We start from the raw sequence: 57,671 nt of genomic DNA, 5'->3' as shown, positions 1-57,671 counted from the left end.
GCTGCAATGGGTTCGAGTCCCGGCGGGGATGTACGAGTACGACCTAACTGAGGAGGAGCGAGCCCCGGAACTTGGGGCGGCAAGCCAATTTGTCCCCCCGTGCCTCCGGGTAAGGAACCATTTGTGCCACCGCCACCTAACCGAGGAGGAGCGAACCCCGGAACTTGGGGCGGCAAGCCAATTTGTCCCCCCGTGCCTCCGGGTAAGGAACCATTTCTGCCACCGCCACCTAACTGAGGAGCAGTTAGCCCTGGAACTTGGGGCGGCGAGCCAATTTGCCCCCCCTCACCTCCGGGAAGTAAAGGGCCTTCCGATCGACCTCGTAGTTGCTGAGTGCCCCCTCGACCGGCTGTGGGTGGCCTGGGGATAGTAACCGTCTGATTAGGCCTGTTAAGTGGGGGGGGAGCCAATAACTCGGGAAGCTCGGGTAGCACGGCTACTTCTCGCTGTGGCAGTTTGGGGAGTTCTGAGCTAATCCCACCCGCTCCGTTAGCTCCTGCAGGGATTTGTAATGCGATCGGCGGCAGCGGCCCAAAGGGGTCTAACTGAGAGGGATTCGCTGTCACAGGGCCTTGGGCCACCGGCTGAAGCGGAAGCGTGGGATTCCTGTCCTTTTTGTCGCCGATATTTGTTTGAGCCTGTCTCGCTCGTTCCTCTGGGTTGGTCGATCGAATTAACCCTGGAGGCTGGGCGGCTACTATTGGAGACTGGAAAGTCTGAGTTCCTGGGGTGGGGCTGGCAGAGGCGGCCGGAGATGGAGAGGCTGCACTGGGGCTGGGGCTGGGGCTGGCTGTGTTGCTGCCCTCGCCACCGCAGCCTGCGATCGAGAAAGCTAGTAGTCCTATAGTCGCCAAATATAAAAGTTTGTACATTGCCGATCGCCCCTAACTGCTTAATTTCAAGATCTCCAACAAGGCTCTGCAATTACAGCCTGTTGCCGTTTATAAGTTTATCTGTGTTCGATGTTATGCGATCGCTTGAAAATTGCCAAGTTTTCCTCATGATCTCATCGGGCTCTTCGGGCGCTAGGTTTTGGGCGAGCAAGTTAGGATATCAATGGCGGTCGTTGTGGGAAATATTGAATCAATCAAGGTATTTAGATCATGGCAAAAGTGATTCTCAAGCGAATTTGGCGATCGGGCTTTGTTTTTGCGACCGTTTTGGTTGGTCTGGGCTCGGTGGGGTGCGAGGTGCATTCTGATTCACATCAGCCAGAAACCCAGGTGATGACATTGGTGTCGGATGTGAATTCCCAGCCGCTCGTGAAGCGGAGCTATCCCGAAGGGAATCGCACTATAACGGGATCGGGATTCGCAACTGGCAAATTGTACTCTCAGTTTTGGAACCCATCCAATCCTGGTGCCAAACCCCCAGCAAATCAACCGCCTAAGCCACGGGGGAATCCACAGGTATTTCAAGCTAAAATCAAGCGTCGCGCAGGCGGGACGCCGGTAATTGATGTGGTATTTAACGGCAACAAGACTTTTGAGATGATTCTCGATACCGGGGCGAGCGGCACTTTGATTTCTCAGCGGATGGCTACTGCACTGGGAGTGAGGCCGGTGCGTACCGTGAGAGCGGGGATCGCTGACGGTAGCGTTGTCGAGTTCCCGATCGGTCTGGTGCGATCGATCCGGGTTGGGGGTGCTGTGATCCAAAATGTCGAAGTGGCGATCGCCAAACAAATGCCAATAGGTCTGCTCGGTCACGATTTCTTTGGCAATTACGATGTCAAAATTAAAAAAGATGTTGTAGAATTTTATGTTCGCTGACAGTGAGCCGATTCGGAAACGGATTTTTGCTCAACTCGTTTAAAGTTATTCCCAGCCCAGTCAAAGCTATTTAATCTATTTCTTGAGGCAGTAGTAAAAGTCCGCCATCTGTGGTACTCTTCTTAGTGTTTCAATAGCAACCTACCGTTGAACAATTCGTGAAAATGCGGCGGCAAAAGCAGGGTCGCTGTTGGTGAGATCGGTAACAGTCTCCGACTGTGCATTCACAGTACAGGGCAAGGCCATCAATTAAACCATTCCCAAAGCAGGTCGAAATGCGTTCCCAAAATGCTGTGGTTAAGGGAATTTTGGTGGGCTGTGTTCAGCCGGAGCCGAGAAAATATGTAAACTGATGAGCGGAAGATGTTCCGCAAAATCGGAAATCATGAAAATCGAGAAATTAATTATTGTAAATAAGGTATTCACATGGCACAAGCGTCTGTATCTCCTGTAGTGCTGATTATTCTAGACGGCTGGGGTTATCGTGAAGAACAAGACGGAAATGCGATCGCCGCAGCAAAAACACCCGTGATGGACAGTCTCTGGGCCGCTTATCCCAGAACTCTGATTCACACATCGGGTCGGGCGGTAGGGCTGCCAGACGGGCAAATGGGTAACTCAGAGGTCGGTCACTTGAATCTGGGCGCGGGCCGCGTGGTTCCTCAAGAGTTGGTGCGGATCTCGGATGCAGTGGAAGATGGTTCTTTGCTCAACAACCGGGCGCTGGTGGAGCTTTGCCAGAAAGTCCGCGCCACGGGCGGCAAGTTGCACCTGACTGGTCTTTGTTCGGAAGGTGGGGTTCATTCCCATCTCAGTCATATTAAGGGTTTGCTGCTATTAGCAAAAGCACAGGGAATTTCTGAGGTGTGCATTCACGCGATTACAGACGGTCGTGATACTACTCCGAAAGAGGGTGTCGAAGCTCTAGGCAAGATTGAAAGTTATATCGCAGAGGTAGGGGTCGGTCGGATTGCGACCATCAGCGGCCGCTACTACGCGATGGATAGGGATAAGCGCTGGGATCGGGTGCAGCGCGCTTACGAGGTGATGACGACTGAGGGTGCTCCTGACGGTCGATCGGCTGTGGATGTGTTGCAGGGCTCCTATGCTGAAGGAGTGACCGACGAGTTTGCTGTTCCGACTCGGATTTCTCCGGGGGCGGTGGCATCCGGGGATGGGGTAATTTTCTTTAATTTTCGCCCGGACAGGGCGAGAGAATTGACTCAGGCTTTTGTGGCACCGGATTTTAAGGGGTTTGAACGGAAGTTAATTGAGTCCCTGGCGTTTGCGACTTTTACTCAGTACGATCCGAAACTGTCGGTAATGGTGGCTTTTGAACCGCAGAATTTGAACAATATTCTGGGCGAGGTGATTTCTAAGCACGGTTTGCAGCAGTTGCGGACGGCGGAAACTGAAAAGTACGCTCATGTGACTTATTTTTTTAATGGGGGTCTGGAAGAGCCTTTTTTAGGAGAACACCGGGAGTTGGTGCAGAGCCCGATGGTGGCGACTTACGATGAGGCGCCCCAGATGTCGGCAGACTTGGTGACGGATGGGGTGGTGACGGCTTTGGAAAAAGGCATCTATTCGTTTATGGTGATTAACTACGCTAACCCGGATATGGTTGGTCATACGGGGATGATGGATGCGACGATAATTGCGTGCGAAACTGTGGATAAATGTTTGGGGCGGCTGTTGAGCGCCATTAGTAAAGCTGGGGGAACGGCAATTATTATTGCTGACCACGGAAATGCTGAACAGATGTTTGATGAGGACGGGAATCCCTGGACGGCTCACACTACTAACCCGGTGCCGTTTATTCTGGTAGAAGGCGAAGGTCGGAAGATTCCGGGTCACGGAACGGATGTTCCTCTGAGGACGGATGGTTGTTTGGCGGATATTGCGCCGACGATTCTGGAGCTGTTGAGGTTGCCTCAGCCCCCGGAGATGACGGGACGTTCTATGATTCGATCGGCTGAGTTTGAAGTTCGTGCCAATCGCACTCCGGTGCGAGTTCGATTGTAGTAGGGACAAAGGCGCCGTGCATTGGTGTCAACTTAAGCTGTCATCCGCCCAGTCCTCCCGCCCATCCGGTAGTCCGCCAGGGAATGAATTCCCTGTCTAATAGCGAAAGTCCTCTCAAGAGGACTAATGAGTTTAAAAATTCGGCGTTGCTGAATTGGGGTAGGAAATTTGTAGGGGCAATCCCCCGTGGTTGCCCCACCGCTGACAGGGTAAGCACTTAGAATTACCCCATCAGGCAAAATCATACTTGGATTCAGCAGTAGCAAAAATTCTTCTTTTCAGTCCTCTTAAGAGGACTTTCGCTTTGAGGCAGGGAATTCATTCCCTCCCGGACTGCGGGTTTGACGTTAAGTTGACACGCCTTGGGCTCTGGGAGTGTCTCTGCATAAATTGTGTGCGATCGACCGAATTTGATAGGATAATAAATTACCGATTACTAATTACCAATTACTCCAGATTATGAATATTGTTTCTGTGTTACAAGTTATCTGGTCTTTGTCTGCTTTAGGACTTGTGATTTTTGTGTTGCTGCACAGTCCTAAAGGCGATGGTATTGGAGGGATTGGCGGACAAGCTCAATTGTTTACCAGCGCCAAGAGTGCAGAAACGAGTCTGAACCGGATTACTTGGGGTCTGTCTATTGTTTTTATGGGTTTGACTGTGATTTTGAGTGCTGGTTGGTTGGCGCCTAAGTTATAAGATTTGGATTTTTAACCGCAGATAGCTCACGGGCGAGACGCCCGTGCCACATAAATAAATTATTGTGGGGTGGGCTTCTAGCCCGCCCTAAAAATGAAATTTAAGTGCAGTCAGAAAAATGCGGTTGTGGAAAGTGACAGTAAAACCTCGATTGCTGTCTGGTTTGGGATTGGCTTTATGTTGTTTTAGCTTCATAATTTTTACTCAGGTTAATACTCCGGCGGCGACTCTTTCTTCTCTCCCGAATAGTTTGCCGAATCCACAGGTTCACCCTTTGCCGCCAACGCTAGCAAATTGGCGAGATTCCACAAATAGTGGTGATTATTTTGACCAGGTTAAGCCACCGAATTTCGGTCATTTGTTGTGGTCTAAGTTTCCGATTCAGGTTTATGTGGAGCGTCCAGTTGATGCTAATAAGTCTGAAGAATGGGTAGCGGCTGTGTTGGATGTGGTGCGGGAATGGGGGGTTTATTTGCCTTTGGAAGTGGTGGATAGTTCGGAGGTGGCTGATATTAGGATTTTACGTCGGGCTCCGCCTTTGCGTCAAGGGGTTTTGCGATCGCGCTCTGGAGAGGCTACCTATGAATTGTACGCCCGTCGGGATGGGGATAAAACTGTGTTATCTCATCGGTTTTCGGTTTATTTGAATCCGAATCAAGTGGGTAAGTATATTCCGGCGACGGCGCGGCACGAGTTGGGTCACGCTTTGGGAATTTGGGGTCACAGTTTGATGGAAACTGATGTGCTTTATTTTTCTCAGGTGAGAAATCCTCCGCCTATTTCAGCCAGGGATGTTAATACTTTGAAGCGGGTTTACGAACAGCAGACTCGGTTAGGGTGGGAATTTCAGAGACTCGGCGATTGATATCATTTCCGGTTACACCGGAATGATGTTGACGGTTGACGGTTGACTGTTCACGGCGTCAACAGTCAACCGTCAACCGTCAACAGTGAACTCGAATTTACTATTCCGATGCTAACGGATTTGATATGAAACTGCATCTCTCCAAATTAAGTTCGCTTAGGCGGACTAAAAAAACATAATAGTTAATAGGAAATATCAGAAAAATGAAAGATGAATGTTTTGGAATTGTGCCGATTTGTGGAAAGGAAGCTGATGCTTTGTTTTTGTTGATTCAACATCAAGCGGGACATTGGGCGTTTCCGAAAGGTCACGCGAACCCCGGGGAATCTCCTGCGGAAACTGCAAGGCGGGAATTTGAGGAGGAAACAGGTATATCGGATTTTGAAATGCTGGATGAGCCGAGTTTTACGGAACACTATTCTTTTGTTAAGGATGGGGAGCCGATTGAAAAGACTGTCACTTATTTTTTAGGTTTTGTCAATTCGGTGGAAGTTGTTTTGCAAGAGGAGGAAATTCAAAATTCTGCTTGGCTTCCTTTTGAGGAAGCAGTTAAACGGATTACTTTTGATGCAAACCGCCTAATGTTTGGGGAAGTTAAGGCATATTTGGATGGCAGGAAGTTAAAAGTCGGCGGTTGAAACCGAGGCTATACAAAGGAAGTCACTCTGTAAGAGACTAAGAAAATTGAGGCAGGATTTGGTATAAGTCAATATGGTTCAGTTAAGCCCGATCCCCCCTAGCCAAGGGCGGGCACGGAGGCACCGCCCCTACGAAGGGGGGGACAAGAAGTTACTCAAAGTCCCCCTTCTTAAGGGGGATTTAGGGGGATCTCCGGGGAATAAACAGTTTTAACCCAAGCGTATTGGGGTATAAGTTCTGATTGAAAAACCCGGTAACTTTTGCGATACCGGGTTTATTAAGTGTCAGATTCTGTGGGCGACTCCTGCCGCCAATCTGAGGTTATTTGTTCGTTTTCTGAGCTTCGGCGTGGTGTTGCAAGCGAGAAAAAACGTTGTAGGCGTCGGGGCCGGGAGTATCGTGTTCGCCAGAGCCGTCCATGGGGCCGTCAATGGCTTTCCAAGCAGGAATTCCGCCTTTTAGTTCGGCTACTTTTTGAAAGCCTGCTGCGCGGAGAAGATTGGCAGCTTCGGCGGTTTGTTGGTCGTTTTCGCCGTAGATGTAGATATCGCGGATGGGTTCTAAACTCGATTGTGCTCGAGCTACTAATTCGTCCATTGGCATCATTACCGCGCCGGTAATGTGGCTTTTGGTGAAGCTTTCAAAATCACGAGCGTCGATGATTGTGAGTCCGGGTTCGCCCCAATCTAAACGGGCTTTGAGGTCGTGGCTAGATGCTTGAGCTTTTAAACCAGGAGGGGTGGGAGTCAAATCGGGAAGTTTTTCTTTGATGTCGGAAATTTGGTCGGGAATATTTTTCATCGGTAAAATGTTGTTCAATTTTTTGATTGCTATTGCAATGTAACAAGAGGTTGAGGTTGAATTCGTCTTTCTAAAGGCTGAACCTGGCATTGAACTAAAGTCGCAGTTAAGCTGGGTTGCAGGTTGTTAGCTGCGGTTGGGATCGCTAGATTTGTTGAGTTTGCTAGAGGAAAGCGGGCTGTGCTTCAGATTGTTCGATCGCATTTGCTGTGGAGAATTTGAAGTGCGATCGCTCGTTAGATTACGTATTCTATCAAACGATTTCCTTTTAGTCAATCACAATTATTTTGAAATGAAATTGGTCGAAGTTGCGTACAGCCTCGCGCGGGATTTTACGGAAAAGCGGAGAGGTTTGGCAGCAAGATTTATGATAAAATTTGATACTAAGAACAAGTATTTAAAGGTCTGAATATGTCTGAGAATGATGAAATTCCGGTGTCTAACACTTTGACACCGGAAGAGCAAGCGGTGTGGGATGCGAAGGCAAAAGTTCGGGTACTGCTGAATTTGTGGGATTTGGGCGGCGGGAGAATGAAGGTGAAAAAGGGGGATTTGACTAAGCGGATTGTGCGGACTAATGAGACGAGTCAGAGATATGTGGAAGTGCTCGGCGAGTTGCAGGCGACTGGGGCGATCGAGTATTCGCTGGTAAATCGGGTGACGCTGGTGGAATTGAGCGCTAAGGGGAAAGAAGTTTTAGCGCAGGGGCTCAAAAGTCGGGATTCTTTGTTTGAGTTTGATGGTTCTCAAATTGGTACTCGGCTGGGAAATTCTTTGTTGAAGTGGATTCGCCATCAGGATGGTGCGGCGAGTGTTGCGGTTGAGAAGGGGAAGGCGGATGTAGGGACGATCGCATCCTATGACGATTTTAAGTCCCAAGCCCTTGCCCTATTTGAGAAATTGGACAAAGGCTACAACTACAGCGGACTTGTACCTATTTGGCATCTGCGCCGTGAGCTAGGGGAACGGGTTAGCCGGGAGAATTTCAAAGACTTGATTATGCAGATGCAGGCCGATCGTTTATTTTATCTCCAAAGTGGAGAGGCTCGTGGAGCAACTGATGAACAAAAGCAAGACTCGATCAGCGATGACATAAGAGGTCTTTTATTTTTCGCTAGCAAACCATCTTGAGATTGAGGCAGAAAACAATGACTGATCCGTATACACCGTTTGAAGAAGCACGCAAGCAACAGCCGAATCCTTTCAAATTGAAACCCATCGTAAGCGCGGATGAGGTTTGGGGTGAAGTCGTAACTGATCTCCCTGACCTCAACCAACAGGTTGACCAAACAATCTATAAAGCAATTTCTGAAGTCCGCCAAAAGTATTCTGATAAAATCGGGATTGCAGTCAGAGGTGATAGAGGCACAGGCAAAAGTCATACAATCCACCGGATATGGAAAACTATTGAGCGCGACGGTGGCTCTGTATTTGCCTACATTCCTCAATTTACTAACGCTAGTCGAATTGACTCCCATGTGCGGTTCCATCTTTCACTCAGCTTTAAGCACCAAGATGTCAGAGGAGTAACGCAATGGCAGCAACTTGCTGCGTCTATGATTGCGACTCTTAAGGGAACAGAATTTGAAGAAAAATACCAGCCCTATCTTGAAAAATGCCATCATCCTGAAGAATTAAGGAAATACCTCATTCAAAATCTCAACCAACCTCAAAGATATGAATTTATTGATGAGGTAATCGAAGCAATCTTAGAATCTCAACATGACCTTGACTTTAATTTTTTGAAAGCCGTTTTATTTCTCATATTTAGATCGGCTCCAATCGCTCAAGTTGGTATGGCTTGGATTCAAGGTATAGATCATCCTGAAACCAAGCAAAGGGGTTTACCAGAGTTTTCGCAGCAAGAACAAGATGCAAAGTCTATTTGGTTCATAGAGCAGATATGTAAGCTTGCTGGAGTTTCATCACGACCCGTATTGATTTGTTTCGATCAACTAGACCAAGTTAGTGTCGGTAATGACTGCGGAGATAGCGCTGCTCAAATAGTAGCTAGCTGCATAGATAGAATTTACTTTCAATGTAGCAATGTACTTCTCCTCTGTTGCGTTATTAGCGACACCTGGAAGGAAATTGAACAAATGGGAAGTGGCATACCCGATCGTGTAGGACAAAGGTCTGTAGCTACAAACCCACCTACTTCTGATCAGATGTTAGAGCTTGTTAAATTGAGGCTAGCTTGGTTTCACAGCAAAAATAATCTAAATTCTGATGATTACCCTAATTTATATCCTTTTGATGCTAATCAAATCAGAGGTATTGCAAGTAAAGCTGCTGGTGTGCGAGACTTGATGAAATGGTGTGCTGAACAATTTGATTCAGTGGAAATTGTAGATCCAGGAACTTCAACGAGAGACCAGAGCAACAATAAACAGCAAGAGTTTCTGGATTCTTATTCTGAACTATTGAATCGAGTTTCAGTCCCCGAACAAAACGATGACCAGTTAGCTGCTATTATTGCCTCTACAATGGCAATGATTCCTAAATGTGGAACAGAAAATGTAATAATTACTTCGGTTACACATATTAATCAGGCAGGTCACGATCTACATTTGATTATTGAGGGCCACGATTCTCTTCAACAAAAAACAGTAAGAATTGGAGTCAGAGTTTCCGAAACTTTGACGGGCATGACATTCAATGCAGTAATGCAACGACTGTTGAAATATGCCAAACATAACATTACTCGTGGTTGCTTAGTCCGCTCAACACCCGTTCCCCTCAGTTGGAAGAAAGGCAAACAGCTTGAAGAAAAACTTGTACAGGAACAAGGAGGTGAAGTTGTTGTTCTAAAGAAGGATGAGATCAAGCCTTTAGCAGCACTTCATCAAATTTACGAGGAGGCTGAGAACTACGGGTTTACTAAGCAGGAAGTGATTGACTTCGTTCAAGAATTAAACCTGGCTGCTAAAAATCCACTACTTTGTGAAATTCTAAGCGCTCCTACTTAATATGAATCTTGGAATCATTAAGGGTATTCAATTACCAGCTTGTGATGTTGACCTGCTAACATTAGGCAGGCTAATTGCTGTACCATTCAGGCAAAATATCAGAGAAGGTGAGGTACTGTGGCTCTATCCCAGTCAACACCTTCCTGATAATCTTAGCCTCGCTCAATACTATCAGACTCAATATTTGACGAAGGCTGAAAGTGCATTTGCTGAACTTCAAACATATCCTATTCAGATTAAAGTATGGGCGCGTTGTGAATATCATTGGCGGATTAATCCAGAGCAAAAGTACCTTCTAGAGAAGATTGCAAATTCAACCGTTTGGAAATTGGAAGCTTTGGAACATATTTTTGAACAATACCAAGTTCTCAAGCTATTGATTTTACGAGTTTATCGCCTGTCTAATCCTTGCATAGTCAATGGGCAAACAGAGTCAGGAGCATTCTATTGGCCGCAGCGTGACGATGTGATGGCAATGAACAGCGAGAGTGATACTCCGGTGATTTCTGAAGCTAGTTTTTATAAACGTAAAGCTCTCTTGGTGGCTGGAGAAGTCTATCCTTACAAATATTTAGAAGCTTTGCAGTTGCAAGTTGAGCAAATTGGTAGTAGCAACTTAGCTGCCAATCAGCTCAACGATGATATCAAAATATTTCTAGGTTGGTCTGAAAATTCACCAACAGCAAAACCAGACCGAGATTTAGCATGGATAAGTGCGATCGCACAAATTGGCAACTCTAGCGATGGTAATACATTTGAAAAGTTAGTCCGCCAAAGTTTTGTCAAGCTAGGTTTTGCCAATTCTAACACCAATCCGAAAGCTAGTCTCAATCCAGAATCAACAGGCGGCGCTGGTGGTTTAGACTTTTATTGCGAGACTCCATATCCAGTAGCGGGAGAGTGCAAAGCTAGCAAACATGAAAGTGTACCTAATAGTGTCACCGCTCAATTGGTTCATTTAGGCTTGACTCACTTGGGTCAAGATAGGTTCGATCGATCGGTTAAAATTATTTTGGCGGCTGGGCCTTTAACTAATCCAGCTAATCAAGCAGCTATTGGTAGTAAAATGAATGTAATTCGCCCTGAAACATTGCAAAGATTAGTTGAATTGAAAGCTAAGCAACCAGGTTCCATCGATTTATTACAGTTAAAACCTTTTTTGGAACAACAGCCGTTTGGTGAGGAAGCCGATGCTAAGGTTAATCGCTATATTGACGAGGTGCGGGAAAAGCTTAAAGTGCGATCGCAAATCATACAAGCAGTGAAACAACTTTGCTCAGATAGCGACTTTCCAACGGTTGTTGAGATTAAAGTTCAATACAATGCTAGATTTGCCGCCAATGATTCTAAGCTGACAAACGAATCAGTAAAGGATTTGACTATAGAACTTTCTTCACCACTGACGGGTTACTTAGGGCGAATAAAAGGAGACAATTGGCAAAGCGATCGCTTTTATTTCCTGCGCGACTTGTCGCTAGATGATTGAGATACGTCAAGGACGATTCCCTTCGGGATAGCTTCGCTTCACGTACTTCATCCAATTTCCTACACACCATCAGGATCTACGCCCAATTCCCGTAACCTCGCCGCCAACCTTTCCGCGCGTTGTTCGACTGTTTGTAGTTGCTGCAATTGAGCTTGTTCTGCCTTAATTAACCCTTCCACCAATGGCGGATCTAAAATTTCATTGACTGATAATCTCAAATTGGGAAATACTACAGATTCCATTTCATCACCCGGCAAGTAATTTACCTCTGTATAAATGTCATCACCTTCGAGAAATGCCATAACTCGCACCCGTTGTCTGTTTTCTGTTGGATCAACAATCACATATTCCGGTACGTTAGCTAGTTGGTACTCTCCTCGTTTAGTTATATAGTCTGCCCGCCGATCTTGGCTAACTACTTCTATTACTAATAACGGCGTTTCATCAAAGTCAAGTATTCCCGAACCACGTCTAGCAAGAGCTTGTTGCCACAAACTTTCTGTGCAAACAACTACATCGGGAATGCGAGATGTCGCCTCTTCGGTTCTCACTCCTACAGAAGTTTTGACGACTAAATCGAGATTGTGTTCAGCTAAGTAACGCTGCAATTTGTAAACCAAAAATTCGCAGATGCTTGTATGTAATGCGCTAGCCGTTGCCATCGGCATTAATTTGCCTTTGTACAATTCGTATTTTACATCGTCATTGCTTTGATAAACTCTGTACTCTTCAAAAGTTAATGTCGGCGAAGTATCGAGCTGTTTTTCTTCGACTGCTGGCACAACAGATTGAGACATATATTTTTACCTATCTCGATAGTTTGCTATTATACTCAATTTTAATTTTAACACTCAAGGCATTGAGTACCAAAAAATCGATCGCCCTTATTGACAATCAAGCAATTTGACCCGGTTAAATATTTGGTTCAGTTCACCATTTGGGCGATCGCCTCAACAAGGCTGTAGCTGCCTCACTGTCGAGAGGTTTAGAGAAAAAGTATCCCTGACCGTACTCGCAGCCGATCGCCCGCATTTGAGCCAATTGGGTGGCGGTTTCGACCCCTTCTGCTACTACCTCCATCCCCAAACTGCGGGCCAGCATGACGATCGCCCGCACGATTTCCAAATTTTCGCCCCTTTCCCCGATGCGGGAAACAAAAGAGCGATCGACCTTCAAAATATTAATCGGGAACTTGTGCAAATAACTCAGAGACGAATAACCAGTGCCGAAATCATCAATACACAGCCCGATACCCAAGTCTCTCAAATGCGAAAGCATCGCCGCCGCCGCTTCTCCATCTTCCATCACCACACTCTCAGTAATCTCCAACTTCAAACAGCGAGCGTCAACACCTGTTTCCAGCAAAACTTGCTTAATTTGCTCGATTGACTCGGGTTCCGCAAACTGCCTCCCCGAAAGATTTACTGCAACTGTCAGCGGCAAATTTCCCACAGGTAAATTCAAACTCTGCCACTTAATAATTTGGCGGCAGCTTTCGTTCAAAACCCACAAACCCAAAGGCGTAATTAACCCTGTTTCCTCCGCCATCGCAATAAATTCCATCGGGGAAACTAAACCCCTTTCTGGGTGCAGCCAGCGCACCAGCGCCTCAAATCCGATAACCGATCCGCTTTTTAAACAAACGATCGGCTGATAATAAACAGTAAAAGGACATTCCAATTTTAAAGTAGTCAATGGCGACTTCGGACGATCCAATCTCCGATCGATTTCACTCATCGGCGAGTTTTCCGCCGCCGTCCCACAGGCGAAATCCACTATGGGATATTTGAAATTTAGTTCTTCAACCGACTCCCGCAAATCGTGTTCCAAGTGCATCAAAGCCACAGCCCGAGTGTGCATCGCACTGGTAAAAACTTCGTAGCGAGCTTTACCGAGAGCTTTGGCCCGGTACATCGCAATATCAGCATCGCGCAAAATATCTCCCGGCCACTGATATTTGTCGGTACTTAAGGCAATGCCGATGCTAGCAGTAATTAAAACTTTATTACCTTCCAAATAAAGCGGTCGTTCGATCGTTTTGAGAATTTCCTTTGCTTGGGCGATCGCCTCATCAACACCGTGAATTTCATCCAGCAAAATCACAAACTCATCTCCCCCCAGACGAGCCACCGTATCGCCCGGCCGCAAACAAGTCAAGAGACGGCGGGCCACAGCCACCAACAGGCGATCGCCCGTGCGGTGTCCCTGACTGTCATTAATCACCTTAAACCTGTCCAAATCCAGAAACAGCACCGCAAACTGATAGCTCGGATGCCGTTGGGCGCGGGCAAAAGCTTGCCCCAACCTGTCAGTCAACAAAGCACGGTTCGGCAACTCTGTCAGCGCATCGTGCAAAGCATCGTGCAACAATTGTTCTTCAGCCATCTTGCGCTCAGTCACGTCGTGACAGTTGACCACAATTCCCCGCACCGAAGGTTCGTTGAGCAAATTCGTCGCCACCGCTTCCAACACGCACCAGGAACCGTCCTTGTGCTGCACTCGGTATTCCGCCATTCCCTGGCTAACTCTCGGCATTTGCATGACACCTTTGAACACTTGATCCACTATCAGCAATTCGTCAGGGTGAATCAAGTCAAATATAGATCGGCCGAGGACTTCCGCCGTCGGGTAGCCCAAAATCCGCTCTAGAGAAGGAGATACATAGCGGCAAAAGCCTTTCTCGTCGAGAATCACAATAATGTCTCTAGCATTTTCAATCAACGATCGAAAGCGCTTCTCGCTTTGCCGCAGCTCTTGTTCCGTGCGCTTTTGGTCGGTAATATCGGTATTCATGTAAATCAGACCGACAATTTTCCCCGTGCGGTCTTTAATAGCATCTGCCCGCAGCAACACTTGCAAAGTTTTACCGCTTTTAGTGCGCTTGGTAATTTCACCAAACCAAGAATAACCCTGGGCGATCGTGTCGAGTACCTCCCGGGCGACTGCGGGGTCAGCAAAAACTGCCGATATACCTCCGGCTAGTTTACATTCCTCTGCGGTGTCCCATTCAAATAGCTGAGAAAACGCTTGATTTTGATAAATGTGAGTGCCGTTCGCATCGCTGATGCCGATCGCGTCACTCGAACTTTCCACCGCCTTGCGAGTCAAAACCAGAGCTTCTTCTGCCCGCTTGCGCTCGGTAATGTCAATCCCTACCAGACAAGCTGCTTTGCCGCGATCGTACTTTTGAGCCACAATCAAATAGTATCCCTCGGACTCTCCCCCGTCGGTTTGTAGCTTAACGTTGAGTTCTTTAACCGCTTCCGTAGCGTCGCCGGCAAAAAACTCCACCACAAAAGAGTTAAAATCCGAGCTAGCGCCCAGAAAACCAATATCTTGACCGACAAAAGCCGACGGCCGCAAACCATGCAGTTTGGCTAAGTGCTGGTTAACCCCCAAATATCGCAAATCCGAGCTAATCCAAGATACTGTTCCCGGAACTGCTTCCAAAATCGTTTGCAGTTGGTCGTTAGCTTGCTGCAATGCTTGCTGCACTTCACAGATTGGTTCCGACAAGTCAGATTGAACTCCTACAAAGTGAGTCAAATTAGCGTTGTCGTCTCGCACGGGAGATAGCGATAATTTGGCCCAAAATGGAGTGCCGTCTTTGCGGTAATTTTTGATTGGTGTCTGGATTTCTAGACCTTGGCGCAAGGCGTCGCGGATCTTCGCTACAGTAGTTCGATCGGTATCCGGGCCTTGCAAAAATCGGCAATTACGCCCCAAGATTTCACGGGCGCAGTAACCCGTCATCCGTTCAAAGGCCGGATTGCAATAAATTATCGGACAGTCGGGTGCCTTGGCGTCAGCAATCACAATGCCGCTGCTAGTAGCAGCCAAGGCTCGATCGCGCAGCCACAGGGCTTCTGACGCAGTATGGCGATCGCCTACACCCCCCACTCCACCTAAATTAGAAATTGACTGGTTCTCCCGATCTCCCATCAGCCGAACTTTCAAGCAAACCTTTACAATTTCCGAATTGTTTCTTACTCTAACGTTTTTCACGACTCGCGCAACGTAAATTCTATCTCCGCATTTAAGTAAGCGGGATTTCACCTTAGTGGTTAGTTGTATTTTCTACCCTTGCTGTTGGGCATTTAAAAAAGCACGTCTTCACTTCCGCAGTGCAAAACCCTCAATTCTTCTCCCCCTCAGACTCTCTCCCCCTCAGACTCTCTCCCCACGCCCTGGCCATCACGATATGCAGCAGCTTATTTAGCAGGAGTTGCAGCTTGAGAACTCGGCGGCGCAATATTAATTAATGGCAAAGTTCCGCCTCCTCCCATTACTGTCGGAAACTGGCCGTTCCATTTTTCAATTGCTTGCTGCTGCAAAATTTCGGCTGTTAAAGTTTGTCGCTGCAAGCGTTGAGCTTCTGCCTGACCTTTAGCGCGGTTTATTTGGGCTTGAGCGTCTTGGGTTGCTTTTTTAACTGTAAATTCTGCCTGTTTAGCTTCTTGTTCTGCTATTTGTTTAGCTTCGATGGCTTTGCTAAATTCTGGAGAAAAGCCAAAATTTATTAACGAAACATCTCTGACAATGACCCCGTAAGGTTCCAAGCGCTTTTTGAGGCTGTTGTCTATTTCGTTTTTTAGTTCCGTGCGCTTAGTGATTATTTCTTCGGCGGTTTTTTTAGAAGTTGCTGCTTTGAGAACTTCCGAAATTGCCGGACTCAGAATGCTGGTAACAATTTGTTCTTCGTCTCCCACTTGTTGGAAAACTTGATTTACTTTTGCAGGGTCAACATTCCAGTTGACTGCCAAATCTGTAGTAATGCTTTGCAAATCTTTGGATGCTGCATCTGCTTTCAAATCTGTTTTTTGTACCCGCACGCTGAGAGTTTTTACAGAGGTGACGATCGGTAGAATCGGGTGGATGCCTTCATCTAATATCGCGTCTTGAACTTTGCCGAAGCGCATCATGACGCCGCGTTCCCCTGCGCCGACGAGGGCAAAAGGTCTTAAAATTAAGGCGGCGATGATGAAGACGATGCCACCGACGATGTAGAGAGCTAGGTTGTACTGAACACTTTGCATGGTTTTCATATGTTGATTCACCTATGTTGTGTTACTTGATGTTAGTTTTATATTCGATCTTATCTAAGATTATAACTTCATGTTAAGGGTGCAACAACTCATAAATTCATTGATTATTTTTCATAAAAGTCATATAGTTGCGAGGGTCTGGGAACCTCTTAGCTCGATGAGCGGGGATGAACAATGGCACTTGTAGCTGGGTGAGATTATTGATGAATAAATGTTTCAATCATCTTGACAAAGAGGAGTTTTTTAGATAAAGCAGAAGTAAATAGATATAGCAATCCTAAATGATTTGCGTAATTATTGTAGGGGCAATCCCCCCGTGGTTGCCCCGATAGATAGGGGTAGGCACGGGGGCACTACCCCTACAAATTTATCTGAATGATTTAGGATTGCTATAGCTCGATCGCTCTGCGACAAGGGATAAAAGGGCGATCGGAAAGAGAAAGCTTTCTAGAAAGCTAGAAAATCAGGATCGAATAGGTATTTTTTATAAATTTTGAGTAGAAGATTGGAGGTGCTTGCCGCTAAAACCTTTGGGGGTTGGTTCAAGCACAAGCGAAAGATAGAATTTCACTCTCCGACCTACAGACTCTATTTGTAGAATTGGCATCGGCCGGCCTTGCTCAACCCACCTGAGTAGAAAAAAAGACTCCTTGGGCAAGTTAGGAATTTATAGCTACAAACGATAAAAATCTGAGTTTAAAAATGGCCGAAAATAAGTTAAGCTTAGATGAGTACGGTTAAAGAAAAATCAAAATGTTGCAGCGACACCCTTGGCCGCAGACAGTTGAAGAGGCGATCGCCATTCAAGAACAGCTTCGGTCAGAGGTAATTACCGCCAATCAACTGGACACAGTTCAGTACGTCGCAGGCGTAGATGTCGGCTACGACGGTGTAAACGATGTATCGCGGGCCGCTGTAACAGTTCTGAGCTTTCCCGACTTACAGTTGCAGCAGCAAGCTGTGGTTCGCAGTCCTACAACTTTTCCTTATATTCCGGGTTTCCTGTCTTTTCGAGAAGTGCCGGCAGTTCTCGAAGCTTTGGAAAATATCAGTTTGAGACCAGACTTGATATTGTGCGACGGTCAAGGACTAGCCCACCCCCGCAGATTCGGTCTTGCGTGCCATTTGGGGGTTTTGACAGGGATTCCCACGATCGGCGTTGCCAAAAATCGATTTATTGGAGAACATTCAGAAGTCGGACTCGACCGGGGCAGTTGGGAACCCTTGCTGTTGGAGGGATCGACGGTAGGAGCAGCGCTGAGGACGCAAACAGGGGTAAAGCCGATTTATGTTTCGATAGGTCATAAGGTAAACTTGATAAGTGCGATCGAGTACGTCCTGCGCTGCGCCCCAAAATATCGCTTACCAGAAACAACTCGATCGGCAGACCAACTAACATCGGGATAAGTGGCAAGGGCCGAAGGCATCAAAAAAAAAGTAAAAAGACCAAAAAAGCATCCGTCTTTGGACTTTTAATTTTTGAGGTGGCGCCGCCCGATTCAAAAAATCCTCTGAGTCTACTGCCAATCAGCTTTCGCTTCCATCCTTCCAGCGAACTAAAGAATGACTATACCTGAGAAAGAGGTATAAAAGTTGGGGAGGTTTATAGAATGATTGAAAGACAGTAACCAGCTTAAAACATTGGCGGCTCTAACTATAGTGCCCGGGCGTGAACTATTTTTAGTTCACATTTGTAAATTATGAAAGAGTCATCCTGCGAGTTCAACCAAAAGCTTAGATTCGTCTGATGAGGTTTCATAATTTACCGTCGGATATCTCACCACTGACTGGGAGTAACCACGACAGTGGGAGGCGAAGGCGCGATCGAGCTAAAAAATCAGAAACAAACAAGGAGACAGTCATGGCTGAGAAAAGCAAACGCGGATTCGCTTCTATGGATGCAGAAAAACAGCGCGCAATTGCTAGCAAGGGCGGAAAAGCTGCACACGAGAAAGGAACTGCACACGAATTCACCCCTGAAGAAGCCAGACAAGCTGGTCAAAAAGGTGGGGAAGCTGTCAGCAGAAATCGCGAACACATGGCTCAAATTGGTCGCGAAGGCGGTCGGAAAAGCCGCAAGAGCGAAGCTTAAGTCTCTCAAGGCTGGCCCTGTAATGAAAGATTGCACAGTTGCAGCGTGAGAGATAGCACTAGGACAGTGAACGTTTGAGGAGGTGCGGCGATCGAAGTTACCAAGGTAGTTCGATCGCCCAACCTCCAAAATTTGTAACTAGCGCCCCCCAGCTTTGCAAATTTGAAAACCCCACAGCAATTAGTTTTTAGCAATCGCTGGCCAATCTTTAACGGCAATTTTTTAACAAAGCTGCACAGGGGTCAATAATTTTGCGGGAAAGAAAAGCTGGCAAGCGCGATTCAGTCTCTCAAAAAAAGCCAATACGAACACTAAAAGCCCCGAACTCAGGGCTTTTTTGTTTAGCTGCAGATAATATTTTCAGAACTTCGATCGAGTCGGCGTCAATAATTCTAATTAAGTTTTTTGGTGAGGAAGTCCGTCCTCAAAATAAATCAGCTAATATTTTTTTATATTTTTGAGTTAACTATAAAATCATGACAAACCAGCTAACTTTAGCATGGACAGAAGCTGGGGTGCGTCAAACTCAGACAATTGAAAACGGACAGCCGAGCAAAAGTCCGGGAACCGTGAGACTAGGGCGCGATCCGGCGAAGTGCGATATAGTATTTTCGCATCCCAGCGTATCGGGGCTGCACGTTGAAATATTTTTTAATCAGGAATTGCAGGAGTATGCAGTGCGGAATTTGCGGGAAAGCAATCCGCCGCTGGTAGACGGACAAATTCTCGCCCGAGGCGAAGCAAAATTGAACTCGGGAAGTCACATCCATTTAGGGCAAGTGCAAATCGAGGTGGTGAATGTGACGGAGGTGCAGGTAGCCGCGCCCCAGACAGTTTTGCTGTCTGGGCCTCCCGCACCTGGTAACTTTCAGCCGACGGGGCCTTCAAAATACGGTTTGCAGTGTCCCAAATGCAGCCGAATTTCGTCTTACGCGCAGTTGAATGCGGGGTGTCCGTGGTGCGGTACTTCTTTGGCGGCGGCGGCGAGTGTGATGATCTCTCCGTGAGAGTTTGAAAAGGGGAAAATCGGGCTATCCGCTAAACACTCTCAACTTCAAAAATCTTTTTTTGCAGAAAGCTCAAAGCCGACGGCTGATGTTTAAAAAATCATGAATTCTCAACCCTTGCGCCTGCGACTGACTTGGACAGATACAGCTACGGGGGATTGTCGATCCCCGATACTCGACTTACCCATCGCTTTGGGACGAATTTTTGAAGCTATGCCCCCCACAATCAACGGGGAACGAGTTTCTCGAATTGCCCTCAGCAGCAGTCAAGTTTCTCGCTTTCACGCAGTGATTGGCACCGAAGGCAACAGTATTCTACTTACTGACACGGGCAGCCGCAACGGTACTTTTGTTAACGGCATTCGCCAAACCCGTTGCGTGCTGGCAAACGGGGATATGCTGCAAGTTGGGCCCTACGCGATCGGCATTTCTTTTGCTGTGAATTCCCCTGAAATGCCGTCGGTCAATTTTCACATTTTCTTTAACCCGCAGACCAATGGGCCAGATCCCGCGTTGGGCCAGCCAGTAATGTTGCAGCTTCCTCAAACAAGTAGTAGGGGAGAATTTCCGCCGATCGAATTTTTGCAAGCTTCTCAAGTGTCAATGCGATCGGTCGAATCTAGGGGACTCCCTGTGGCAGAAGTTGATTGGGCTGCTGTTGGCGGCGGTTTGGGCAGCTTTATTTGGGTGGATTTGCTGAGAATTTGCGGCGTGAAAATCGATCGAATTGCGGTTTTGGGCATGGAAAACCAGCCTTACGCCCGCTATCTGCGTCTGTGCCTGAATTCTCAAATTCCGCTGCGGGAACGCCTACGATCGAATTCTGACTCTTGTCCAGACAACATTTGGGGGTGGCCTCCCTATGCTTTGCGGGAAGCTTGGCAGGAATTGCTGAAAGGGCGTTTGGGGATGTCGTTGAAGTTGATGTGGCAGGTGTTTGCTGAACCGACTTTTGCCGAAACTTATACGCCTCGCGCGGGGAATGTGTTTGATTCTATTGACAGGGAAGTCGATCGAATTGGGTGGAATCAGATGTTTCGCTACGGTAGAGTGCGGGGAATTCGCAAAACAGATGACGGCAGGTACGCGATCGCTTATTCTCGATCGAATGCGGATCACCGCGACCACGCTTTTTTAATCGCCAAATACGTACACTTAGCCACCGGCTATCCCGCCATTCAATTTCTGCCCGACTTGCAAGGTTACCGCGAAAAAACCCAGGATTTTGAGTCGGTTGTCAACGCTTATGAAAGCCACGACGGCGTTTACGAAAAATTGGAGGCCAGCGGCGGCAGCGTGTTAATTAGAGGCCGGGGAATTGTGGCTTCGCGGGTGGTGCAGCGAATTTACGAAGCGCGACAGCGGAACCGCAACATTCAAGTATTGCATTTGATGCGATCGCCCAAACCTCAAGGTAACAAATTTAAACTCGCTCAGCGAAGAGTCGAAAATCACTACGAATTTCAACCTTTCAACTGGCCAAAAGCTTGCTGGGGCGGGGAACTCCGCGTACTTTTGGAACAAGCCGCCCCGGAATTGCGGCCGCAGTTGCTCACAGACTGGGGTGGAACTACTACAGCCCAGCGCAGCGACTGGCGGCGGATTGTCAAAGAAGGTTTAAGTCAAGGATGGTATCAAATTACCTTCGGTGAAGTCGAGCGAGTCGAGCGCGACAGTCAAAACCGCACGGTGACGTACATACAGGAGAAGGAACTCAAGGGGCAAATTAAGTTAGAAGCTGATTTTATTATTGATGCTACGGGTTTGGACGCTAAGGTAAAAACCAGTCCCCTGTTAAACGATTTGGTAGTTCAATACAATCTTCCCCTCAACGGTTTGGGCCGGCTGAGTGTTAACAACGATTTTGAAGTACCAGAATTGCGGAATTCTTCTGGTAGCAACACAGAAGGCCGGGTATACGCAGCAGGCGCGATTACTTTGGGAGGGCCTTACGCGCCGGTAGACAGTTTTTTGGGCTTGCAATACGCCGCCTTGCGTTCGGTTGAAAGTCTGGCCGCCAACCGAGTTGCTGGTGTGCGGAAATTGAGCGTTTGGCGATCGTTCGTGCAGTGGTTGAAGTGGATTTTAAATAAATCTCCCGACTAACTTGAAGGACGAAGTTCGGCAACAAGCAATGTACAGGATTTAATGGATTTAACTGAGATATTGCACTATTGTCAATTACTTGTTTAGGAACAGGCAAGATGCCTGTTCCACAAGAGATGAATTTTATTGTGGAACAGGCATCTTGCCTGTTAAGCGAGAATGGTGCAACATCTCACATTTAATAGATTTAACTGAGATATTGCACTATTTCAATAGTTTTTTTACCGGCGGGCAGGATGCCTACCTCACAATAAAACTCACTATTTGTGGAACAGGCATCTTGCCTGTTCTTGAAAATGGTAAAAAAAAATGTCATATTTAACTGATTTAAACGAGGTTCCCATTCAATCTAAAATCTAAAATCTAAAATCTAAAATCGAACATCCTTCCCATTCAATCTAAAATCTAAAATCTAAAATCGCATGACTCCCACCTTATTCGGCCGTTGGCAAACTCGGTTACTGTTATTTGCAACCGTAGGCGTTTTAGTAACGCTGCCCTTTTTTCTGGGTTTAATTACCTCCCAATCAGGCTCAATCTTTTTCTGGATTTTAGGGTATGTAGCGATTTTTGGCATCGGCTGGGATGCTTTATATATATACATCCAGCAGTTCCGCTGGGATCGAGATTGGCCCGGCGCGTTTCAATTAGTCGCTGGAATTTGGGAAGCACTTTTTATGCTATTTTTAATCAAAATTCTCGGTTTGCCGGGGATACCTGCACAAGATTTTGACTTGGGAGCTTTTGCTTTGCATTATAGTTTAGTGTGGCTGGCTATTTATCTGGCATCCCAAACACTGATGCGGATTTTGTTTCCCCACTGGCGTTTCCGAGGCGGGCAATGGTTGTAATAATAGCTATAGGGGCCGTTTTTACCCACAATAATCGCCTCAAACCAATAATCTAATAAACCCGCCCCGGCTATTCTACCAATTCCCAATTCCCAATATAATTTCTAGTCAGGTGTACCGAGCCCGGGGCACCCAACATAATTTATAGTAAGCTCAACTCAAAATTGCTGCGATCCTTCAATGCACCATCCTCCTTGTATTTTCTCATTTTTTTCGGGTTCAGGCTTGCTCGATCTGGGTTTTGAGTCGATCGGCTTTAATGTAGCGTATGTCAATGAAATTTTCCCACCTTTCATGCAAGCATACCGCTATTCTCGGCAGTGCCTGAATTTGCCGGAACCAGAATACGGATATTGCCAAGGAGAGGAAGCAGATGTAACTCGACTTGTAGGGGGAGAAACAGCTTTTCGTTTGCGAGAATTGATGCAGGATGCCCGCAAGCATCACGATATTGTGGGATTTATCGCGGGGCCCCCTTGTCCTGACTTTTCTATTGGCGGCAAAAACCGAGGTGGGGAAGGAGATAAAGGTCAACTTTCAGCTTCATACATTGAATTGATTTGTCAGCAGCAGCCAGATTTCTTTTTATTTGAAAATGTCAAAGGCTTGTGGAGAACCAAAAAACATAAAGCTTTTTACAACAAACTCAAACATCAGTTGGCTGATTCGGGATACGTTTTTGCCGAACGTTTAATTAATGCGATAGAATACGGGGTTCCGCAAGATAGGGAGAGAATTATTTTGATTGGGGTGAGAAAAAACCTTGTCAAAAATTTGGGCATTTCCCTAGAGGAAAAAAGCCAAATGTTAGGCGAAAGTTTATTTCCTTGGCAAAGTCAGGTATTATATCCCAAATCAGAAATTTTTTCTCATCCTTGGCCTAAGAGAACAGCCTTTGCAGATGATGGTTTCGTGCCTTGTCCTGATGGCATTCCCCAAGATTTAACGGTAGAATTTTGGTTCCAAAAAAATGACGTTCTCAACCATCCCAATGCCCAACACTATTTCCAACCCAAAGCAGGCCTTAAGCGGTTTGCTTCCGTTGATGAAGGAGATGATTCAAAAAAATCTTTCAAGCGATTGCACCGATGGCGTTATTCGCCAACAGCTTGTTACGGCAATAACGAAGTTCACTTGCACCCTTACAAACTTCGCCGGCTTTCTGTTGCAGAAACACTGGCTATTCAGTCACTGCCAAAAGATTTTGCACTGCCGGCAAAGATGACGTTGACTAATATGTTTAAAACTGTTGGCAATGGGGTTCCTTATTTGGCTGCACAAGGTATTGCCAAAACAATTTTACAGTTTTTACAGACAAAATAAATAGAGAAATACGCCCAAATAAACCTTAGCATCAGGACTTTCGCTGTGGTGCGTGAGGGCGAAGAATTTTTTAATTCAAACTGTTGTGAGATTTTTAACACTCACCGACGGCCCCAACTACATTTTGCTGCCTGACGCGCGGTTTAAGATTGAGTGTCGGTGGCGCAAGTTACTAGCCGCGCCTCACACATTCTACAGATTTGTGAAAGTGTTTTTTTTAAGAGACAAGATTCTATGCCTTTGCAAACTATCTTGAAAGGCATTTGCGTTTATCTGCGGTTTCCCCTATCCATTAAAGATTTATGCAATAAGTCTAATAAACAGCAGAGGGTGCTGACAAAGAAAAAAGACGGATAAAAATAAAAGTTCACAAAGGGTTTAGACTTGTTATATAATAGTTGGTTAAGGTTGAAAACCTATATTTTTTATTGCCTGCAATTCGCCATGACCGTTAAACCCCGCCGCTATCACATCACTACTTTCGGATGCCAGATGAATAAAGCCGACTCGGAACGGATGGCCGGCATTCTGGAAAATATGGGCTTTGAGTTCTCGGAAGACCCGACCGAAGCTAGCTTGATTCTCTACAATACTTGCACGATTCGCGACAATGCCGAACAAAGAGTTTATTCTAACCTCGGAAGGCAAGCTCATCGCAAACGCCAAGAACCGGGTTTAACTTTAATTGTAGCTGGATGCGTGGCGCAGCAGGAAGGTGAAGCGCTGCTGCGGAGAGTGCCGGAATTAGACTTAGTAATGGGGCCGCAACACGCTAACCGACTTGAAGATTTGCTGGAACAAGTTTTTGAGGGCAATCAAGTTGTGGCGACTGAAGCTGTTGAGATTATGGAGGATATTACTAAGCCGCGCCGCGACAGCAAGGTGACTGCTTGGGTGAATGTAATTTACGGCTGCAATGAACGCTGCACTTATTGTGTTGTCCCCAATGTTCGCGGGGTTGAACAGTCGCGGATGCCGGAGGCAATTCGGGCGGAAATGGAGGATTTGGGCCGTCAAGGTTACAAGGAAGTAACTTTGTTGGGGCAAAATATTGATGCTTACGGACGCGATTTGCCGGGGACAAAACCCGACGGCAGCAACCAGCATACTTTGACGGATTTGCTTTATTTTGTGCAGGATGTGCCGGGAGTCGATCGCCTCAGATTTGCTACTAGCCACCCGCGCTATTTTACGGAAAGATTGATTAAGGCTTGTGCGGAATTACCGCAGGTTTGCGAACATTTTCACATTCCATTTCAGTCCGGGGATAATGATATTTTGAAAGCGATGTCGCGGGGTTATACTCAGGAAAAATACCGCCGGATTATTGATACAATTCGCCATTATATGCCGGATGCTTCGATTACTGCGGATGCGATTGTCGGTTTTCCTGGGGAGACGGAAGCGCAGTTTGAAAAGACTTTGAAGTTGATCGAAGACGTTGGTTTCGATTTGGTGAATACTGCGGCTTATTCCCCTCGCCCTGGGACGCCGGCCGCTTTGTGGGAAAATCAGTTGAGTGAGGAGGTGAAAGCCGATCGCCTGCAACGAATCAATCATGTAGTCACAACAACGGCGATGGAACGATCGCAGCGCTATTTCGGACGCACTGAAGAGGTTTTGGTGGAAGTCCAGAATCTTAAAGATTCAACTCAGGTGATGGGACGCACTCGCGGCAATCGTCTCACATTTTTTAAGGGCGATATTGCGGAATTGGCGGGTAAAATTGTGCGGGTTAAAATTACAGATATTCGCGCTTTTAGTTTGACGGGAGAAATGGTGGAATAGTTTGGAGTTTTGAGTTTTGGGTTGAACCAAAAATAATGTTTGCCAACTCAATACTCAAAACATAAAGTGTAGGGTGTTAAATCGCAACTGGATTTGTGGGAAGAAGTAATTTAACATCAGCAGCAAATTATGCTGAAAATAATTCGCATTTTGCTGCCCACAACTCTTCCTAAAAATAAGCATAACTGGAGTATTGAGTTCCGGGAATATCTAAGTGCGCGAAAAGACGATGAAGGAAATAAACTGTTTCAAGCCAGGGCAAGAAACCGGAATCGAATGCGGAGGGAAATGATGCAATTTTCGATAAAATGTGGCTGTTTGCTGTGGATTCTGGCGACGTTTTAAGTGAAAATGACCGGGGGGGAATTCAGGCTTTTCACAGGCGGGAGGGGGATTTTAACGGCAGAGATCGCAGAGGAGAGAGAGGAAGAGTGGAACAGAGGAGATAAATAGTCTTAAAGCGGTTCGTCTCTGCGTTAGCTGCGCTAACTGCGTGTATATTTGTCGAAAAGTCCTAGGAGTGGTGAAAAATGACAACGATGCGGATCGGGCTATTGTTCGGGGGGCGATCGGGCGAACACGAAGTCTCAATTAGTTCAGCGCGGGCGATCGCCCGTGCCCTCGCTGCTGACGAAAATGCCTCTAAATACGAAGTTCTGCCCTTTTACATCCAAAAAAACGGCCGTTGGCTGTCGGGAACATTACCTCAACAAGTCTTAGCCAGCGGAAAACCTCTGGAAATAGAGGAACAAGCAGGACAAAACGACTCTCCCGCTGGACAGTTTCCTAATTTTAATGCCGTAGACGTTTGGTTCCCTGTTTTGCACGGGCCAAACGGCGAAGATGGTACGGTGCAAGGATTGCTGAAATTAATGCAAGTTCCTTTTGTCGGTTCCGGGGTTTTAGGTTCGGCGCTGGGAATGGATAAAATTGCGATGAAAATGGCTTTTGCTCAGGCTGGTTTGCCACAGGTAAAATACATCGCTGTCAACCGTTCAGAAATCTGGTCTAATCCTTGCGTTTTCCCCAAACTGTGCGACAAAATTGAAGCTGATTTGGGCTATCCTTGCTTTGTAAAACCCGCTAATTTGGGATCGTCAGTGGGAATTTCTAAAGCTCGATCGCGCGCTGAATTAGAAGCAGCTCTCGACAGCGCCGCCAGCTACGACAGGCGGATAATTGTCGAAGCGGGTGTGGTTGCTAGAGAATTAGAATGTGCAGTTTTGGGCAACGACAACCCCCAAGCTTCAACGGTGGGAGAAATTACTTTCCAAAGCGACTTCTACGACTACGAAACTAAATATACCCAGGGACAAGCCGACTGCTCAATCCCGGCAAAAGTCAGCGGTGCGATCGTCTCCCAAATCCAAGAAATGGCAGTGCAAGCATTTTTGGCTATAGACGGGGCAGGTTTAGCGCGAGTAGACTTTTTCTACATTGAATCCACCGGAGAAGTTTTGATTAACGAAATCAACACTTTTCCCGGCTTTACAGCTACCAGTATGTATCCGCAAATGTGGGCAGCGGACGGCATTTCTTTCCCTGAATTAGTAGACCGTTTAATTCAATTAGCTCTTGAACGGCACGGGGAAAAAGGTTGAATCGTGCGCTGCAAACTGCTGCCTTGCCAACAGCAACAAATATTTTTTTCGCGGGTGATATATCCATACCAGCGGAAACGATATAACATGGTTGTGGCAGGCACTGCCTGCCAGCAACCAAATTTTCGCTGCTGGTCGATCGACTGGGAATTTTCAGCAGTCGGGTATAAATTAAATGCACCCTAAAATGTTTAAGCGAGAACGGCGAATAGCAGCGTCAATAATCTCACATCTTGCATCTCAAATTTTAACTCGGTTAACTTAGATGAGACGTTTCACTCAACTGCCGCAGTGGTGGACTTACGGACTGGTATTTCCCCTAGCGGTACTCAACTGCTGGTTAGCCCTCCTAGTCTTTGAATATTTTCGCGCCCTGATTACAGTTTTGGTAGTGGCTACAGTGCTGTCTTTTTTGCTAGATTATCCAGTGCGCTTTCTGCACAGATACGGCTTGAAGCGCGATCGAGCAGTTTTGTCGGTATTGTTTTTGACTTTACTGCTATTGGTGGTTTTAGGTCTGACTCTAGCCCCCATTCTGCTAAACCAAATTACTGAACTCGCCACCCGACTGCCGACTTGGATAGTTTCTGGCACAGAACAGATTGAAGCGTTCAACAAATGGGCGGAAAATCGCAATCTCCGCATTGATGTTAGCGGTTTGACTACCAAATTGAGCGATCGACTGTCAGCTCAATTGCAGTCTCTCACTGGCGAAATTCTCAAATTTGGCTTGGGTGCGGCAGACAGTCTGTTGAATTTCCTGCTCACAATAGTCGTGACATTCTACTTGCTCTTGCACGGCGATCGCGTGTGGGAAGGCTTATTTAAATGGTTTCCCTCCAAGCTGAGCCTTCAATTGCGAGAGTTGCTGGCGCGAAGCTTCCACAACTACTTCGTCGGTCAAGCAACTTTGGCGGGTTTGATGGGACTGTCTATCACTGTTACTTTTTTAATTTTGCGAGTTCCCTTCGGACTTCTGTTCGGTTTGGGCGTGGGTGTAATGACTATGATTCCCTTCGGGGCACCTTTCAGTATTTGCATTGTCAGTTTGCTGATCACATTAAACAACTTTTGGCTCGGCGTCACAGTTTTAGCTGTGGCTACAGTAATTGAGCAAATAATTGAAAGCGGGGTTGCTCCTCGGTTATTAGGCGGTTTTATCGGTCTCAATCCTGTGTGGATTTTAGTGGCGCTGCTGGTGGGGGTTAAGGTGGCAGGAGTAGCAGGTTTGTTAGTTGCTGTGCCGATGGCTGGTTTTATTAAGAATACTGTTGATGTTTTGGAAATTTCGAGGAACAAGTCGAGGGAAGTCGATTCGGTTAGTTCCATTGAACCTATGGAGCAGTAAAATTCCTCCATAGGTTCAAATTTGAGATTTGAAGAGAGTTTTTGCCGGCTATTTTGACTAGGGTTTAGTTGGTACTTTAGCTTGAGGCTTTAGAGGTTTTTTACTTCCTGCTTTAGGGTGAGGCTTTCCGGTGCTTTAGCTGCTATCCTTCCTGGATGCAGGCGGGATTAAAAACCTCGTTTCTAGGTTAACGTCAATCGCTCACAACGAAGATTTTGCGTAGAAACCTGGTTTTTTTGAGGGCAGGATTGTTGTTGACTTCGGATATCAATCCTGTGAAAAGTTTGCGGGAAATGCGGAATATGCGGCCTGGCTAGCGTAGTTTGTATTATCGCGCTCAGACAGCAATTCGCCAGTGCCGACCCAGTTCGCTCGCACTCAAAAGCTCGATTTCACAAACAATTTGCCAGCGACTGTCCGGTTTCTACCCCAGCTTGTAGGGTAAACCCCACCAGTCAAGCAGAGCTCATCAATGCTTGAATTAAAATTAAAGAACCTTAAGTTGTAATTAAATTACAGTAGGTGCTAAAAATGCAAAATCCTAATTATAACTCTCGCTCTAACTCCCACCAACTCAATACTATGTCAACCAAAAATATGCCTGCTAAAACTGTGCGTTCTCGCCATTTCTCGTTGCCGAAAAAACTGGCTTTTTTATCCCTCATTTTGCTCGGTTCCACCGCAACTGTTGGGTGCAACGCCATAACTTCTCAAGTTCCTGGAAGTTCTAACGCCATTCAAGCTGAACCTTCAACTACAGCGCCAATCTCAGCATTGCCTGCGAATATACTGCCCTCTCAAGACTCTAATTTTGTTACTAAAGTTGTGCAGGAAGTCGGCCCGGCAGTGGTGCGGATCAATTCGTCTCGCACGGTGACGAACCAAGTTCCAGATGAGATACCCGAGCAATTCCGGCGCTTCTTCGGTTCGGAATCTCCCATTCAACCGGGAAATCGAGTAGAACGGGGTTCTGGTTCGGGTTTTATTTTTGGTTCTGACGGTCGCATTTTGACTAACGCTCACGTCGTTGACCGCGCGGATACGGTGACGGTAAAACTCAAGGATGGCCGCGAATTTGTCGGCAAAGTTTTAGGCGTAGATACAGTTACTGATGTGGCTGTTGTTAAAATTGAAGCTACTAATTTGCCTGTGGTGAGTTTGGGCAAATCTGAAGAATTAGAGCCGGGAGAATGGGCGATCGCGATCGGTAATCCCCTCGGTTTGGACAATACTGTGACTGTGGGCATTATTAGCGCTACAGGCCGTTCTAGCGCCGATGTCGGTGTTCCTGACAAGCGCGTCAGCTTTATTCAAACCGACGCTGCGATCAATCCCGGCAATTCCGGCGGCCCGCTGCTGAACCAGCGCGGTCAAGTTATCGGCATGAATACGGCGATTATTCAAGGCGCTCAAGGATTGGGTTTTGCTATTCCGATCGATCGAGCACAACAAATTGCCGACCAATTAGTAACAGCAGGAAAAGCCGAACATCCTTATCTCGGCGTTCGGATGTTGAGCATTACTCCCGAAATCAAGAGAGAATTTAATCAAAATCCCAACACCAAATTGAGGCTGACTGAAGATAAAGGCGTGTTAGTTTTGGGGGTTGCGAAAAATTCTCCCGCAGCACAAGCTGGAGTTCGCCTTGCCGATGTCATCAAGAAAATCAACGGTAAAGAAGTCAGCGATGCTGGCAGCGTACAAGAAATTGTTGAGAAAAGTACCGTGGGCAGCGATCTGCAGCTTGAATTAAGCCGCGGCGGACAACCTGTCACTGTGGCCGTGAAAGCGGGTGCTTTTCCAGCGGAGCAGCAGCAGTAGAATAGTTGATTGAAACTTGTCTCTTGCACCATTGTCAATAATCCTTTTATGAACAGGCTGTCCGGCCTGTTCCACAAGAAAATTTATCTTTTGTGGAACGGGCATCTTGCCCGTTCTTGACAATGGTGCAAGATTTAAGTTTTAACCGACTTGTGCTGTGAGACGGGGGTTTAAACCCCGGCGGGATGTGGGGGGTACTCGTTATAGTAAGTTACCATAATTTATATGGGTTATTAAGAGGTAGAAAAATGGCTAACATTAATCGGAGGCGTACTGAAAATATTAACGGTAATTTTTATGTAGACAGTACCTGCATTGACTGTGATACTTGTCGGTGGATGGCGCCTGAAGTATTTACTCAAGAGGGAGAACAGTCTGCGGTTTACCACCAGCCAACTAATGAAGCTGAAGAAATGCGATCGCTCGCGGCTCTTTTGTCTTGTCCCACAAGTTCGATCGGCACTGTTGAAAAACCCACAAGAATCAAAGAAGTTCAGAAAAATTTGCCCGCACTCGTAGCAGAAAATGTCTATCACTGTGGCTACCACTCAGAGAAATCCTACGCCGCAGCCAGCTATTTAATTGTCCGCCCAGAAGGAAACATTTTAGTTGATTCTCCCCGTTTTGTGCCGCCGCTAGTTAAAAATATCGAAGCAATGGGTGGCATTCGCTATCTGTACTTGACTCACCGCGACGATGTGGCAGATCATGAACAATACCACCATCATTTTGGGTGCGATCGCATCCTTCATACTGACGAAATTAACGCAGGTACTCGCAGTGTAGAAATTCAATTGTCGGGCAGTGAACCGCATCAAATCGCAGATGATTTGTTGATTATACCTGTTCCCGGTCACACGAAAGGTCACACAGTTTTGCTTTACAATAACAAGTTTTTGTTCAGCGGCGATCATCTTGCTTGGTCGGAAAGTTTGCAGCAGCTAGTTGGCTTTCGCGAAGTCTGTTGGTATTCTTGGCCGGAACAAATCAAATCTATGCAGAATTTGGCTAATTATGGCTTTGAATGGGTGTTGCCGGGACACGGCCGCAGGTATTCTGCTGAGCGAGAAACAATGCGCCAGCAAATGCAAAAGTGTATTGCTTGGATGGTCGATGCTTAATAGATACTCGGCGGTTGAAACCGCTACTACACACACAAAGTCCGCCTACGCGGACTAAGAATAAGAGGGATTTTGTATTACGCTTTGGGAATCGCAACCAAAGTCATAGAATTAGCCGGGTAAGTTGCCTGAAATCCAGTCTCACTGACACCTAAATCGCTCTGACGGACGATCGCCCCCAAATTCGCCTCGCTGTAAGTGTAAACTTGAACTTTGGCGGCGGGGTTAAATCCTTTCAAACTCAAGTTGCTGGTGAAATTTTGGCTGGTTTTATTAATAATTACCCGCGTCAGAGTACCATCACTGCTGCGATCGGCTGCGTAGATTGACAAAAGCCCCCGATCTTTGCTAAGTGCGATCGCACCCAAGTATCGCCATACTTACCGTGTTTTCCGTCGTAATTCATGTACATTCGGAAAGCCTAAGCCCCCGGTTCCGATATACATTTAAATTTTATTTTTTGGGCGGGCTAGAGGCACCCCACAAGAGTATATGTGTAAGGTGCCCATTGCCCGCCCGGAGAGACTTATTTAACCTTGACTGTAAGCCTCCATTGGCAAACAAGAACAGACAAAATTGCGATCGCCAAACGCATTATCTATCCGCCCCACCGCCGGCCAAAACTTATGTTCGCGAGTCCAAGGTGCCGGATAAGCCGCTTGCGCGCGAGTATAAGGACGATTCCACTCATCAACCATCAGAGATTCTGCGGTATGCGGCGCATTTTTCAATACGTTATTTTGCGCGTCAACATTACCTTTTTCAATTTCCGCAATTTCAGATCGAATTGCAATCATTGCATCGCAAAAACGGTCTAATTCCTGCTTCGATTCGCTTTCGGTAGGTTCCACCATTACCGTACCAGCGACCGGCCAAGAAACCGTCGGCGCGTGATAGCCGTAATCCATCAACCGTTTAGCAATATCTTCAACTTCAATAGCCGCAGATTTTTTGAGCGATCGCAAATCTAGAATACACTCGTGCGCCACTAAACCCGCTTTCCCTTTGTACAAAACCGGATAATAAGATTCTAAGCGCTTTGCCATGTAATTAGCATTAAGAATTGCTACTTTTGTTGCCTCAGTTAAACCCACTCCTCCCATCATCCGAATGTACATCCAAGAAATAGGCAAAATGCTAGCACTTCCCCAAGGCGCTGCGGAAACAGCACCAACTGATGTTTGTTGACTGTTGACTGTTGACTGTTGACTGTTGACTGTTGACTGTTGACTGTTGACTGTTGACTGTTGACTGTTAAGAATAGAATGACTGGGCAAAAATTCTACTAAATGAGACATTACCCCAATCGGCCCCATTCCCGGCCCGCCGCCACCGTGGGGAATACAGAAAGTTTTGTGCAGATTCAAGTGACAAACATCAGCACCAAAATCACCGGGGCGGCACAAACCAACTTGAGCATTCATATTGGCGCCGTCCATATAAACTTGTCCGCCGCAGTTGTGAACAATCTCGCAAATCTCTTTAATTTCTTCCTCAAAAACGCCGTGGGTTGATGGATATGTCACCATCAAAGCCGCCAGTTCATTTTTGTGTTTTTCTGCTTTTTTCTGTAAGTCAGCAACATCAATATTGCCTTGAGAATCGCACTCTACTGGAACTACTTTCATCCCCGCCATCACGGCGCTAGCCGGATTTGTACCGTGGGCTGACTGGGGAATCAAACAGATATTTCGGTGAGATTCGCCTCGGTGTTCGTGGTATTGACGAATCACTAACAAACCCGCGTATTCGCCTTGGGAACCTGCGTTTGGCTGCAAAGAAATTCCCGCAAAACCGGTGATTTCTGCCAACCACTGTTCTAGTTGCACGAACATCATTTGATAGCCGCGAGTTTGATCGCGGGGTGCAAAGGGATGTATCTTGCCAAATTCCGCCCAAGTCACTGGCATCATCTCTGCTGTTGCATTCAATTTCATTGTGCAAGAACCCAATGGGATCATCGATGTATTTAGCGATAAGTCCTTGGCTTCTAAACGGTGCAAATAGCGCAAAAGTTCAGTTTCTGAATGGTAGCTGTTGAAAACTGGATGGGCGAGATAGCTGCTGGTGCGATCGCAAAAATCTGGTAAGGTCAAATAGGAACTTAAGGCGTCTGCATCCACTGCAATGTTGAGAGAATTCTGCCCGTCTGCCCTGATATAATCCTTCTCCTGGGCAAAAATTTTCCACAACTCTTCCACATCTTCAACGGTGACAGTTTCATCTAAAGTAATTACTACTGTCGAGTTATCGAAAACTCGGAGATTAATTTTCCGAACTTTAGCAGCTTCTAGAATTTGTGACAGCGGTTTGTCTGCCAATTCTATCCTCAAAGTATCGAAGAAATGTGGAGAACCAATTTTATATCCGAAACTTCTTAAGCCGGATGCCAAAAGTGCAGTTAAATTCCATACTTTCTCAGCAATATCTTTCAGTCCAGACGGGCCATGATAAACAGCATACATACTAGCCATCACTGCCAGCAAAACTTGAGCAGTACAAATATTGCTGGTTGCTTTTTCGCGGCGGATGTGCTGTTCGCGAGTTTGCAAGGCCAAGCGCAAAGCAGATTTGCCGTTAGCATCTTTAGAAACGCCGACAATTCGCCCCGGAACTTGCCGTTTAAACTCTTCTCGCGTGGCGAAATAGGCTGCGTGGGGCCCTCCGAATCCCATCGGCACTCCGAAGCGCTGAGTGCTTCCTACGGCTATATCCGCGCCGAATTCGCCGGGGGGTGTGAGCAAGCAAAGGCTCAAAATGTCGGCGGCTACTGTGACTAATGCGCCGACTTCGTGTGCCGATCGAATAAAATCCGTATAGTCATAAATTGCGCCGTCTGTGGCGGGGTATTGCAGGAGAGCGCCGAAGATTGTACGATCGAACTCAAAGCTTTGATGGTCGCCGACAATTACCTCAATTCCCAGCGGGTTAGCGCGAGTTTGCACAACTTCAATAGTTTGAGGGTGGCAATCTTGGGAAACAAAAAACGCTTTTGCCTTATTTTTGCTGGCGCCGTAACTTACCGCCATCGCTTCCGCAGCCGCTGTCCCTTCATCCAGCAAAGAAGCGTTGGCAATTTCCAAACCCGTAAGGTCAATTATCATGGTTTGGAAGTTCAGTAAAGCTTCCAATCGTCCTTGAGCAATTTCGGCTTGGTAGGGAGTGTAAGCTGTATACCAGCCGGGATTTTCTAGGATATTCCGCTGGATGACGGGGGGAGTGATGCAGTCGTGATATCCAGTGCCGATGTACGATCGAAATACCTGATTTTTTGCAGCAATTTCTTTCAATTCTGCCAAAGCGCTGTACTCGCTTTGCGCTGCAGGAAGTTGTAGGGGTTGAGAAATGCGAATCGCCGCAGGAACCGTTTTGTCAATCAAGTCATCGAGGCTGGAAATGCCCAAAACATTGAGCATTTGCTGGATTTCGCTGGGTGTCGGCCCAATGTGCCGGCCCGCAAAACCATCAATGGATGAAAGGTCTTGCTGCTGGTTGGGTTCAAGTTGAGGGCTGTAGAGTACCAAGGCTGATTCTCCTGAATTGACTTTTCTTCTTTGTTTGTAACATTTTGCTAAGAAAACAAGGAAGATTTTCTGCGTCTATCAAAGTCCGCCAGGGGTTGAAACCCCTGTCTCACAGCTAAAGTCGTATGAAGACGACTAAGCACGATTTTTTGCGTGTATCAAAGTCCGACAGGGGTTGAAACCCCTGTCTCATAGCTAAAGTCGTCTAAAGACGACTTGAGATTAATGTCGGCGGTTGAAACCGCTGTCGAGAGTCAAACGAAGTCTGCTTCAGCAGACTAAGAGATAAAGGGGTATTTAAGCCGGATTGGCTATCAGTCGTCTTTAGACGACTTGTGCTAAAAGCCCCGTGGGTTTCAACCCCTGGCGGATTGTGGAGGAATCTACGAGCCCCATGCCCTATGCCCTATGCCCTATTCCCTATTCCCCTTCCACCATTTTGCGATACTCCGGGGCCGAGAAAGCGTCATCTGCGTCGCTGGTGTTGTCAACGCGCACTTTCAGCAGCCATCCAGCGCCATAGGGGTCTTCCGCCAAATTTTCGGGAGACTCTATAATGTCATCATTGCGTTCTACGACTGTACCGGTAACTGGTGCTTTCAAGTCTTCAACCGCTTTTACTGACTCGACTGTACCGAAAGCTTCGCCCTTTTCCAACCCTGCACCCACTTCGGGCAAATCTAGAAACACGATATCGCCGAGTTGGTCAACTGCAAAAGCACTAATGCCGATCGTAGCTATTTCGCCTTCGAGTCGAATGTATTCGTGGGTGTCTAGGTATTTCAAGTCATCGGGGTATGTTAGTGCCATGTCTTTTCTCGCAATAAAAAAGTATTAGTTAAATCTTATTCAACTATGAGCCTTTAGTGATGGCTAACTCGAACAAAAAAAATATTAAACGCTTGCTTTTCGGAGAATTTTCTGTCAAACGACTTATGCGCTCTCTAATTTTTATTTACGCATTTCTGTGTTTTTACGGTTTCTTTTTTTCAGAACGGCTAATTTTTCAACCTCCCCCATCTAGTCAGAGTGAGAGCAGGGAAGTTATCAAAGTTAGCTCAGCTAATGGCGTGAAAATTTCTACTGTTCATTTTCCTAACCCGCAAGCTAAATATACCATACTTTACAGTCACGGAAATGCGGAAGACTTGGACGGCATTTTGTGGCTACTCAGAGAGATTCGAGATAGCGGGTTTGCTGTGTTTGCCTATGATTATCAAGGTTACGGCACGAGTCAGGGAAAGCCTTCTGAGTATAATACTTATCGTGATATTGATGCTGCTTACAATTATTTAACGCAACAGTTGGGAGTACCTGCAAACCAAATTATTCTTTACGGCCGTTCTGTGGGCGGTGGACCGGCAATTGATTTGGCTTCGCGGGAAAAAGTCGGCGGTTTGGTGGTTGAAAGTTCCTTTGTTTCGGCTTTTCGGGTGTTGACGCGGATTCCGATTTTACCCTTTGATAAGTTTGTAAATATTAATAAGATTGGCAAAGTTCGATCGCCTGTTTTGGTGATTCATGGTAAGGCTGATGAGGTGGTTCATTTTTGGCATGGAGAGCAGTTGTTTGCAGCGGCGAAGCAGCCGAAATTGAATTTTTGGGTTGATGGGGCCGGTCATAATGATTTGATAGATGTGGCTGGCGATCGCTATGCTGCAACTTTGCGAACATTTGCTAAGCTAGTAGATAAGTCTTCTTGACCAAGATGAGCAACGGGCTAGAAGCCCGTTCCACAACCACACATACACTTCACTTTTTTTTCGGTCGTTGCTCCTAGTCGGCCCCTGAATTAAGGCTTACTTACTTAATTTAACTGGGGCGGTTTTGCAATCGATAAAATGGTTTTTTTACCACACTAGCCGGATAGTTTTTCCCGCGAATTTCGACCTCTAATTGCTGACCGATTTTCGCTAATTTGGCCGGAACAACCGCGAGGCCTACTGCCCGATTCAAAGTAGGCGATAATGTACCGCTAGTAACTTCTCCTACTGTTTCGCCTTCAAATATCACCGGATAGCCGTGGCGCGCAATGTGCCGGCCCTGCATTTCTAAACCTACCAACCTCTTTGATACTCCACTCGCTTTCTGGTGTTCCAAAACCTCGCGACCAATAAAATCGCCTTTGGTGTCGAGGTGAACTACCCAACCCAATCCAGCCTCTAAAGGCGTGATATTGTCGTCGATATCTTGACCGTAAAGAGCCATTGCTGCTTCTAAACGCAAGGTATCTCTCGCGCCCAATCCGCAAGGAACAACGCCAGCAGCTAACAATTTTTGCCACAGTTCTTTTCCTACTTCGGCATCCACCATGATTTCAAACCCATCTTCGCCGGTGTAACCAGTTCGGGCGATAAAACTCGGCTGTCCCAACAGATTTGTTTCTAAGTGACCGAATGCCTTAATTGGTGCGAGGTTGTCTTCCACAAAAGGCTGGAGATAGTTAACAGCTTCCGGCCCTTGAATTGCAATTAAAATTTTATCTTCGGAGAGGTCTGTAAAACTGAGTTCGCTCAATTCTAAGTGAGTGGCGATCCATGCTTTGTCGGCGATGCGAGTGGCGGCGTTGACAATGATTACTGCACGTTCTTCGCTAGTGATAGGGTCTGGTTCTTGGCAGTAGAAAATAATGTCGTCTAAGATGCAGCCTTGGGCATTTAGCAAGACTGTATATTGAGCTTGGCCGGGTTGCAAGCGGCTCAAGTCTGAGGGTACTAAGGGTTGAAATTTTTCTATTAGTTCTTTCCCTCTCAAACCAAATTTTCCCATGTGGGAAATGTCGAACATTCCTGCTTGCTGGCGTACTGCTTGGTGTTCGCTGCTGATGCCTGCGTACTGCACCGCCATCTCCCACCCGGAAAATGGTACCATCCGGGCTTTGAGTTCTAATGATAGGTCGTACAGAGGCGTGCGGGCAAGTTGGCTCGGACTCTCTGGATTGCTGGATTCAGTTGACTTTGCCACAGGTAGCGCTTTGGTTGCGGGTAGACTGTTTTGATTTTACGGGAAAATTGGTTTTCGCGGTGTGTAGCGCGATCGAATTTAAGGACACGCCAATACTGTTTAGGTACAAGTCGCGATCGAAATTAAGGGCGCGGCAGTGCCGTTTCCCTACGAGTAAGGACACGGCGATGAGGAAACGGCAGTGCCGTTTCCCTACGAGTAAGGACACAGCAGTGCCGTTTCCCTAATATTGTTTATGGAGAATAGCGGGCTCGAACCGCTGACCCCTACAATGCCATTGTAGTGCTCTACCAACTGAGCTAATTCCCCTTTCTTTTCGCGCTCTCAATCATGCCTTAACTGACCAATATTTGTCAAGCTTTTTGGGGAAATTAGTTTTGAGCCCTGGATTGGCAAGGCTTTCAGCTTTTTCTTCAAAAAAGTCTCCTCGCTTCTGGACAATGGTCAATCCCCTACTATGATCTAGTAAGTGTGTTGCGATATTTCGGTCAAATGGCTCAAACAAGACCCCATGAGGAAGTAGACGACTAGCAGGGCGGCGGCTGAGACCGCAACTAGGGTGCCGGCTAGCATTAGTGAAAATTCCCGTTGCGCGATCGCCTCCTGCATTAGGTGCAAAGACCAGGCAACGAGGGCAACGTCAATTATTAAAATAGAAACCAGCATAAGTTACGATTTGTAACAGCTTACCTATTGTAACAAAACTTTTCGCTCCGTGCAGATAAGCTCAGGCGTATTTAACTTTTGCTGTAAAACCCGAAGGGAGCAGCGGAAAGCTACTAAGAAAAAATGATAGCTTTTGGTGATAATTACAATATGCAAAGTAAATGAGAGCTAGCTCAGCTTTAGAGGTGGCGTTTTTGACTCTTGAGCCAGCGATTCCCTAGGGGATAGCCGCGCTTCACACGCTTTTTTGAGGGGTCAGGGTGCGTTAGCGAAGCCCTCGAAGAGGATCGACCTTTGAGTATAAGTGATTTGATAGCAGAAGGTCTGAGCGGCTGTTGCACTTGGATGCTGTAAAATTAAGTTTATTAACCTGCTTGAAAAAATGACAAATCGCTCTAGTCGCGCCCTTTTTCACAGCAAAACACTCAACACTGCTTTGCGTGCTTTTAGCTTTCCGCCAGATATGGAAGTGCGCCACCAAAAATTGGGAACGTGGATTGCTGCACTTAAAACGGGTACGTTAGACGAAATTAAAGAAGTTTCGCTGCACGGCAATTTTATTAATGATATTTTTCAGGATATTTTGGGATATCGCTCGGTAATTCAAGGTGCGGGGAAAGCTTGGGAAATTAACGCCGAACAAACGATATCTGATGGCGGCGGTTCTGCTGACGGGGCGATCGGCTTTTTTACTGCTGCTGACAATCCTAAAGGCAAAGCCGTGTCCCTGCAAGGTAAAGTGATTGCTCCGATCGAACTCAAGGGAGCGAAAAATGATTTAGACCGTCCCGCATCCGGGCGCTCGGAATCAGCGGTTGACCAAGGTTGGCGTTACGCTAATTATACACCCGATTGTCGCTGGATTATTGTCTCGAATTATCGAGAGTTGCGACTTTATCATACCAATAAAACTCCTGCTTATTACGAACAATTTTTTCTGGCTGACTTGGCGGATAGGGAAGCTTTTAAGCGGTTTTACTTTCTGCTGTGTCGCCGCAATTTTTTGCCTCAAAACCAAGCTCAAACAGTTTCTGTTATTGACAGACTGTTAAAAGACTCTGACGAAGCTCAAGAAGAAATTACCAATAAATTATATCAAGAGTACAAAGCAATTCGACTCGCTCTCGTCAAGCATTTTCGCTTTTCTGGGCCGCAGGATATCCCCAACCGCGATCGCGTACTCATCGAAAAAGCTCAAAAAACTTTAGACCGTGTTTTATTCATTGCTTTTTGTGAAGATAAAGGGTTGCTACCGCGAAACACCCTCAGCAACGCTCACGACCACAAAGACCAATACAATCCTAGATTAATTTGGGAAAATTATCAATCTGTATTTCGTTGGGTTGATGTTGGAAATGATGACCCTCCTGTACCGGGATACAACGGCGGTTTATTTAAATTAGATCCGGTTTTAGACGCACAATTGACTGTGCCAAATCCCTTATGCAGTCAGCTTAAGAACTTGACGCGATTTGATTTTGATACCGAAGTTTCGGTCGATATTTTGGGGCATATCTTCGAGCAGTCTGTTACAGATTTGGAAGAATTAAATGCTGAAACTACCGGACAGGAATACAATCAGAAAAAAGGCAAGCGAAAAACTCAAGGTGTGTTTTACACGCCAGCTTTTATTACTCAGTATATTGTCGAGGTTTCTCTCGGTGGCTATTTGCAGCGGCGAGAGCAAGAGTTGCGCGATTTCTTCCTAATTAGCGAAGTTGCTGAAGTGTCGGTTCAGCCACCAAAGAAAACTGCAATTAAGTTTTGGAAAGCCTATCGAGACGAGGTGCTGCAAAAAACGCGCGTCATCGATCCGGCGTGCGGTTCGGGTGCTTTTTTGATTGCGGCTTTTGATTATTTGATGCAGCAGTACGAAAGAGTCGATCGCGAATTGAATGCTTTGGGGTATAAGCCAAAAAACGGCAACTCGCTGGAATTTGACCGAAGCATTTTAAGCAACAACCTGTACGGCGTAGATTTGCTGCCGGAATCGGCGGAAATTACCAAGCTTTCGCTGTGGTTGAAGACGGCGGAACCTGGTAAAATGCTGACTTATTTGGATGATAATATTAAAGCGGGAAACTCGATTGTCGCCGACAGTAATGTAGCAGATACAGCGTTTGATTGGCAGGCTGAATTTCCCCAGATTTTTGCTGATGGTGGTTTTGATGTTGTGATTGGCAATCCGCCTTACGTGCGGCAGGAGTTGCTATCCCCAATTAAACCATACTTGCAAGAAAATTATGAATCATATAACGGCGTAGCAGACCTTTATACTTACTTTTATGAACTCGGATTAAACATTCTCAAACCGGGGGGAGTGCTTTCGTATATTGTCACAAATAAATGGCTGAGGTCTGGATACGGCGAACCTCTACGCAAGTTTTTTGCCAGTCAAGGTTTACTAGAGCAAATTGTTGATTTTGGACACGCGCCAATTTTTGAGGATGCTGATACTTTTCCCTGTATTGTCGCAGTCAGAAAACCTAACGCTTCTCTATGTATCTCTGAAACAGAAAGCGAGATTGAGCCAGGTAAATCTGAACCTAATTCGCCTGTGATTGTTTGTCCGGTTCCGCGCGAGGAACTTGCTAATATCAACCTTACACAATACGTTCAACAACACGGTTATCAAATTTCGCGAGATCGTTTCACTGCGAATTCTTGGAGTCTGGAACCTCCTGCTGTTGATGAGTTGATGCAGAAAATTCAACGAGTGGGAGTTTCGCTAAAAGATTTTGCAGGGGTTAAGCCTTATCGGGGTATATTAACAGGATTTAATGAAGCTTTTTTGATTGATGAAGCTACTAAAAATAGTCTGGTTCAAGCTGACCCTAAATCTGCGGAAATTATCAAGCCTTATTTACGAGGTCAAGATATTAAACGCTGGAGTCCAGAGTGGGCAAATCTTTGGGTTATTTTGCTGAAATCTAGCAGCGATAGTGTATGGCCGTGGAGTAAAGCAAACGATAAAGCAGAGGAAGTATTTGCACAAACATTTCCATCGCTGTATCAGTATATGAAGCCGATGCAAGAAAAACTGTCTAAGCGTTCTGACAAAGGACGTTACTGGTGGGAACTGCGTAGCTGTGCTTACTACAGGACTTTTGAAAACCCCAAAATTATTTATCAGGTTATTCAAACTTTGCCGCAATACGCATGGGATAATTCTAGTGCTTATGGAAATGATAAAACCTTCATTCTGGCTAACAGCGATTTATGTCTGCTAGGTTGGCTCAATTCACCGCTAATTTGGTGGTACAGCCATCGAGTTTTTACTCAAATGCTGTCAGGGGCAATTAGCCCAATGGGATATTTATTTGAAACTTTACCCATCGCACCACCAACTGACTCAATTCGTGCCGAAGTCGAACTACTTGTCAGCCGTTTAATTGAAATCACCCAAACTAATCAACAAACTCACCGAGATGTCTTGCAATGGCTGGAAATCACTTATTTAATTGATAAAGTCGGACAAAAACTAGAAGATTTTTCTGCCCTTTCCTTTGCCGAGTTCGTAGCAGAAATCAGAAAGCGAATGCCGAAAACTAAATCCTCCGATCCTCTCGGCGTTGCTGGACTGAAAGCAGTCCGCGAAACTTATAATGAATATGCACCGGCCATTCAATCTCGCAAAGCTGAGGCGTTGAGACTCGAACACCGTTTATCCGACTTAGTTAATCAAGCTTACGGATTGACACCGGAAGAAATAGATTTGATGTGGAAAACGGCACCTCCGCGAATGCCGATCGCCCGACAGATTTGATATAATGTTATATTTGCTGAAACTATTATATCAAAAATTTGTGTTTTTGGGGGAAGATTTGTTAGACTGGGATTGTTAGCTAGCGAGTCGATAGACCATATTGTACGCGAGGTGAATCATTATGCTCCAAACATTTGAAGGAATTTATAGAAATGGAGTCATCGAACTGTTAGAATTTCCTGAAAACATTTATGAAAGTCGCGTGGTGATTACTTTTTTGGCGGCGCCATCCATTCCTCGAACGCCTACATTTATCCAGTTTGGAATGTTTGCAGGTTCTCATAAATCCACCGAAGCTGATTTCGAGATTGCCGAATTTCAAGGGGATACTGACGATGAATTAGATTGGTCATAGCTGCCGATGAAATATGTCATTTAAAAGAGGAAAGCCAATGGTGACGAACCTAAATGTGGATACGGCATTGCTGCAAGAGGCGATCGAACTGGAGCGAGAAATTGCGATCGAAACCTTAGTTGAAATCGCCTTGCGCGAATACATTCAACGCCGCAAACAGCCACAGAATATCGAACTGAGCTTTGGAGAATCTCTCAGTGCATTTCGTGAAAAATATCAACTGCATGAACTGGGTTTAAATCCTGATGAAATTTGGGGAGATATTCGCGATCGAACTGCTTAAGCATCCATTGTGGTATGAACTTCTCCCTGGGGCAGGGTGAAGCATTTGGGCATAAAATCAAAGGAATTATTAAACCGCAGAGAGCGCAGAGGACGCTGAGGAAGAGAAGAGAGAGATGAAAAATTTCGATACCAAGGGATTTGATATGAAGATTAAAAAAGGGGCAACTTGCGTCGCCCCTCATCTATTTAACCAACAGGAAAATTACGCTTCCACAGCAATCTTTTGTTCCGAAGCCTCCGGCGAATTCGCTTCACTCGGCGGCACAACTTGCCAGAATTTTGGCAAATATTCCGACCAATTTGCTAAAATCTTCTCAGCTTTTTTGCTACCGGTTCGATCGCACTGAGCCTCAATCAACTCCTTCAATTGCGCCTCCCCAGCCGCCGTACAAACGCGCTGCATCTTCACAATCTCCCCGTTGACATGAGCCGGGAAAGTCCCATCTTCATCGAGGAAATAAGCCAAGCCGCCAGTCATTCCAGCGCCGACGTTGCGGCCGACTTTTCCTAACACGACGATCGCGCCGCCAGTCATGTACTCGCAGCAGTGATCGCCCGCACCTTCAATGACTGCTTTCGCCATCGAGTTACGCACCGCAAACCGTTCGCCAGCTTTACCCGCAGCCAACAGAGTTCCCCCCGTCGCACCGTACAAACAAGTGTTGCCGACGATCGCATTTTCGGAAGCATCGTAAGTCGCACCAGCCGGAGGTGCGATCGCGATTTCACCGCCGTGCATCCCTTTACCAACGTAGTCATTGGCTTGGCCTGACAGTACCAGCGTCATCCCCGGCAAATTGAACGCGCCGAAGCTTTGGCCCGCGCTACCAGTGAAGTTGAGGGTGATTTGACCGCTAAAACCGGTGTTACCGTGTTGCTGTGCGATCGCACCTGCTAAACGTGCGCCTACAGTGCGATCGGTATTCACCAATTTTACATTCTTGCTAACAGTGCCGTGATTGGCGATCGCACTTTGAATCTCAGCATCCGCGAGCAAATCGTCGTCTAACACTGGCCCGTTGGTGTGTACGTCGCCGTGGATCAAGAAAGATCGATCGCTCTTAGTATCCGGTAACTTGGTCAAACAATCCAAATTAATTGCTTGCGTTTTAGTTAGTTGCACCCCATCGCGCATTTTCAGCAAATCCGCGCGGCCGATGATATCTGCGATCGACTTATAACCCAATTTCGCCAGCAAACTCCGCACTTCTTGTGCTACGAAATAGAAGAAATTAACAACGTGTTCCGGCGTACCGGGGAACCGTTTCCGCAAGTGTTCTTGTTGAGTTGTCACGCCCACCGGACAACTATTCATGTGGCAAACCCGAGCCATAATGCAGCCTTCTGCAATCATTGCCACCGTGCCGAAACCGTACTCTTCGCCGCCCATCAAAGCGCCTACAATCACGTCCCAGCCGCTTTTAAAGCCACCGTCAACGCGCAGCAAAACTCGATCGCGCAATTTATTTTCCATCAGCACCCGGTGAACTTCGGTCAAACCGAGTTCCCACGGAGAACCTGCGTGCTTAATCGAACTCAATGGCGAAGCACCGGTGCCGCCATCGTGGCCGGAAATTTGAATCACATCAGCATTTGCCTTGGCGACACCGGCCGCTACAGTCCCGATGCCGACTTCCGACACCAACTTCACCGAAACTCCTGCTTTCGGATTGATTTGGTGCAAGTCAAAAATCAACTGCGCCAAATCCTCGATCGAATAAATGTCGTGGTGAGGAGGAGGCGAAATCAGCGTGACACCCGGTTTCGATCGGCGCAAATAAGCAATGTACTCGCTCACTTTCGCCCCTGGCAATTGACCGCCTTCACCCGGTTTCGCACCTTGTGCGATTTTAATTTCGATTTGTTCGGCGTTCATCAGATACTCAGGAGTCACCCCGAAGCGTCCCGAAGCTACCTGTTTGATGGATGAAGAAGCTGTATCGCCGTTTTGCAAACCTTTTAAGTGAGGTAGCGTTTGTGAGAAACCGGCCGCGCTCACATCGTTTAGCACTTTGTAGCGCACCGGGTCTTCGCCGCCCTCGCCGGAGTTGGATTTGCCGCCGATGCGGTTCATCGCAATCGCTAGCGTTTCGTGGGCTTCCGGGGACAAAGCGCCGAGAGACATTCCGCCCGTGGCGAAGCGCTTGACAATATCTGCTACAGATTCTACGTCTTCAATGGGAATGGAAGGGCGATCGCTCTGGAAATCCAGCAAATCCCGCAAAGCCGTTACCGGGCGGTTTTCGAGCTGTTGCTTGTAAACCTCGTAGTGATCGTAAGCCGTTTCAGAATTTTTGGAACCAATTGGTTCCATTTTTGGTTCGGCCCCATTGCCATTACTGTTAGTTTGAGCCTTAAAAGTAGTTACAGCCTTGTGCAAAGCCTTCGCCATTTCCGGGCTGTTCATGTGATATTCACCACCCCGGCGGTACTGCACGAAGCCGAAGTTTTCCAGCTTTTTGAGAATCAATTCTGGGAAAGCCTGACTGTGGAAAGACATTACCTCGTTAGCCAGTTCCGCCACACTCAAACCGCCGATGCGGGAAACAGTGCCTTTGAAGCCCAAATCGAGCAAATCACCGCCAATGCCGATCGCCTCAAAGATTTGCGCCCCCTGATAGCTAGACAGCAGCGAAATCCCCATTTTCGACATAATCTTCAGCAAGCCGTTTTCCACTGCTGTGCGGTATCTAGCTTGAGCCTGCGTCACGGTAATATTGGGAACTTTGCCGTGCTGCATCAAGTTTTGAGTCTTGGCGTCAGACCACCAAGCGCGCACGCTTTCCAATGCCAAATAAGGGCAAACAGCCACCGCCCCGTAACCGAGCAAACAAGCGAAGTGGTGAGTGCTCCAACATTGGGCGGTATCCACAACTAGGGAAGTTTGCATCCGCAGGCCGACGCTAATTAAGTGGTGGTGAACCGCACCAACTGCCAGGAAGGGCGGAATATAAGTGCATTCTGCACTCAATCCCACAGAAGATTCCCCTTCTGCCTTCGAGACTCGATCGCTCAAAACCAGAATCCTCGAACCCTCGCGCACCGCTTGAGCCGCCTCTTGACAAAGTTGCTCGACTGCGGTTTTCAAGCCTCCCGGCCCGGCAGCAATTTTGTAAAGCGTTGACAATTCGGTTGCGGGGAAAGACTTTTGCTCTTTCAAGAAATAAAGTTCAGCGTCGTTGAGTACGGGGGAATCAATTTTCATGCGCTTGGCATTTTCTGGTACTGCTTGCAGTAAATTGCCCCGCAGGCCCACATTCATCGTCAGCGACATCACCATCCCCTCGCGCAGGGGGTCGATCGGCGGATTTGTCACTTGAGCGAACCGCTGTTTGAAATAGTTGTACAGCAACTGAGGCTTTTCTGACAACACAGCCAAGGGAACGTCGTCGCCCATGCAGAAAGTCGGTTCTTTCCCAGAACTCGCCATCTCGACGATTACCATGTCCAAATCTTCGGCTGTATAACCGAAAGCAGTTTGGGTTGCTAAGAGCGTTTGCGAGTCGAGGGTTGCTGTTTCGGCAAAAGGCTGCGGTTCCAAGGTTTCGCGGTGTTTTTCCAGCCATTCGCCGTAGGGATGCCGCTTAGCAATTCGCTGTTTGAGTTGCCAATTTTTGAGAATTTCTTGAGTTTGCAGGTCAACTGCAATCATTTGTCCTGGCCCCAAACGGCCTTTTTCGACAATATCTGCTTCGGGAATATCGACAACTCCTGCTTCGGAAGCCACAATTACCAAACCATCTTTAGTAATGCAGTAGCGGGCCGGCCGCAAACCGTTGCGATCGAGCGTAGCACCTACTTGTTTCCCGTCGCTGAATACCAGCAGTGCGGGGCCGTCCCAAGGTTCTTGAATGCCGCTGTAATATTCGTAAAAATCGACAATTTCTGGATAGTCAGCCAAATCCGGCTGATTTTTGTAAGCTTCGGGCACCAGAATTGTCAGGGATTCCAGGGGGGTGCGGCCGGAGTGTACCAACAACTCCATCACGTTGTCCAAGTTTGCCGAATCGCTGCTTTCAGGATTGACAATTGGGTTAAACGTGTCGATATCAGCTTGACTCCAATTCGGGTGAGCTAAATTCGCTTGCCGCGCCTTCATCCAGGTAATATTGCCCAACAGCGTGTTAATTTCTCCGTTGTGTCCCAGCAAGCGCATCGGCTGGGCTAAGCGCCAGCGGGGCAGGGTGTTGGTGCTGAAGCGCCGGTGATAGACGGCAAAGGAGCTTTTATAAGCGGGATTTTTCAGGTCTGGGTAAAATTCTGCTAGTACGGCCGATCGCACCATGCCTTTATAGACGATCGTGCGGCAGGAGAAAGAGCAAGTATAAAAGTCTTCGCGGGTGAAGTTGGGGCGCTTTGACAGCTCGTGTCCGATCGTGCGGCGCGCCAGAAATAGGTGTCTGTCGAGTTCGTCTCCGGCTAAGTGCGGTGAACTGACAATTACTTGTTCGATTTGAGGTTGATTTTCTAGCGCTTGTTCGCCCAAAACCGACGGTACAATTGGAACTTGGCGCCATCCCAAAACTTTCAGCCCGCGATCGGTCAGAACTTGCTCAACCACCTGCCGCGCTATAGTCGCTTGAAATTTATCTTGAGACAAAAACAGCATTCCCACGCCACAGTTTTCCCGCGCCGGAGGCACAATTCCCTGTTCGGCAAACCAAGCATCCAGCAATTCCCAAGGAATCGCGGTCATTAAACCCGCACCGTCGCCGGAATCTTGGTCGGCGCTGCAACCGCCGCGATGTTCCAGACAAGTTAAAGCTGGCAGCGCTTTCTCAATAATCGAGTGCGTAGCTTCGCCGCTTTGGTTGGCAATAAACCCCACACCGCAGGCATCTCTTTCTTCCACTAACCAGCTTTGGCCGGCGAATGGAGTTCCTCGCTCAGTCTGATGCACGTTTCTGTTTCTGTTTGGATCGATCGTGTTACCCATGTTGATTGAATGTTATTTCCGTGATTGTGTGGTTGATGCGTTTTTATAGCTCGGAGAGAGAAGGCTGCCGAGCGGTGGGAGCCTAGTAAACTTTAAGACAGCACGTTGGAAGCTGATTTGATTAAAAATTTACGTCTATGCGGCCTGTACTTAGCACTGAAACCCTGTTTGCAGATTTTAAATTATCTCGCTCGCATCGCCTCGGAGATGTCTCCTAGAATACCCTGCTGTTAAAAAGCAGTGATTCTTTGGGCGATCGGCGTCCTGCAACTAGATACATTGCAGGCGATCTAGTTTTTTGTGTGGGTTTTTCCTGAGTTCGGAAGGGTAGCCTTGCGGACTCAGGTAGATAGTAACTTTAGCGTTATTTTGCTTGCTGCGCTGTTGAGTTGCTTTCGTCAGCGCCCGCAGACACAAAAGCCACCTGCCCGCTCAGTCGGTAGGTGCAATGTTGTAGCAGCGCGGTTCACAACTGGTAAAACCTGTCTTATTGTGCAGTCAACCCTCGGACCGCGAACATCAAGTTTATCAAAAAATTGATAAAATTTCACCGCTTACAGTCAGAGTTTGCGTGCAAGTCTTGTCAGCGATCGTCCAGAACTCACGCTAAGATGTCTGGCCGAAAAATGTTGACAGTTGTGCATAACCCTAATTTGTATTTTTTGAGCCACAAACGTTTGTAACTCATCAACGAAGCCTATTTCAAGGATTTCTGACACCTTGGGAGCATCTGATAGAGCCAGCCCAGCCTTTTTTACCGCGCCCAAAAACAGATACTTACTTGCTGACACGAGTCGTGGAGAGGCAAAAATTTTAGACTCTTGTTGAATCTCCCAGATTCATTTGTGCAGTAAATCTCAAATCTCAAATCGACTGACGCCCACAAACTTGGCAGTAGTAATTTTGTTTAGCTCAACTGTGGCAGTTCTTACGGATTTGAGTGGATTGGCATTTGGGACATTTCCTTTCTATCCATAATGATGCCACCCCTATTAATGAGCTTCTTAAGTTCCTCTTCAATGAAGTGCTGTCGTTCCATCAGCGATCGCGGAGTCATTTTCTACTTAGTCTCAACTCCAGTCTCAACATCTATTACATAAAATATTAAGTATTGCTCTTAAAATCGCTATTTCATAATTTGTTTTTCAAAATATATTAAGAAAAATGTAATTAATGAATAGCACAGCAGATAGAGCGAAAATAGTAGATATCAACTCTAAGAATCTTCAGGCTTTATAGAAGTAGTAGGAATACGTAGATATGGTTAGCATAACAAATCTTTTTCTAGGATATCACATTAACGAGCAAATATACGTAGGTAATCGCACTCTAGTTTATCGCGGTCTTCGCACTTCAAATGGGGAGCCCGTCGTGATCAAACTGCTGCGGAATGACTTTCCCCGCTTCAACGAGCTAGTTCACTTCCGCAACCAGTACGTCATTGCTAAAAACTTAGAGATCCCCGGCAGTGTCAAGGCATACAGCCTGGAAAACTACCATAACCACTATGCTCTGGTAATGGAAGACTTTGGCGGAATCTCCTTGAGTAGCTACCTCGCTCGTCTAGCAGTCGAGAGTAAGGAACCACTAGAAGGCTTGCCCGTTAACGAGTTTCTTCCCATTGCAATTCAAATTGCCAACGCCCTTGACGGACTTTATCGCCACCACGTCATCCATAAAGACCTCAAACCGGCCAACATTCTAATTAACCCCACCAGCAAAGAAGTGAAGCTGATTGACTTCAGCATCGCTTCCCTGCTGCCTCGCGAAACCCAAGAAATTCAAAATCCCAACGTCCTTGAAGGCACCTTACCTTACATATCTCCCGAACAAACTGGGCGAATGAACCGAGGAATTGATTACCGCACAGATTTCTACTCGCTAGGAGTAACATTCTACGAATTACTAACAGGAAAGTTACCATTCCAAACGGATGACCCAATAGATTTGGTACACTGCCACCTCGCCAAACAGCCACTCCCCGCCTCAATTGTCAACAAAAGCGTTCCATTGGTGCTGTCTGAGATGGTAAGCAAACTGATGGCGAAGAATGCTGAAGCTCGCTATCAAAGCGCCCTAGGACTCAAGTACGACTTAGAAACTTGCTTATCCCAGTGGCAAGAGACAGGGACACTAGCTAACTTTGATTTAGGGCAGCGAGATTTGTGCGATCGCTTCATCATCCCCGAAAAATTATACGGTAGAGAAAGCGAAGTATTCTCCCTGCTAGCGGCGTTTGAGCGCGTGAGTGCAGGTAGCGCCGAAATGATGCTCGTTGCAGGTTTCTCCGGCATTGGTAAAACCGCTGTGGTCAACGAAGTTCACAAACCAATTGTCCGGCAGCGCGGCTACTTTATCAAAGGCAAATTTGACCAATTCCAACGCAACCTTCCCTTTTCAGCATTTGTCCAAGCTTTTCGCGATTTAATGGGACAATTGCTATCGGAAACAGATGCTAAAGTTGAACAATGCAAGTTGGAAATTTTGGCAGCTTTGGGTGATAGCGCTGGGGCGATAATTGAAGTCATTCCCGAACTAGAACGTATTATCGGACAGCAACCGCCAGTCCCAGAACTTTCTGGCAGTGCCGCTCAAAATCGATTTAATTTATTGTTTGATAAATTTATTCAAGTGTTCGCAAGAAAAGAACATCCTTTAGTGATTTTCTTAGACGATTTGCAATGGGCAGACTCAGCATCGTTAAAATTAATTCAACTGCTGATAAGTGCTACTGATAACCGCTATCTCTTATTAATAGGAGCTTATCGGGATAACGAAGTTTTTCCAGCACATCCATTGATGCTAACGTTAGCAGAGATTCAAAAAACTCAAGCAAAGGTGAACACTATTACCTTAGCGCCGCTCGATCGAGGGGGCGTAAATTGTTTAGTTGCCGATACTCTAGCTTGTTCTAAACCGTTAGCGGAACCCTTGACAGAATTGGTTTATCAAAAAACTAAGGGTAATCCATTTTTTGGAACTCAATTCCTCAAGTCTTTACACGAAGATGGATCGATCGCTTTTAACTTAGATACCCGCTATTGGCAGTGCGATATTGCACGAGTGCGATCGCTAGCCATCACCGATGATGTGGTTGAATTTGTGGCGATTCAGTTGCAAAAGTTGCCAACTCAAACGCAAGAAGTTTTGAAGCTTGCAGCCTGTATTGGCAATCAGTTCGATTTGGCGACCCTGGCAATTGTTAGTGAAAAAGTTGCCGTAGAAACCGCATCCGCTTTATGGAAGGCACTACAAGACGGGCTAATTTTACCCATTAGCGAAGTTTATAAGTTTTATCAAGCAGAGGGGAATAGCGAATCGGTAATGGGTAAAGGCAAGCAATATGAGCAATTACCAATTACCCATGACCAATTGCCCAAATATAAGTTTTTACACGATCGCGTCCAACAAGCAGCCTATTCCCTCATTCCTGAAGACCAAAAGCGATCGACTCACTTAAAAATCGGTCAACTGTTATTAAACAATACACCCGAAGCCGATCGAGAAGAAAGAATTTTTGATATTGTCAACCACTTAAATGTGGGAGTTGAGTTAATTACTCAGGAGGCAGAACGGGAGAAATTAGCACGCTTGAATCTGGTTGCTGGAAAGAAAGCAAAAGCTGCTACCGCTTATGCTGCTGCAGTTGAATATTTCAAAGTTGGCAGAGAATTACTGACAGTAAATAGTTGGGAGAATCAATACGAACTAACATTAGCGCTGCATACCGAAGCAGCAGAAGCGGCATATCTAAGCGGTGACTTTGACCGGATGGAAGAATTAGCATCTGTCGTGGAAAACAGCGCCAAAACGCTACTGGACAAAGTGAAGGCTTACGAAGTCCAGATTCAAGCTTATATGGCTCAGAACAGGCTGCAAGAAGCTCTGAATATGGGACTGCAAGTTTTAAGACAGTTGGGGGTAGAGTTTCCTTCCGAGCCAAACCCATCGGATATTAGGCAGGCATTCTCAGAAACCTCGTCAATTTTGAGCGGAAAGCGAACTGAGGACTTAATCGATCTCCCTCAAATGACAGATCCTCATGAAGTAGCAACTATAAGGGTGCTGTCAACTGTATGGTCTTCTGCCTACATAGCGCTGCCGCCACTGGTGCCTTTAATAGTGAGCAAACAGGTCAATTTATCCGTCCAACATGGTAATGCTCCTGTGTCTCCCTTTGCTTATGTCTTATATGCTTTCTTTCTCTGCGGAGCCGGAGATATCGAGCGGGGCTATCAGTTCGGTCAACTGGCTTTACGTCTAGTGTCAAAGTTAAATGCCAAAGAAATTCAAAGCAAGACAGCCGGAATAGCTTATGCTGGCGTTCAGCCTTGGAAAGAACATCTCAGAAATAGCTTAGAACCATTGCGGTCAACTTATTTTGGGGGGCTAGAAACCGGCGAGTTAGAATTTGCTGGCTATGCTATCTTTGAATACACTTATTATTCGTATTTTATTGGGAAGCAACTAACGCAACTTGAACGAGAGATAGCAACCTATGCAGATGGTCTCAGTAAAATTAACCAAGAAACAGCACTTTCTTATCAGCAAATTTGTTGGCAAGCCGTTTTAAACTTAATAGGAATAACCCCTAATCCCTGCCTTATTAAGGGAGAAGTTTACGACGAAGAAACAAGGCTGCTACTGTATCAAACAACCAATAACTACCTAGCAATTCATTACTTATACTTGCACAAACTTGCGCTTTGTTATGTATTTGAAAATTACCCAGAAGCTTTTAAAGCTATCGTTCAAATAGAAAGCTGTTTGAGCGCAGCTTCAGGGCAGATAACTGTTGCCATCTTCTATTTCTACGATTCTCTGGTGCGGTTGGCGGTGTACCCTGATACTCCACAGGCAGATCGACAGAGCATTCTTGACAGAGTACAAGCTAATCAAGAAAAAATGCAGAAATGGGCGCATCATGCCCCCATGAATCATCTGCATAAATTCTATCTAGTGGAGGCAGAACGGCATCGGGTTTTAGGGGAAAAAATAGAAGCGATCGAGATGTACGACAAAGCGATCAATGTTGCTAAAGAAAACGAGTACATCAACGAAGAAGCACTTGCTCACGAACTCGCTGCCAAATTCTATTTGGAATGGGGCAAAGAAAAAATTGCCAAACCCTATTTAATTGATGCTTACTATGCTTACGCTCGTTGGGGAGCAAAAGCAAAGATTGACCATCTAGAACAGGGCTATCCCCAATTACTTGCTCAGATCCTGCAACAGGAGCGAACTTGCCAGAATCCGAGCGAAACAACTCACACCTCCAGCAGTGAATCCTCCATATCTAACACGAGTAGAACAATTATCGGTAGCACAAGCAGTTGGGGGTTAGTAGATTTGCCGACAGTTATCAAAGCTTCTCAAACTCTATCTAGCGAAATTAAACTCGATCAATTGCTGACTACCCTCATGCAAGTGGTGGTGAAGAATGCCGGAGCACAAACCGGAGCATTAATTTTGAATGAAGAGGGAAACTGGACGATAAACGTTCACTGCACAAACCGTCAAGACTGCCTTCTGCAATCAATTCCGGTTGAGGAGAGCGAAGTAATTCCTCTAACCATAATCAACTACGTCAAACGTACAAAAGAAACCCTGATTTTTGATGATGCTAGCAATCAACCAAAATTTGCATCTGACCCCTACATTATCCAACACCAACCTCAGAGCCTGCTTTGCACTCCGATCAGCGAGCGAGGGAAAATGATGGGGATTTTGTATTTGGAAAATAATTTAGCAACAGGGGTATTCACGGGCGATCGCGTCGCCATCCTCAACATCCTGTGCTCCCAAGCTGCAATTTCCTTACAGAACGCCCGACTGTATCAGCAATCCCAGGATTATGCCCAAAAACTAGAGTTTTATCTCAACGATCTCAAACAGATGCAACTGCAATTGGTACAGAATGAGAAGATGTCTGCTCTCGGAAATTTAGTCGCAGGGGTAGCCCACGAAATTAACAATCCCGTAGGCTTTATCGCCGGCAATTTGCAACCGGCTCAAGAATACCTACAAGATTTGTTCGAGCTAATCGATGTATATCAAGATAGTTTTCCCAAGCCTGGAGCTAAAGTTGAAGAAAAAATCGAGGCTATAGACTTGGAGTATTTGCGAGAAGATTTGCCCAAATTGATTGGCTCGATGCAGGAGGGAGTCGAGCGCATTCGCAATATCAGTACAAGTTTGAGAACGTTTTCGAGGGCTGATAGCGATCGACCAGTTGCTTTCAATATTCATGACGGACTCGAAAGCACTCTCCTGATTCTCAAGCACCGTTTAAAAGCAAGCGAGTTCCGCCCTGCCATTGAAGTTGTGAAAGAGTATGGTAAGTTGCCCCTAGTGAAATGCTTTCCCGGACAGTTAAACCAGGTATTTATGAACGTACTGGCCAATGCCATTGACGCTCTGGAGGAGTCAAATAAGGGGCTGCGCTTTAGTGAAATTAAAGCCCTAGCTAATCAAATAACGGTTCAAACTGTTCTGAGCGAAGACAACAATCAGGTTTTGATTCGGATTAAGGATAATGGAGTGGGGATGTCTAACGAAGTCAGGGAAAACATCTTTAACCACTTATTCACAACCAAGTCTGTGGGTCAAGGAACCGGATTAGGATTGTCGATCGCCCACCAGATTGTTGTGGAAAAACATGGAGGTACGCTAACAGTGAATTCCTCCCTTGGGCAGGGCTCTGAGTTTGTTATTTGTATTCCGGCGTGAGCATTTCGTAGTAGGTCTTTAGCGCAATTAGCGCGATCGGCTAACCTAGACTCGATCGACAGCTTCATGCCGATCGCAGTCACCGTCAAAAATATCGGGTTTAGTAGGAAGAAACATACGGATATTCCGGGTTTCTAGACACCCGTGCGTTTAGAAGTGAAATTGTGAGTTGTAAGCTGTGAAATGTAATTTGTCCTATTGGCGTCCAATATTGTCAGTTTCGATTTTACCCGTACTGGCGATCGCCCCGTCTGTAGTGTGGAATCAACCCGGAAGAGCACAAGAGGGGGAGAGGGCTGGGTTGATTCATGCTTCGATATCCCGCCAGGGAATGAATTCCCTGGCTGATAGCGAAAGTCGGTTAAAACCGACTGAAATATTGACAGATAATTCTCTTGAGAGAACTTCAGCTATGAGACAGGGGTTTCAACCCGTGTCGGAATATAGGTTTTTGGCTCAATCTGTACCGCCATCTTCGAGAATTAGACAAGGCCGCCAAGTGTCTCTAAACGGCCGCATTCTCCCCCTAAGTTGGACTCAGCAGCCGGCAAACAGCACTTCTGGGGATTTCCGAACTTGGATTGCTGACGTTGGATTGATGCAAAGTGCGGGAGTGGATTTGCTCAGCAGCGCCGACAGTACCAAACAACCGGTGCAGTGGTTTTCGGTATCTTTAACCGGCGCTCAAAGTTTAGCAGCGCGGGCAACAGGCCCGTATCGTTACTTAGATGTTACCGATTTTGCTAGACTTGCGGGCTGGGAGATATCTGCTGATGGGAATATTCTAAAAATTACTTCTCAAACTGCAAGTGTTACCGGAATTCGGCAAGCAGAAATAGAATCGGGCGATCGCATTGTAGTAGATATCGATCGGCCCGCCCCTTGGCAAGTTAACTTTGTCAATACGCCGAGCCCGTCGCCGACACCCACACCCAACCCCCCGGACGACCCTACAAAGCCCGCTATCCCACTGCAAAACCTCCGCGCAGCGCCAAACCTCGAAACACCAGACGACCCGACCAAACCCGCCCTGCCGCTGCAAATAACGCCCGCAGCGCCGATCGCCGGTCAAGAATGGTCGATCGCGATCGATGCCAAAGTCGCACCCGCCATAATTCAGCAGACTTTCTCAACCAGCAAACAATTGCTATCACTAAAAGTCGAACCTGATGGCGTTCAAACCAAAGTCAAAGTGACGATTCCTTTAGGTTGGCGGCCGCAAGTTTTCAGCCTGGGAAATCCCAATCGATTAGCGATCGACATTCGGCCTGATTCGTTAGTAGAAAAAAACATTGTTTGGGCGCCCGGTGTGCAGTGGCGGCAGCAGTATCAAAATTTAGGAACTGCTCGTTTTCCGGTAGTTTGGTTAGAAGTTAATCCCCGTCAAGCTGGTGTAAAAATTCGACCAATTCTCAGCAATCCGCCTGCCGAGCAAGGCACTGCACCTTTATTGCAAACAGCAGAAATTTCGGGAGTGGCTGCGGCGATTAATGCAGGTTTTTTCAATCGAATTAATCGCTTAGCTTTAGGGGCAATTCGGCGGGACAATAAATGGCTTTCCGGGCCGATATTGAACCGGGGGGCGATCGCCTGGAACGATCGGGGAGAATTTGCGATCGATCGTTTAACTTTGCAAGAAACTTTGATAACCCCTGCAAATCAACCTTTGCCCGTTTCTCATCTCAATAGTGCCTACGTACAACCGGGAATCGGTCGCTACAATTCTGATTGGGGAACAACTTATACTCCGTTGTCTGACAATGAAATAGTTGTGACAGTGGCGGGCGATAGAGTTGTCAGCCAATCCCCCGGAGGTGCGGCGGGAACAACAACTTTTCCCATTCCAGCTAACGGTTATATTTTGGTTTTACGTTCCGATTTTTTCCCTGCATCTGAACTCTCCATCGGCACTTTATTGCGTTTGGAAACTAACACTTTTCCTGCTGATTTTAACCGTTTTCCTTACATTCTCGGCGGCGGGCCGGTGTTAGTTCAAAACAGTCGAGTTGTGCTGGATGCTAAGGCGGAAGGGTTTAGCGATGCCTATGTTAGACAGACAGCAATTAGAAGTGCGATCGGGCGAAATGCTGCGGGGAATTTGCTGATTGTAGCCGTGCACAATCGCGCGGGCGGGGCGGGACCAAATTTCGCAGAACTGGCGCAGATATTGCAGCAAATGGGTGCTGTGGAGGCTTTAAATTTGGATGGGGGAAGTTCGACGAGTTTGTATTTGGGAGGTAGTTTGCTCGATCGACCTCCGTCAACTGCTGCGAGAGTTCATAATGCGATCGGTATTTTCATTCAACCATAAACCGTCACCTTAAATTGTAGGGTGAGTCAGTGTGCGTTATCTTCTCAACAATCGAGAATCTCCGCACTGACGCACCTTACAAACTCTTGTTCTCCCGTTATTAAGGGGGGGCTAGGGGCGATCGAGAAGACTGTACAAGGAAGAAAAAACTCAACAAAATTCCCCCATCTCAGCTATAATCAAAACCATCCTCTCCACATCCTCACATACCCCTCATGAGGCACTGGCCGCCCGGACAACAACTACACCAAGGCAAATACCTAATCGAAGAAATCCTCGGCGGCGGCGGATTCGGTGTCACCTACCGCGCCCAAAACCGCAAAGAAGGTAAAGTAGTCGCCATCAAAACCCTAAATGCCAACGTTCAAGGTAAGCCAAACTTTCGCGAATTCCAAACCAAATTTGTCAACGAAGCTTTATCTTTAGCCAAGTGCAGCCATCTCCACGTAGTCCAAGTTTACGAAGTGTTTCCGGAAATGGTGGGAAATATCGAATTGTGGTGCATGGTGATGGAATTAATCGACGGAATTGACTTAGCTAGCCATCTCGAAGATAACGGCATTTTGTCGGAAGAAAAAGCTTTGCCAATTATTCAACAAGTGGGAAGCGCGCTGAGTTTTGTTCACAAGCAAGGATTTACTCACCTTGATGTTAAACCCCAAAATATTATGATAAGAACCCCCCCCAGCCCCCCCTTAGCAAGCTATGCCTTACTCACATCTTTCTTAACAAAATCAGGCTTGACATCTGGGGGGGAATGGGTGGAAACTAATTTC

Annotated in this window: 37 protein-coding genes and 1 tRNA gene (1 of these 38 running past the window's edge); 26 read left to right on the top strand and 12 right to left on the bottom strand. The window is 46.6% G+C overall.

Translation table 11 applies throughout. The annotated features are described in order from the left end of the window. Positions 1–872 carry the 5' portion of a hypothetical protein gene (locus tag QUB14_RS15560; protein WP_333217797.1) on the bottom strand. Its footprint begins 643 nt before the window's first position, so only the first 872 of its 1,515 coding nucleotides appear in the window; the start codon lies at positions 870–872; its stop codon lies off the left edge, out of view. A gap of 231 nt (positions 873–1,103) precedes the next feature. Here QUB14_RS15560 and QUB14_RS15555 point away from each other — a divergent pair, with 231 nt between their 5' ends. From QUB14_RS15555 to QUB14_RS15535, 5 genes are all read left to right on the top strand, one after another. Further along, positions 1,104–1,772: a retropepsin-like aspartic protease gene (locus QUB14_RS15555; protein WP_333217798.1), complete on the top strand. Its 669-nt coding sequence runs from the start codon at positions 1,104–1,106 to the stop codon at positions 1,770–1,772. Between the two features lie 426 nt (positions 1,773–2,198). Beyond that, the gene (gpmI, locus tag QUB14_RS15550; RefSeq protein WP_333217799.1) at positions 2,199–3,797 is read left to right on the top strand and encodes a 2,3-bisphosphoglycerate-independent phosphoglycerate mutase; all 1,599 of its coding nucleotides are present in this window, start codon (positions 2,199–2,201) and stop codon (positions 3,795–3,797) included. Between the two features lie 459 nt (positions 3,798–4,256). Then, on the top strand, positions 4,257–4,496 hold the full coding sequence (secG, locus tag QUB14_RS15545; RefSeq protein WP_190659521.1) for a preprotein translocase subunit SecG: 240 nt from the start codon (positions 4,257–4,259) through the stop codon (positions 4,494–4,496). A 118-nt stretch (positions 4,497–4,614) separates the two neighbouring features. Then, positions 4,615–5,361: a peptidase gene (locus tag QUB14_RS15540; RefSeq protein ID WP_333217800.1), complete on the top strand. Its 747-nt coding sequence runs from the start codon at positions 4,615–4,617 to the stop codon at positions 5,359–5,361. Positions 5,362–5,564: 203 nt separating this feature from the next. Further along, on the top strand, positions 5,565–5,999 hold the full coding sequence (locus QUB14_RS15535; RefSeq protein WP_333217801.1) for an NUDIX domain-containing protein: 435 nt from the start codon (positions 5,565–5,567) through the stop codon (positions 5,997–5,999). Between the two features lie 322 nt (positions 6,000–6,321). Here QUB14_RS15535 and QUB14_RS15530 read toward each other — a convergent pair whose 3' ends face one another. Then, entirely contained in the window at positions 6,322–6,819 is a 498-nt protein-coding gene (locus tag QUB14_RS15530; RefSeq protein WP_333217802.1) for a rhodanese-like domain-containing protein, read from the bottom strand. Positions 6,820–7,212: 393 nt separating this feature from the next. Between QUB14_RS15530 and QUB14_RS15525 the strand changes: the two genes are divergently transcribed. The 3 genes from QUB14_RS15525 to QUB14_RS15515 are packed head-to-tail and all read left to right on the top strand — an operon-like array spanning position 7,213 to position 11,256. After that, positions 7,213–7,932, top strand: coding sequence for a hypothetical protein (locus QUB14_RS15525; protein ID WP_333217803.1), 720 nt, complete (start codon positions 7,213–7,215; stop codon positions 7,930–7,932). Between the two features lie 17 nt (positions 7,933–7,949). Then, positions 7,950–9,770, top strand: coding sequence for a hypothetical protein (locus QUB14_RS15520; RefSeq protein WP_333217804.1), 1,821 nt, complete (start codon positions 7,950–7,952; stop codon positions 9,768–9,770). Position 9,771: 1 nt separating this feature from the next. Then, positions 9,772–11,256 (top strand): DUF1802 family protein, encoded by a 1,485-nt coding sequence (locus QUB14_RS15515; protein ID WP_333217805.1) that lies wholly within the window; start codon positions 9,772–9,774, stop codon positions 11,254–11,256. A 59-nt stretch (positions 11,257–11,315) separates the two neighbouring features. Here QUB14_RS15515 and QUB14_RS15510 read toward each other — a convergent pair whose 3' ends face one another. The 3 genes from QUB14_RS15510 to QUB14_RS15500 form a co-directional block, all read right to left on the bottom strand. Continuing rightward, the gene (locus QUB14_RS15510) at positions 11,316–12,053 is read right to left on the bottom strand and encodes a Uma2 family endonuclease (RefSeq protein ID WP_333217806.1); all 738 of its coding nucleotides are present in this window, start codon (positions 12,051–12,053) and stop codon (positions 11,316–11,318) included. 133 nt (positions 12,054–12,186) lie between these two features. Further along, positions 12,187–15,198, bottom strand: a complete 3,012-nt coding sequence (locus tag QUB14_RS15505) for an EAL domain-containing protein (protein ID WP_333217807.1) — start codon at positions 15,196–15,198, stop codon at positions 12,187–12,189. A 269-nt stretch (positions 15,199–15,467) separates the two neighbouring features. Beyond that, entirely contained in the window at positions 15,468–16,301 is an 834-nt protein-coding gene (locus QUB14_RS15500) for a prohibitin family protein (RefSeq protein ID WP_333217808.1), read from the bottom strand. Between the two features lie 753 nt (positions 16,302–17,054). Here QUB14_RS15500 and nfi point away from each other — a divergent pair. The 11 genes from nfi to QUB14_RS15445 all read left to right on the top strand — a co-directional run bounded on the left by nfi (position 17,055) and on the right by QUB14_RS15445 (position 31,359). After that, entirely contained in the window at positions 17,055–17,708 is a 654-nt protein-coding gene (gene nfi / locus QUB14_RS15495) for a deoxyribonuclease V (protein ID WP_333217809.1), read from the top strand. 454 nt (positions 17,709–18,162) lie between these two features. Then, on the top strand, positions 18,163–18,393 hold the full coding sequence (locus QUB14_RS15490; RefSeq protein ID WP_006631632.1) for a KGG domain-containing protein: 231 nt from the start codon (positions 18,163–18,165) through the stop codon (positions 18,391–18,393). 476 nt (positions 18,394–18,869) lie between these two features. Next, entirely contained in the window at positions 18,870–19,400 is a 531-nt protein-coding gene (locus tag QUB14_RS15485) for an FHA domain-containing protein (protein ID WP_333217810.1), read from the top strand. A 102-nt stretch (positions 19,401–19,502) separates the two neighbouring features. Further along, entirely contained in the window at positions 19,503–21,506 is a 2,004-nt protein-coding gene (locus QUB14_RS15480) for an FHA domain-containing protein (protein WP_333217811.1), read from the top strand. A gap of 422 nt (positions 21,507–21,928) precedes the next feature. Beyond that, positions 21,929–22,357: a hypothetical protein gene (locus QUB14_RS15475; protein ID WP_333217812.1), complete on the top strand. Its 429-nt coding sequence runs from the start codon at positions 21,929–21,931 to the stop codon at positions 22,355–22,357. A gap of 180 nt (positions 22,358–22,537) precedes the next feature. Beyond that, positions 22,538–23,680, top strand: a complete 1,143-nt coding sequence (locus QUB14_RS15470) for a DNA cytosine methyltransferase (protein ID WP_333217813.1) — start codon at positions 22,538–22,540, stop codon at positions 23,678–23,680. Positions 23,681–24,124: 444 nt separating this feature from the next. Then, entirely contained in the window at positions 24,125–25,468 is a 1,344-nt protein-coding gene (gene miaB, locus QUB14_RS15465; RefSeq protein WP_333217814.1) for a tRNA (N6-isopentenyl adenosine(37)-C2)-methylthiotransferase MiaB, read from the top strand. 530 nt (positions 25,469–25,998) lie between these two features. Continuing rightward, positions 25,999–27,069: a D-alanine--D-alanine ligase family protein gene (locus QUB14_RS15460; RefSeq protein ID WP_333217815.1), complete on the top strand. Its 1,071-nt coding sequence runs from the start codon at positions 25,999–26,001 to the stop codon at positions 27,067–27,069. 265 nt (positions 27,070–27,334) lie between these two features. Next, a complete protein-coding gene (locus tag QUB14_RS15455) occupies positions 27,335–28,417 on the top strand; it encodes an AI-2E family transporter (protein ID WP_190659562.1) in 1,083 nt (360 codons plus the stop codon). A 531-nt stretch (positions 28,418–28,948) separates the two neighbouring features. Continuing rightward, a complete protein-coding gene (locus tag QUB14_RS15450) occupies positions 28,949–30,238 on the top strand; it encodes an HhoA/HhoB/HtrA family serine endopeptidase (RefSeq protein WP_333217816.1) in 1,290 nt (429 codons plus the stop codon). A 248-nt stretch (positions 30,239–30,486) separates the two neighbouring features. Next, positions 30,487–31,359 (top strand): MBL fold metallo-hydrolase, encoded by an 873-nt coding sequence (locus QUB14_RS15445; protein WP_333217817.1) that lies wholly within the window; start codon positions 30,487–30,489, stop codon positions 31,357–31,359. A 77-nt stretch (positions 31,360–31,436) separates the two neighbouring features. Here the strand turns inward: QUB14_RS15445 and QUB14_RS15440 are convergent, their stop codons facing one another. From QUB14_RS15440 to gcvH, 3 genes are all read right to left on the bottom strand, one after another. Further along, on the bottom strand, positions 31,437–31,691 hold the full coding sequence (locus QUB14_RS15440; RefSeq protein WP_333217818.1) for a hypothetical protein: 255 nt from the start codon (positions 31,689–31,691) through the stop codon (positions 31,437–31,439). A gap of 198 nt (positions 31,692–31,889) precedes the next feature. Then, complete coding sequence (gcvP, locus tag QUB14_RS15435; protein WP_333217819.1) at positions 31,890–34,883, bottom strand: aminomethyl-transferring glycine dehydrogenase; 2,994 nt, start codon at positions 34,881–34,883, stop codon at positions 31,890–31,892. 420 nt (positions 34,884–35,303) lie between these two features. Next, on the bottom strand, positions 35,304–35,693 hold the full coding sequence (gene gcvH, locus QUB14_RS15430) for a glycine cleavage system protein GcvH (RefSeq protein WP_333163397.1): 390 nt from the start codon (positions 35,691–35,693) through the stop codon (positions 35,304–35,306). 59 nt (positions 35,694–35,752) lie between these two features. On the opposite strand from gcvH, the gene QUB14_RS15425 reads away from it, so the two are divergent. Continuing rightward, the gene (locus QUB14_RS15425; RefSeq protein ID WP_333217820.1) at positions 35,753–36,586 is read left to right on the top strand and encodes an alpha/beta hydrolase; all 834 of its coding nucleotides are present in this window, start codon (positions 35,753–35,755) and stop codon (positions 36,584–36,586) included. A 109-nt stretch (positions 36,587–36,695) separates the two neighbouring features. On the opposite strand, the gene gcvT is transcribed toward QUB14_RS15425, so the two are convergent. From gcvT to QUB14_RS15410, 3 genes are all read right to left on the bottom strand, one after another. After that, entirely contained in the window at positions 36,696–37,847 is a 1,152-nt protein-coding gene (gene gcvT / locus QUB14_RS15420; RefSeq protein ID WP_333217821.1) for a glycine cleavage system aminomethyltransferase GcvT, read from the bottom strand. Between the two features lie 236 nt (positions 37,848–38,083). Continuing rightward, positions 38,084–38,156, bottom strand: a tRNA-Ala gene (locus tag QUB14_RS15415). 153 nt (positions 38,157–38,309) lie between these two features. After that, entirely contained in the window at positions 38,310–38,513 is a 204-nt protein-coding gene (locus QUB14_RS15410; RefSeq protein ID WP_190659577.1) for a hypothetical protein, read from the bottom strand. Between the two features lie 382 nt (positions 38,514–38,895). Between QUB14_RS15410 and QUB14_RS15405 the strand changes: the two genes are divergently transcribed. The 3 genes from QUB14_RS15405 (at position 38,896) to QUB14_RS15395 (ending at position 42,917) form a co-directional block, all read left to right on the top strand. After that, the gene (locus tag QUB14_RS15405; protein ID WP_333217822.1) at positions 38,896–42,279 is read left to right on the top strand and encodes an Eco57I restriction-modification methylase domain-containing protein; all 3,384 of its coding nucleotides are present in this window, start codon (positions 38,896–38,898) and stop codon (positions 42,277–42,279) included. A gap of 121 nt (positions 42,280–42,400) precedes the next feature. After that, the gene (locus QUB14_RS15400; protein ID WP_333217823.1) at positions 42,401–42,634 is read left to right on the top strand and encodes a hypothetical protein; all 234 of its coding nucleotides are present in this window, start codon (positions 42,401–42,403) and stop codon (positions 42,632–42,634) included. A gap of 37 nt (positions 42,635–42,671) precedes the next feature. Beyond that, complete coding sequence (locus QUB14_RS15395) at positions 42,672–42,917, top strand: type II toxin-antitoxin system VapB family antitoxin (RefSeq protein ID WP_333297233.1); 246 nt, start codon at positions 42,672–42,674, stop codon at positions 42,915–42,917. Between the two features lie 204 nt (positions 42,918–43,121). On the opposite strand, the gene QUB14_RS15390 is transcribed toward QUB14_RS15395, so the two are convergent. Next, positions 43,122–47,855, bottom strand: coding sequence for a glutamate synthase-related protein (locus tag QUB14_RS15390; RefSeq protein WP_333217825.1), 4,734 nt, complete (start codon positions 47,853–47,855; stop codon positions 43,122–43,124). Between the two features lie 1,260 nt (positions 47,856–49,115). On the opposite strand from QUB14_RS15390, the gene QUB14_RS15385 reads away from it, so the two are divergent. The 3 genes from QUB14_RS15385 to QUB14_RS15375 form a co-directional block, all read left to right on the top strand. Beyond that, positions 49,116–54,584, top strand: a complete 5,469-nt coding sequence (locus QUB14_RS15385; RefSeq protein ID WP_333217826.1) for an AAA family ATPase — start codon at positions 49,116–49,118, stop codon at positions 54,582–54,584. A 190-nt stretch (positions 54,585–54,774) separates the two neighbouring features. After that, complete coding sequence (locus QUB14_RS15380) at positions 54,775–56,895, top strand: phosphodiester glycosidase family protein (protein WP_333217827.1); 2,121 nt, start codon at positions 54,775–54,777, stop codon at positions 56,893–56,895. Between the two features lie 215 nt (positions 56,896–57,110). Then, a partial coding sequence (locus QUB14_RS15375) for a serine/threonine-protein kinase (protein WP_333217828.1) occupies positions 57,111–57,671 on the top strand: 561 nt, incomplete at its 3' end.

This window comes from Microcoleus sp. B3-D2 (genome assembly GCF_036705345.1).
Classification (GTDB): domain Bacteria; phylum Cyanobacteriota; class Cyanobacteriia; order Cyanobacteriales; family Microcoleaceae; genus Microcoleus.
Note: the sequence above shows the minus strand (reverse complement) of the source record. Positions and strands in the feature narration are given on the sequence as shown.

Excerpts from the sequence above, each read along its gene's own strand:
- QUB14_RS15500 (WP_333217808.1), bottom strand. The coding sequence starts at position 16,301 with ATGAAAACCATGCAAAGTGTTCAGTACAACCTAGCTCTCTACATCGTC.
- gpmI (WP_333217799.1), top strand. The coding sequence starts at position 2,199 with ATGGCACAAGCGTCTGTATCTCCTGTAGTGCTGATTATTCTAGACGGC.
- QUB14_RS15405 (WP_333217822.1), top strand. The coding sequence starts at position 38,896 with ATGACAAATCGCTCTAGTCGCGCCCTTTTTCACAGCAAAACACTCAAC.
- QUB14_RS15445 (WP_333217817.1), top strand. The coding sequence starts at position 30,487 with ATGGCTAACATTAATCGGAGGCGTACTGAAAATATTAACGGTAATTTT.
- QUB14_RS15505 (WP_333217807.1), bottom strand. The coding sequence starts at position 15,198 with ATGGGAGATCGGGAGAACCAGTCAATTTCTAATTTAGGTGGAGTGGGG.
- QUB14_RS15385 (WP_333217826.1), top strand. The coding sequence starts at position 49,116 with ATGGTTAGCATAACAAATCTTTTTCTAGGATATCACATTAACGAGCAA.
- QUB14_RS15475 (WP_333217812.1), top strand. The coding sequence starts at position 21,929 with ATGACTCCCACCTTATTCGGCCGTTGGCAAACTCGGTTACTGTTATTT.
- QUB14_RS15490 (WP_006631632.1), top strand. The coding sequence starts at position 18,163 with ATGGCTGAGAAAAGCAAACGCGGATTCGCTTCTATGGATGCAGAAAAA.
- QUB14_RS15525 (WP_333217803.1), top strand. The coding sequence starts at position 7,213 with ATGTCTGAGAATGATGAAATTCCGGTGTCTAACACTTTGACACCGGAA.
- QUB14_RS15455 (WP_190659562.1), top strand. The coding sequence starts at position 27,335 with ATGAGACGTTTCACTCAACTGCCGCAGTGGTGGACTTACGGACTGGTA.
- QUB14_RS15450 (WP_333217816.1), top strand. The coding sequence starts at position 28,949 with ATGCAAAATCCTAATTATAACTCTCGCTCTAACTCCCACCAACTCAAT.
- QUB14_RS15410 (WP_190659577.1), bottom strand. The coding sequence starts at position 38,513 with ATGCTGGTTTCTATTTTAATAATTGACGTTGCCCTCGTTGCCTGGTCT.
- QUB14_RS15540 (WP_333217800.1), top strand. The coding sequence starts at position 4,615 with ATGCGGTTGTGGAAAGTGACAGTAAAACCTCGATTGCTGTCTGGTTTG.
- QUB14_RS15390 (WP_333217825.1), bottom strand. The coding sequence starts at position 47,855 with ATGGGTAACACGATCGATCCAAACAGAAACAGAAACGTGCATCAGACT.
- nfi (WP_333217809.1), top strand. The coding sequence starts at position 17,055 with ATGTTGCAGCGACACCCTTGGCCGCAGACAGTTGAAGAGGCGATCGCC.
- QUB14_RS15485 (WP_333217810.1), top strand. The coding sequence starts at position 18,870 with ATGACAAACCAGCTAACTTTAGCATGGACAGAAGCTGGGGTGCGTCAA.
- QUB14_RS15425 (WP_333217820.1), top strand. The coding sequence starts at position 35,753 with ATGGCTAACTCGAACAAAAAAAATATTAAACGCTTGCTTTTCGGAGAA.
- QUB14_RS15510 (WP_333217806.1), bottom strand. The coding sequence starts at position 12,053 with ATGTCTCAATCTGTTGTGCCAGCAGTCGAAGAAAAACAGCTCGATACT.
- QUB14_RS15535 (WP_333217801.1), top strand. The coding sequence starts at position 5,565 with ATGAAAGATGAATGTTTTGGAATTGTGCCGATTTGTGGAAAGGAAGCT.
- QUB14_RS15555 (WP_333217798.1), top strand. The coding sequence starts at position 1,104 with ATGGCAAAAGTGATTCTCAAGCGAATTTGGCGATCGGGCTTTGTTTTT.
- QUB14_RS15515 (WP_333217805.1), top strand. The coding sequence starts at position 9,772 with ATGAATCTTGGAATCATTAAGGGTATTCAATTACCAGCTTGTGATGTT.
- secG (WP_190659521.1), top strand. The coding sequence starts at position 4,257 with ATGAATATTGTTTCTGTGTTACAAGTTATCTGGTCTTTGTCTGCTTTA.
- QUB14_RS15395 (WP_333297233.1), top strand. The coding sequence starts at position 42,672 with ATGGTGACGAACCTAAATGTGGATACGGCATTGCTGCAAGAGGCGATC.
- QUB14_RS15470 (WP_333217813.1), top strand. The coding sequence starts at position 22,538 with ATGCACCATCCTCCTTGTATTTTCTCATTTTTTTCGGGTTCAGGCTTG.
- miaB (WP_333217814.1), top strand. The coding sequence starts at position 24,125 with ATGACCGTTAAACCCCGCCGCTATCACATCACTACTTTCGGATGCCAG.
- QUB14_RS15520 (WP_333217804.1), top strand. The coding sequence starts at position 7,950 with ATGACTGATCCGTATACACCGTTTGAAGAAGCACGCAAGCAACAGCCG.
- gcvH (WP_333163397.1), bottom strand. The coding sequence starts at position 35,693 with ATGGCACTAACATACCCCGATGACTTGAAATACCTAGACACCCACGAA.
- QUB14_RS15460 (WP_333217815.1), top strand. The coding sequence starts at position 25,999 with ATGACAACGATGCGGATCGGGCTATTGTTCGGGGGGCGATCGGGCGAA.
- QUB14_RS15400 (WP_333217823.1), top strand. The coding sequence starts at position 42,401 with ATGCTCCAAACATTTGAAGGAATTTATAGAAATGGAGTCATCGAACTG.
- QUB14_RS15480 (WP_333217811.1), top strand. The coding sequence starts at position 19,503 with ATGAATTCTCAACCCTTGCGCCTGCGACTGACTTGGACAGATACAGCT.